This window comes from Psychrobacter proteolyticus (assembly GCF_038155145.1).
In the GTDB taxonomy this organism is placed as follows: Bacteria; Pseudomonadota; Gammaproteobacteria; order Pseudomonadales; family Moraxellaceae; genus Psychrobacter; species Psychrobacter proteolyticus_B.
This window is the reverse complement of the sequence record NZ_JBAKAY010000008.1, coordinates 1-57671: the sequence shown is the minus strand read 5'-3', so window position 1 is coordinate 57671 and position 57671 is coordinate 1. Positions and strand designations below refer to the sequence as shown.

Genomic DNA, 57671 nt, shown 5'->3' with positions numbered 1-57671 from the left:
GCATAAAGTTGACTTGAGCATCAATCAAGCTATCTACTGTCAAACAGCTGGCTGATAGCTCTTTTGACAAGTTAGTATCTGCGTTGTCAGTCTCTGTATCAGGCATTTGTGTTTGGCTATCTTGTGAAGTCGGCATAGGTTTTGAAGTCATATTGTAAAGTCATGTTTTTTTGAGGTCGTACTTTTTGAAGTCAGAGTAATCGACAATTTGTTATACTGTGTGTTTGTAGCGAGCATAGGGTATTATGCCACGAACATTGCCTTTGTTTGTGATGAATATTGACTGCTGCTTGATAAATAACCAGAGGTTTTGATGACGGTTTTGGATACGCCTTTACTTGCACTTGATGAGCTGACGGTTCAGCGCGGTGAGATACCGCTGTGCGAAAGAGTTGCGTTGCAGCTATCTGCTGGTAGTATTTGCCATTTGATTGGGGCAAATGGGACGGGAAAGACCACGCTATTGATGCAGTTGGCTGGATTGTTACCTGTTCTGGCAGGTGAAGTTACTTATCAAGGACAGTCGTGCCTACCCATCCAGCCTTTATATGTCTCGCACCAGTTGGGCATCCATCCAAATCTGACAGTGGCCCAGAATCTGACATTTCTACTGAACTTATATGGCATCACGTCAAGCGCTGCTGATATTGACGATGCACTCACATGGGTTGGGCTACAAGGGTTTGAAACGATCAGCTCCAGTCATTTGTCCGCTGGGCAAACGCGGCGCATCACGCTGGCACGATTGTACTTGTTAACTCCTGACGTGACACCGCTCTGGTTACTTGATGAGCCTTTCACGGCGCTGGATGTCGATATGGTGGCACGTATGGAAGAGCGGTTATGCGAATTTGCACAGGCTGGCGGGTCGATACTAATGACCAGTCATCAGGCAGTCGGTGTCGCCAATCAGGTGCTCGATTTGTCAGATTATATGGTATAAGTTTGATTGCTATCAGTACCATCAGTATATGTGCAAGGACAAATAATGACAGACAGTCCAATACAAGTAGGATCAGTAGCCGCTATGAATAAAAGTCCAAAAGCTATTGTTGCAGCGCCTCGCAGTATTGAGTTTATGCAGCTGTGGCGCCGTGAATGGCAAGTCAAGCAGCAAGGAGCGGTACAATGGTTGTATCCGTTAGTACTGTTCTTAGTGATTATTACTTTGTTTCCGTTGGCAGTCGGTAGTGAGCCTGTGCTATTGCAGCGTCTGGGCGTATCAGCAGTGTGGATTGCTGCGTTGCTGTCACTGGTAATGGGTGTTGATGGATTATTCAAGCCTGCGCTTGATAATGGTACGCTTGCGCAATTGGTCGTGGCCAAAGCGTCACTACCGCTATGGGTGCTGATTAGACTGGTCATTCATTGGATTTTTAGTAGTGGTATTGTGGCAGCGCTTAGCTTGCTTGCCGTGCCGTTATTTCAGCTCAGTTGGTTTGAAGCGTGGATATTGATGGCGTCTATCGTGACAGGTAGCCCAATGCTGCTAATGTTATCCGCGATTGCCAGTAGTTTGACGCTATCATTGAAGAATGGGGCAGTATTGGTGCCTTTGATTGCTTTACCGATGCAGTTGCCAGTCTTGATTTTTGCTACAGGTGCAGTTGATTTATTTGCTTCTGGGATGAACGGTTTGCCTATTTTAGCTTTATTGCTGGCAGGAAGTATTGTTTCTGTCCTAGTTATGCCTTGGGTGATTGCTACCACTTTAAGAATGTCATGGCTCAATTAAGCGATTTGCGCTTTGTAATCCTAAAGTCCAGTTGTCGAAATTTAATTATCTAAGCCCAGTTATCTAAATATAGTTATCTAAACCTAGCCATCGAAATCCAGTTATCTGCATCACATGTATTAACATCGTGGTGAAAACTGGCAATTTTGCTATAATAGTCAATTGAATACGTAAACAGCTCTTTGTAGATTCTATCCAGTGTTTAACGCCAGCAGGTGAGTTGATAGTGGTGCTTTTACAGACCGCATCCTTTATCGCCAGTAAGCTGTGTAATAGGTTTCTTCCCATGCCCAACCTGAATAACGTCTCATCCCCTAGCTTGTGGCAGCGCATTTGGCAGGGTTTCTTGACCACTGTGGGTACCAAGCAGTTTTTTCGTATCTTTAGCCCTTGGGTCAAGTGGTTAGCGATATTGGCCAGCCTCTGTTTGCTCATTGGTAGTGTATGGGGCCTTGCTTTTGCGCCGCCTGATTATCTTCAGGGCAATAGCTATCGCATTATTTTTATCCATGTTCCAGCGGCCAGTCTTGCCATTTCTATCTATTTTTCCCTTGCGGTTCTGGGGGTGATCTATTTGGTATGGAAGATTAAGACAGCCAGTTTGGTCGCGCAGGCACTTGCCCCAATGGGCTTTTTGCTATGCGTCATCAGTTTGCTTACAGGCTCTATCTGGGCAAAGCCAACATGGGGTACTTATTGGGTGTGGGACGCACGTCTTACGTCAATGCTGATATTGGCGTTTTTATACGCGGGCGTGATGGCTTTGTTTGCCGCTTTTGAGCATACGGCCAATCGCGGTAAAGCGGCTGCTATTTTATCTATCGTGGGTGCAGTGAACCTGCCTATTATCAAGTACTCAGTAGAGTGGTGGAATACCTTGCATCAAGGCGCGACCTTTAGCTTGACCGCCGCACCGAAGATGTCGGCAGATATGTGGATGCCCTTGCTACTGATGATTATCGGCAGCTATTTACTGGTCGCGACATTAGCGATTTATCGTACTAACACGCTGATTTTATACCGTGATCAAGGCAAAGCGTGGGTCAAAGAATACATTCGTGGTCAACACAAATAACGGCTAGGAAAATACTATGCAGCCTTACTTTTATAGCGTATCTGAGTTTTTCGCCATGGGTAAGCATGGGGTTTTTGTGTGGTCGTGCTGGGCGATAACGATTGGCGTGATGTTGGCATTTATTATCTATAGCCGCAAACAACGACAGTCACTTATCAAACAGCTGACCATCCAGCAAGCTCGTCAAGCACAACGAACGACCAAAACCTCAACGCCTGTAACCAAACAAGCTGAATAAAAATCATATTAATATCAGGGTTTTAGCGTAAGGATCCGTATCCTTACACTGACAAAAATATGACCTTGCGAGTAGCGATGGGGCTTATTGATTTGTCCGAAAAATGCTACCATATAGCGATTAGAAGAGTACGATTAGAAAGACATTTTCAAAACGTTTTTCTAATGGTGGTTTCTTCAAATTTTTCTGCTTTATAGATTGATTATGATTTATAAAACAGTGACTCATTAATGGGGTAGTGGTATGAATGCAGTTCGTCGGAAAAAATTGACGTGGGTTATGTTTACGCTGGCAGGTGCGGCCGTAGCAGTTATGTTGGTTATCTATGCCATCGGGCAGCAAACTGACTACTACTTTGATGCAACCGCTATTGCCCAAGGCGAAGCGCCTCAAGACAAACGTATTCGTGCTGGTGGTATGGTGGTTGCCGGTAGTGTGCAGCGTGCAGCAGACAATCCATTAAATGTTGAGTTTGCGATTACTGATTTTCAATCAACCGTGCCAGTGACTTACCAAGGTATTCTGCCAGACCTATTTGCTGAAAATTCAGGCGTCGTAGCTACGGGTAAAATGCAGGGCGATACTTTTGTCGCTGGGGAAGTGTTGGCCAAGCATGACGAAAACTATATGCCACCAGAAGTTGCTAAGTCTATGAAAGAAAATAATCGTAGCGGAGCGATACCTACTTCTGAACAGTATAATCCTGCTGAAAAAATTCATGAGACCGAAACGCTACAACAGTAATGATTTTGAGCTTTCATACCATATAAAAAAGCCACCGATAATCGGTGGCTTTTTATTGCGCTTTGTTTAGCTAATCAATTAATCCTACTTATTAACCCTGTTAGTCATCCCATACTGGACTATAGTCAGGATGTTCAATTTTACGACCGTCAGAGCTAGCTAAGTTACCGATTTTTTCTAACTCATCTGCACTTAAATCAACTTTGATGGCATCTAGATTGCCTTGCAGGTGATCAGGGTTAGATGTTTTTGGAATAGCCACACGATGCTTGTCTGATAAGATCCAAGCTAGTGAGATTTGTGCTGGTGTTACGTTGTGCTTATCTGCAATCTCTTTAATCACTTCGTTATCAAATACATCACCACGCGCTAATGGCGAGTAGGCTTCTAGTAGAATGTGATGATTATTCAAAAAGGTCTGTAATGTGTTTTGTTTAATGAACGGATGAAACTCTACTTGGTTCACGACAATAGGCACATCAGCATATTTCTTGGCCTCAATAATATTAGCGATATTGAAATTTGAAACACCAATATGACGCGTCAAGCCTTGCTTTTGTAGTTCACACAGCGCAGGAATGGTCTCAGATAACGGTACGCGGTCATCAGGCCAGTGCAATAGCAACAGATCAACATAATCTGTACCCAAATCTTCCAAAGAGCGTTTTGCTGCTGCGACCAGTTTTTCTGGCTCAAACTTCATATCATCTGGAAAAATCTTAGTAGTCAAAAAGAACTTATCGCGAGCCACGCCTGACTGTCTGATACCTTCGCCAACTTCTTTTTCATTGCCATAAGCTTGAGCGGTATCGATATGCTCATAACCCATTTCTAACGCTTTTTTGACCACGTCTACGCAATCTTGTCCAGTTGACTGCCAAGTACCTAGGCCTAGGATTGGGATATTCGCTTTTCCAGCGGTACGAATATTATAGTTTTTAGCGCTCATATTATTATCCTTGTTATGTGTATCTTATAATTTTTTACCAATTTTAAATATCATCAATAGTATGGTCTGACGAGTAAATTACTATTGAGCCTGTCCACTATAAGAAAAACCAAGGACAAGTGGAAGCGTGAGTGACGGTTTCCTACAAAGGGCAAACAGGCTGTAACGTGATTTTTGATAGTTATTTGATAGTTATTTGATAGTTATTTAATGCATAGTTAGTCTTTTGATAACGGTATTGGAAAACAGCACTCCCAAAATTAAAAACAAAAAAACGCCCATTACTCTAAGTAATGGGCGTTTCTATCAATCATAACACCTAAAAATTAGGTATTTTTGATTTAAAGTCTTATTGAGCAGCTGCTTCTGCAGTTTCTGGAGCATCAGCGCTTTCAGTTTTAGCGGCAGTGTCCGTATGTGCGCTATGATCAGTACCCCAGATTTTTGGGTACTTGTAGCCAGGGAACGTTTCATGAGCATACTTTTTGAAAGCTTCTGAGTTATAAGCGTTGGTCACATCTTCAACCCATTTTTTGCCAGTATCAGCAGATTTGATCGCTGACCAGTTTACATAAGCAAAGCTTGGCTCTTGGAACAATGCTTCGGTCAATTTGATACCAGAGTCGGTAGCATAGTTACCGTTGATAACTGCGAAGTCAACTTCATCACGTGCGCGTGGTAATTGAGCAGCTTCTAGTTCAACGATTTCGATATCGTATTTGCTGTTATCAGCGATATCTGCTTTTGATGCTGTCAATGGATCGATGTTGTCTTTCAATTTGATCCAGCCAAGATCGTTCATCATAACCAAAGCACGTGCAAAGTTACTAGGATCGTTTGGTGCAGAAACACTCATGCCTTTGAAAGCAGCATCAAGGCTAGTCTTTTTACCTGAGTAAATGCCAAGCGGAGCCGTTGGTACTTGGAATGCTTCTACTAGATCAAGGTTGTTTTCTTTTTTGAAATTATCAAGATAAGGCTTGTGCTGGAAGATGTTGATATCTAAATCGCCTTCAGCCAATGCAAGGTTAGGACGGACATAGTCAGTAAACGCAATCAACTCAACTTCATAACCTTGAGCTTCAAGCGTGCTCTTTACTTGGTTACGAACCATATCAGCAAAATCGCCTTCAGTCGTACCGATAACGATTTTGGTATGGTCAGGATCGATATCGCTAGCGGCAGTTTCTGCAGTGCTACCTTCGGTTACTGGCTCTTTAGTCGCTTCTGGCGCTGATGAATTGCTGCAACCAACTAAAACTAGACCTGATACACCAACAGCGGCAAATGCGGTAGCTAACTGACGGCTGATATCTGTTAATTTCATAATATGTCCTTAATAATGAATGGGGTTGAGTAAAACGTTTATCGTCTGAACATTAAAAAAGCAACATTATAAATAGTAATGCTGCTTTTATTGTAAGAGCTGAGATAAGGGTTGAGTGTTGCCAAAAATAAACCTAGTCGCTCGTAAAGTCAAGTATTCTCTAAAGCGGTTTAACGTTTGTCTAAACGATTGGCGAGCCAGTTACCAGAGGCTTGAATCGAGACGACCATGATTGATAATACAATCACGATAAAAATCATTACCTCGGTCTGATAGCGATAATAGCCATAACGAATGGCCAAATCACCCAAACCGCCACCACCGATCATACCAGCTGCCGCTGAATAAGAGAGCAAGCTGATACAAAGAATAGTGACTGACAATACTAAACCTGAGCGCGCTTCGTTAAGTAATACTTTAATAATGGTAAAAGGTCGTGCACCCATTGATTCAGTGGCTTCGATAATACCGCGCGGCACTTCGCGTAAATTTTGCTCAACCAAACGCGCAAAATAAAACGAACCTGCGATAGCAAGTACCAATGATGCAGCAATTGGTCCGATACCCGTACCAACGATGGCCTTGGTAAACGGACTCATCGCAATCATCAAAATCACGAAAGGGAAAGCACGCATAAAGTTGGTAATACCGCCAAGCACACCGTACAACGTCTTGTTTTGCAAGAACTGTCGATCACTAGACAAAAACAAGAATACGCCAAACAGTCCACCGATGACGATTGCGACTGTGGTCGAAATACCGAGCATCACAAACGTATCAATAAACGCGCTCACGATCTCTTTGCGTAACACAAGTAGCTTGTCTATAGAGGCGGATAATTCAGTACCAGTTAACATATCTATTTCTCCTGCCTCATTAGTCCTCGACGACTAGGCCTTTGCCAATCGGGGTGGTTGCTTGAATCAGACCGTCTCGCACATCCGCAACTTCTAATAGTTGCCCTTGATGCAATAATGCTGCGCGATCACAAAGTCTACGAATAACACTCATCTCATGGGTCACGATGACGATAGTCACGCCAAGTTGCTCATTAATATCGCGCAGACAAGTCAGCAAACTACGGGTCGTTGCAGGGTCAAGCGCACTGGTTGGCTCATCGGCCAACAATACTTTTGGACTAGGGGCAATCGCGCGAGCAATACCCACACGCTGTTTTTGTCCACCTGACAACTGCGCAGGATAGTGACCAGCACGATCGGTCAAATCAACAATCGCAAGACAATCCATGACGCGTTTATGAATGTCGCGACTTGGATAACCCGAGATTTTTAAGTTAAATGCCACGTTGTCAAAGACCGTTTGATTAGACATCAGATTAAACTGCTGAAAAATCATACCGATATTGTGACGGGCAATGCGCAGCTCACTGGCAGACAGCGTGGTTAGGTCAATACCGTCTATCACGACTTGACCCGAATCTGGACGTTCAAGCATGTTGATTAGGCGCAATAAGGTAGATTTACCTGCGCCTGAATAACCCATTAGACCAAAGATTTCGCCTTGTTTGATAGTCAGAGATGTCGGCTCAACAGCGGTAAACCAATGTGGTTTGCCGTCTTTGTCTTTGATTGATCGGTCGCTTAAAAAACTTTTGGTCACATCGTTTAAGACAATCATGTCATTCATGGAGGGCTCAAAATTTAATAAATTTTTTAATAGTTAAAAACGCGTCATCAGGCCTCTTTCAATATGTAAGAAGCTTGTCAAAACGACAACAGTCAATAACCGTATAATAAGGGGCGATAATATAGCATATTATCAGGTACTTTGGATATGCACATACGTGTCCGGCTTATGATTAATAGCTATTAAGAATAAGCGGTTAAAATGGCAAGTGTGAAGGTGACAGCGTGATAGCTGTCTATATAATGATGGGGACTGATTACTCGTGATAGTTGTAATGAGGATCGTGATGAATTGGGATAGTCACCAAAAATCTAGTATGACCATTTAGCGTATCTGTAATAATGCGTCCTTGATGGGCGGTGACGATTTGTGAAACTAGGGATAACCCTAATCCAGAGCCTTTGTTTTTTTGCTGCAAACGTACAAATGGGCTAAAGACTTCTTCTCGCTTGCCTTCAGGGATACCAGTGCCTTCGTCGATTACAGCTAGCACGGCGTATTTTGGCAGAGGACGTTCGGGCTCAGTTTTGGCTTTTTTCATATGCTTGGCAAACAAGCCTTCTTTACGCACGACTGCGCCTGAGTTCTCATTGTTTGAGCTATTAGATTTAGCGTCATCTTTCGTATTATTTGAGCCGTTATTTTTAGTAGCGGTATCAGTAGCAGATTTATCTGATTTTTGAGCACTATTATTGACAAAAGTGTCAGTATTCTCGCTTTCTACTTTGCTTATAGAGTTTGTTTTAGCTACTTCAATCAAGCCAGCGTTGTCAGTATTATTAATACTATTAGCATCGTTAGCAAGGTCAGTAGAATCTGGAACAGCTTTCCAAATAACTTTCTTAATTCTGTCAGTTAATTCACTGGTAAAGCTGTAATAGTCAGCAAGCAGTGATGATTCGCTAGTAGTGGGTTGGGGTTTGCTAGCACTGTCTATCAAGCTTTCATCTGAAAGGCCATTATCAATACTGGTGTTCTCATTGCTCTCGTTGTTTTCATTGCGAGCAGCTATGTCTTCACCGTTTTTGTAGATGATAGGCGTCGGTAGCTCTGCTATTGAGTCAGTCGTTTCGGATTTATTCTTATCAACCGAACTAGTAGCTTCATGTTTAGTGGTATGATTTTCAATTACCTTGGCATCAGCGTTTTCTTCATAATCGTCAAAATCTAAACTGTTGTAATCGACAAAGCTGCTGCATAGCACTGTTTGTAATAGATAGTCAGGCACAGTTCCGGCTTCTTCTATGCTCTGAACACCGTATAGCAATACCGTAACAGGTGGCTTGCCATGTAGCATAGCGTTGGTAAGTAAATTACGAATTAAGTGAGTCAGCATTGATGATTGACCATCTATCACGATGTGCTCACCAATGAGCGTGGCTTCAGGATAGTGCTGACGTTCTTGGTTTACCAAGTCGTATAAATCGAGGTTTTCAACTTGCTGTAAGGCATGACCTGCATCCAAACGGCTAACCAGTAATATGCTTTCTACTAAGTCATTAAGACCTGATAAGTCTCTATTGATCGCTTGTGCCCGTTTATCAAACTTTGCTTTGGTATCAGTTGGTAGTGCACCAGCCAACATATCCATCATTTCAATCTGTAGACGGATACGCGTAATCGGTGTGCGTAGCTCATGAGAAGCATGTGCCAGTAGCAAGTTATTGGCATCAATTAAGTGTTCAATTTTTTGAGCTGCTTGGTTGAATCCGCGTGCTAATGCAGCGATTTCATCATTACCACGCGCATTCACTCGGACAGTAAAATCACCATCACCCAATTGAGTCATTTGCTGGCTCAACTGGTCGATACGCCATGTCATTGTCCGTGCAATCAACCATAGTACACCTGCCATAATGAGCAAGAGTAGTAGCGTACCAGTGAATAAGTTCAAGGCTGCAGAAAGGACAGGTTTTTTAGGAGTGAGACGTGATTCATATAGCAAGGTATAACCCGTACTGCTATACACTTGGGCTTGCTTGGTAGGTGATGTATCTGCAAGTGATGGAAAAACGCGCGAGAATAAAGACGGAGTAGGGGGAAGCTCTAGGGGTAGGTCACTGTTATCAGTTTGCATAAGCAGCCGACCTTCACTGTCATACAATCCCATTTTTGCTTGTAGTGATTCATCAAAAATATCGAAACTTTTCTTAACGACAGCCAGCATAAAACGAGACTGCAAACGATTGTCTTTGCTGATAGAAATATTCAATTCGTGCAAGAATGGATCGATTTGCCCCAGAATCTGTGTGGCCAATATCTCTGAGCGAATACCCGCATCTTTATCATGAACAAGTTGGGTCAACAGCACCATTGCCACAGCAAATAACGTAAGTGCCAGCATAACGCTGGCAAATAGTTTGGCAAATACGGAACGAAAACCCAATTGCTGCATTAAACGATCTCTATTATTAAACGCTTGTACTGACTCATGGTATAGAGTTTACACCATGAGTCAGCTAATTAGGCATCCTTTATGATTACACCTGATCAGTGGCAAATTGATAGCCGACGCCACGTACGGTAATAATACGTTTTGGCTGGCGTGGATTGTCTTCGATCAAAGCACGTAGACGCGAAATATGTACATCAATCGCACGGTCAATGTTGTCTGAGCTGTCATCGTTTGGCATCGCTTGCCAGAGTTGCTCACGATTCAACACCTTGCCAGAATGAGTGGCGAAGTAGTGTAACAACTGAAACTGATGCGTGGTTAGACGTACCGGTTGGTCATCGATAGTGACTTCATGACTATCAGGGAACACACTCAAACGGCCAAAGGTGAGGCTGTCTGATTGGCTATCTGCTTGATTTGGTTGCTCATGACGACGAATAACCGCACGAATACGAGCTAAAAGCTCACGTGGCTCAAAAGGCTTGGCGATATAATCGTCAGCACCCATCTCTAGCCCCAACACGCGATCGGTTGTGTCGCCTTTTGCGGTCAGCATAATAATAGGTACTTTATTAGTCATGTTGTTCTTGTTGCCACGAATCTTTTGACATACTTGCATACCGTCCATATCAGGCAGCATAAGATCCAATACAACCAAGTCAATATCGCGCTCTTTGGTGTCTAATAAGTCGAGACCTTCTTGACCAAGACCAGCATGATGCACATCATAATAGTTCATGGTCAAATAATCGCTGATCAGCTCAGCCAAATCTGGATCGTCTTCAATCAATAAAATCTGCTTACTCATGGGATGTCCTCTAATTGTTATTGTGATTTATAAAAAGTATAACGTTTTCGGTAATGATGAGCTGTTGGTAATGATGAATAGTTAAACTATTAAGCCTCTACGTTTTCAAATATACAGAATAGCGAATAATTAAGTGCGAGTAGTATTTCAATACTCGGATAATGCTATATATAGTAGGGCCATATTGCCTAATTATGCTGTTACAAAACAAGAGAAGCTTTGTTAATGTTTCTACCAAATGTAACTGTCAGCATAAGCTATTATGACACAACGACTTTTTTACCTTTAGAATCAACAGGTAAGTCCGCCAAACAAATTAAGCTATCATTGCTAACCCCTGCTATCAAATACTGCTGCGTAGTAGGATCGTATTCCACTACCTCAATAGGTTGACGCGTTAGACGCTGATCTTGGCCTATAATCCAAACGTTTGCCGTCAATGGTTGTAGTGGCATATAAGGAGGAGTTTGTAACTCTGTTAGGTCGACGTCATGTAGCGCGCGCTTAGGTACGATAGTGCCTACATCTATTTGACCATAGTTGACGCGCCCTGTGACTTTCATATTTGGCAATAACTTATCACGACTTACTTCGTTGTCGATGACATTAACATAGACCAAGAGCTTTTTTGGCTGACTGGTCGATACCAGTTTGCTGACCTGTCCCGTAAACTTGTCTGAGATACCTTCGGCGGTAAAATTGACCGTTTGGCCAACTGAGAGCTGTGGTTTTGCTTGTATAGGCAGGGTAGCCATAAAGTGCAGCTTGGTTTCGTCACTGATCTGTAGTAGAGACGCGCGCGCCGCTAGCTGTTGTCCTGCACTAGCAGATAAGTTTTCTACCCGACCCGAAAAGCTGGCATGAATGGTAATCGAATTATACTGCGTATCTTGTTTAGAAGTATTAACGTTTGCATTTTGATTAATAGAATTCTTGCTATCAGTATCTATCGCAGAGTTTGCTTCTAACGTTTTGTCACTATCAGTTTTTCTTACAACAGCAATGTCTGTGTCTGGCGCAGCTTGTGCGGAGTTAGCATCAGAGTTTTTCGTATTTTCTGGATTGGTTTTGTTAACATCGTTTGATTCTACATTACCTTGTTCAGGCTTCTTTAAATCTTCAGTTTTGCTAGCCGTACCCACACGCCTAAAGACAAGCAATGGCGTGCCTTTTTCAACCCATTGACCTTCACTAACCAGTGTCTTTTCTATACGAATCGGATGTACCGCAACAAATGTGGTCTGCTTGATAGGTTCGATATTACCTTGTAATCCGAGACTCGGCTGATACCTTGAAGGTTTAATACTCAAGATATGTTCTGGTGTCATTGTGACACTGTCGCTTGTGATGATAAGTGGCGTGTCTGCGGTCTCTTCTTCAGTGTCAGTAACAGCTGATTCATTTATAGGTGACGGCTGACAAGCAGCGATAAATAGCACGCTGAATAAATAGAGGCTCTTTCTTAAATATCTAGAAGCTGTCATAGCAGTCACCATTATAATCGTCATATCATTATATAGTGAATTGCAATGTGGTGGAACGACTGTAAAATATTTACTAAACTTAAGAAAGTTGATGATCCAAACAATAGGCAGAGTTGCAGTTACACCTTTATAAATAAGAATAGCTATTTATGATACTAGCGAGTTCGAACATAATTTCACTAATCACTGGCAAAGTGAAAGTAACTGTGCTAAAACAAACACTATAGAATATCTTGATACATTTTTATTACAAATGAAAATTATCCTGCAATGTTTTCATCGTTTATATATAATGCAGAAATATCATATAGTTGTTTGTCTCGTTAATTGAACCTTTTATCTTTAACGAAGGTTGTTTTGAAAGTACTTTGTATATGCTTAACGTCAATATTATTTCACTTGAGGTTTATGAATGTAGAGTATTATGTCCAAAACTATAAGCTCAAAACCTGATTTTTTGAGTTTACAAATAATAAAGTGCGTATAGTAGCTCATGTTTACACTGTGCTTAGTAGGCAGATACTAAAAGCAAATACTCGCTGTTGTGGTGAATTTTAATGTAAATCCAATCACTCATATTTGTCTAATAATATGTGATATAGCAGTTTAGGATAGTTATTTAAAATTTATATTAGTAGATAGCGTTACGAATAAATAGCCGTTTATAGGACAATGAGAATGGAAAATAATTTTGATGGTTTGAAAGTAATGGTGATTGATGATTCAAAAACCATCCGCCGTACTGCAGAAACCTTATTACAAAAAGCGGGCTGTGAAGTAGTAACCGCTATAGATGGTTTCGATGCATTAGCAAAGATTGTAGATAACAATCCAGATATCATTTTTGTTGACATCATGATGCCACGTTTAGATGGTTATCAGACTTGTGCATTAATAAAAAACAACCCTGATTACGCAAATAAGCCAGTGATTATGCTTTCATCCAAAGATGGATTGTTTGACAAAGCACGTGGCCGTATTGTTGGCTCTGATGAATACTTAACTAAGCCGTTCAGCAAAGATGAGCTTTTTGATGCCATTAATCAATACCGCTAATCGATTAAATATAGACTTAAATACGTTGGTTGTTATTATTGACATAGATTGCTCAATACTGAGGAATCATGATTAAGAAATTGCTAACAATAAAATTTTAGGTAATCGTTTTAATCGTTTTAATTGAACAATATATCCTCGTGGTATCTTAGAAAATAAAGGAAACTCCTATGGCTACCGTTTTAGTCATTGACGACTCGCCATCAGAAATGGCGAAATTTCGCGATATGCTTGCCAAAAATAACTTCCAAGTATTGGAAGCGACAAACGGTGAGCAAGGCTGCCAAATGGCAGCCGATCATTTACCAGATGTTATTTTGATGGACGTGGTAATGCCTGAAATGAATGGTTTTCAAGCCACGCGTAAGATTACTCGTGGTAAAACTACTGCTCATATTCCTGTCATTATGATTAGCACCAAAAATCAAGAGACAGATAGAGTTTGGGGCAAGCGTCAAGGCGCTAAAGAGTATATGAACAAGCCAGTTGATGAAAGTGGATTGGTCAATATGATTCGCAAAGTGATGGAGTAACTTGTGGCTTCTAGAGGGTTTATTGAGCTTCTGCGTCTAGCAGACTTGGCACGTGCACGTAAAAGTGGCCGCCGTGGTGGACAAGAGTTTGACTGGCAAGGTGTGGTATTTGAAATAGGGGGTCAGCGCTTAGTTGCTCCTATGGGTCAAGTATCAGAGGTATTAACTATGCCAGAATATACTAGCTTACCTCTAGTCAAGCCATGGATGCTAGGTATAGCTAATATTCGTGGACGCCTACTGCCTCTAACGGACTTATCACATTTTTTGCAAGTACCTAGTCGCTTGACACAAATGAGCCAACGAAAGGTTATTGTTATCGATTATGACAATATTTTTTCAGGACTTCTGGTTGATCAAGTACTTGGTATTGAACAGTTTACTCATGACCAATACCGTCCAGAAGCCATCGATCATGACTCGCCATTTGCGCCTTATAATCATGGTAAGTTTTTTAAAAATGACCAAGACTGGTATGTTTTTATGCCAAGCTTGCTTGCGCAGGATACTCAGTATTCAGATGCTGCAATATAATTGTCGATAATAGAATACCTGTCTTTTAAGTAACGACAGAATAATAGCAACTGACAAGATACAGTTTGATGTCAGCATTTATACAGGCTTTGCTAATCATTGTTTAGATAACAACAAGATTTTCAAAGTCGGTCACGATTAGACTTTGACGATTGTTTGAAAGGAATATGCAAGATGAGTGATGTTATAAAGAAACCTGTAGCTGGTATGGCTAACACAACAGCAGACAGCAAAGATGCTGATGGTACGTGGAAACTATTATTAGGATTTTTTGTTTTATTAAGTTTGGCCTGTCTGATTTGGTTGATTAACTCTCTATCATCAGTAAGTCAGTATTTTAGTAGCTTTAATCAGTCGGTTATCATACCAGCGGCTATATTTGCCCTTGGGGCGTTAGGTATTTTATTTGCTTCGTATCAGCTATTGAAGCAGCGAGGTGGTTCAGAGCGATTGCTTATTGAGAAAGAAACGCTGCGTCGTCGTCAAGAAGCAGAAGCTGAGTCTGAACGAGCTCGCCAAATTCAAGAAGAGAACGAACGTAATCAGATCGCTATTCTACGTCTGCTTGATGAGTTGGGTGATTTGGCAGAAGGTGATTTGACCGTTAATGCAACTGTATCAGAAGACTTTACAGGGGCGATTGCCGACTCGGTCAACTTTGCAATTGACCAATTACGTCAGTTGGTTTTGGTTATTAACAGCACTGCTGATCGCGTATCGCAATCTTCAGATCAAACGCAGATGAATGCTGTTGAATTGGCTGAAGCTTCTGAACACCAAGCACAAGAAATTGCTGGTGTATCGGCTGCTATTAATGAGATGACTGTTTCAATTGATCAGGTTTCGAACAATGCTGCAGAATCTGCAACGGTTGCCCAGCGCTCAGTTGCTATCTCCCATAATGGAGCAGAAGTTGTACAGCGCTCTATTGAAGGTATGAACGTTATTCGTGATCAGATTCAAGAAACGTCAAAACGTATCAAACGTCTCGGTGAGTCTTCGCAAGAAATTGGTGATATCGTTGGACTAATTAATGATATTGCCGATCAGACTAACGTTTTGGCATTGAACGCCGCTATTCAGGCATCGATGGCAGGGGAAGCGGGCCGAGGCTTCGCGGTTGTTGCTGATGAGGTTCAGCGTCTGGCTGAGCGTTCAGCGAACGCTACTAAGCAGATTGAAACATTGGTAAAAACCATTCAGGCCGATACCAATGAAGCAGTTATGTCAATGGAATCAACAACTTCTGAAGTTGTGCGCGGTGCACGCTTAGCGAAAGATGCGGGTGAAGCACTAGAAGAAGTACAGAGCGTTTCTAATACTTTGGCTGACTTGATTCAAAACATCTCAAACGCTGCATTACAACAAGCTGAGTCTGCTGGTCATATTTCTCACACCATGAATATCATTCAAGATATTACTTCACAAACCTCATCTGGTACCATGGCGACAGCCCGCTCTATTGGTGAGCTAAGTGAAATGGCAGCAGCGCTACAGGAGTCAGTGACTGGTTTTAAAGTAACGAATGATGACGAGCTGTTAGATGATGAAATGCTAAATACTGAGCATGAGTTATCAGAAAGTGTCTAATGCTAGCTTTTACCATAAAGTAATGCTGTGAGAAGTTTAATTATGTGCAGCACAAATTACAGTAGGTAACGTGAATAAACTTACTAAATCAGATAAAAAGCCACTGAGTACAGTCGAATTTGCATCGAGCAATGCCTTAATGCAATACGATCATTTTGACGTACAAAAGTGGCAAAAGTACATAGAGAAAGAAATCGGTTTTGTGCTTCCAGATATACAGCTACAGTGGTTCATTAATGCAATTGAGTGTGTGGCAAAATCGAATGGATCAACTGCTGAGCAGCTATGGTATAACCTACCGAAGGACAATGAGTTACGTCAGCGACTATTAGATAAGGTACTGATTCATGAAAGTCGTTTTTTTCGTCATAAGCCTTCTATAGATTTTGTCATAAAATGTGCATCGCAGTATCGAACAGTAGACAATAATAAAGCCTTGTTCCGTATTTGGAGTGTGGGTTGTGCAAGTGGACAGGAAGCTTGGTCATTAGCTATGAGTCTATCAGCACAGCAATTTTCAAATTATTCAATACTAGGAACGGACGTTAGTGAAGAGGCAATTAAAAATGCACGTCTTGGACAGTATGACAAACGCCAACAGTGCTTAATTCCGCAACTGTGTCAGCAATTTATTCAACCGCTTCTAACTAAAACTGAGACAAATAATACGAATGATAGTTTGTCTCCTACGCCAGAAGTGAATGATAATATACAGCCAAACTGGCAAGTAGAGCCTAAATTACGCCCACACGTTAGTTTTTCTGTACATAATATTATTGAAAAAACCCCACCTACCGCTCACCCTCAACATGTGATTATTTGTCAAAATATGCTGCTATATTTTCGAAAATTCGATCAGCGTGATATTTTGACTCGGCTAGCAGAGCAGTGTACGTTAGGGGGGTATATTATATTGGCTCCAGGTGAGGCGTTGTTCTGGCGTCCTTCAAATATGCGCCGTATTGCGCACCCACAGGTTAATGTGTGGCAAAAAATTAGTGCCTAAATTAGTGCATAGACGAGTTAGGATAACCCTATGAAGAAACAGCCCAATGACATAGTGACACTTGAATGGTTACTACCATTATTTAATCAGCAATTATCACAGGTATCTGATGGTTGGCAATTGGGTGAGTCCAATATTGATCATAAGCAACTGACATCACATTATCACCAGATTAGTGGTGCGCTAATCATACTTAACCTTCCTTTGTTGGCAAGTATCGCTCGCAATTTGAGTCAACTTGCAACACTAGCAAGTAACGATGACTTTTCTATCAAAGAGCGTCGTGTAGGCCAGTTTTCTCACCGGTTACTGCAACGTGAGATCAACCAATATGCACGTACAGGAAGTTACCATACTGGCTTAGTAACTAAAGCTACTCATGAACTGACTCGAGCTTTGTCTCAACGAGATATAGAAACTAACTTATCTATAAAAGTTAACGATATTGAGCATGAATATGCTAATAACGAAAATATTATCAATAGTATTGAAGTGGTCGTACCAACGGGTCCAGCTACTTCTACTTTAACTAATGAACAGTATCAGCAGTTGCTACTCGTATGGCGTCAACAAGTACAAGAGTTATTGATCACTAATACAAACCAATCATCTTTACTAAGTACTCTAGAAAAAGTTAGTCAATACTTATGGCAGACTGCACATGATAAGGGACTACAGAGACTTTGGTACTTAACTGAACTGATGCTAAGTGATCTTACTCACAATGAAACACCGATACCTGAGCATTACTCACCATTGTTGAGTCAGCTTGATCAAATTATAGAGTCCTATATCTATTCAGATGTGTTGCCTTCAGGTACTATTTTCAGATTGACTACGGAAATATATATAGAACTAAGCTATCTAACTTATAGTAGCAAACGCACTCAATCTATTTTGGATGAAGTAACACGAAATGCAACGACAGCCCCACGTTTTTTACCAAGATTATTGAATGAACTTGAAGAACTTATCTTCAAGCTAGATGAGCCAGATACTTTGGTAATGCCTTTAGAAAGCATCAAAAGCCAACTTAAAAACCGAGGTTGGACTTATTACGTGTCTCAAGTGGAATCAATTCTTGCAGATTTAGAACAAGCTTTTTCATCCGAAATGGGCTTTGCGCAAGAGCAATGGCAAATTGAACGCAAGCTACAAGAGTTATATAACGCTATTTATAGTACTGAAAAAACAATTTCACTCAAAATTGGGGGAGCGACTTCTTTTACTACTGTGCCAGATATAACGGATGGCGAAGAGAGCAACCCGATAGGTAAGAGTAAAATTATTCCAACCGATGATGGCATACGTGAGCTACGAATCGAAGTAGAAGAAATAAAGCAAAGTTTCAATGAGTATATACAGCGTCAAGACATTCTATTAATACCAGCTAATAATGATTTTATTAGTATTGGTCAAGCTTTTGATGATATGGGGCTGCCAGTAATTCGTCAAACAATAGAAGACATAGGTAACATATTTGAACGATTGAACACTCATCAAATTACGACACCAAGTTGGAGTTTGGTTCAAGCATTGGCTGAGAGCTTAACCTCTATTGAGCTATTGCTTGATTACCTCGCACAGCAGGTTTTCGATCAGCAGTTACTTACATTGGCAAATGAACATACAGCCAAAGCAACACAGCTTCTAAATACTTATATTGAAACACCAGAGATGCTTGATCAGACAGTGCCTACTCAAAAACTGTCAGCGAACGATGTTGTGCGTTATGACGATAGTGGTGAGGTTGAACCTATTGTCAATAGAGATGCGGAGCAGTTGGCTAGTCAAGATAGTGTGCATTTGTCTAATAGTATCGAAAGTGATTTGTTGAAACAGGCTCGTCAGCAAGTCAAATCTGACAGTTTTGAGACTGATGTAGAAATTCATAATATTTTCATTGAAGAAGTGACAGAAGTAATTGCGGATCTAAGAGACTTTTTACCAATTTGGCAGCAAGACTCACAAGATTTGACACCACTGACCGAAGTGCGGAGAGGGTTTCATACTTTAAAAGGTTCAGGTCGTATGGTTGGTGCTTTTAGTATCAGTGAAATAGCATGGTCAATCGAAAATCTACTCAATCGGTTATTGGATAAGACGCTGCCTGTAACAGATGAAATTGTGAGCCTAGTGATTGATACGACAAAAAGCTTACCAACACTGGTAACAGATTTTGAAGCGCAGCGCTTACCAAGCTTTGATCCTGCGATTACTATCTTACAAAGTAGCAATCTAATGCGCCAACAGCCTCTTAATACTGGACTGGTGCTAGCTGAGCCTAATCCAACAGATACTAGGTTGTGTGATAAAGAGTTGGTTATTACTGATTCTGTTCTAGAAAATGATGCAGCGTTGGAAGCATCACTTTTAATAGTTGATGAGACTGAATCAATCATTAGCTCTGAAAGTAGAGAAGGAGATGTAAACGAATCTTTATCTAAGTTGGAAATTCCAGAAGTTCTTGCACCTTTTATTAAAGAAACCAATCAACTACCAGCTGATGCCAACGATGCAGATCCTGATATCAAAGAGATATTTATAGAGGAAGCCAATGAAGTATTGGCAGAAATTGTGCCATTATATGAAAACTGGCAGAAAACACCGAGCGATCTAGAGGGCTTAAAGGATATTCGCCGTGGTTTCCATACCTTAAAAGGTTCGGGCCGCATGGTAGGCGCTAACTATACAGCTGAACTAGCATGGTCTATAGAAAACATGCTTAACCGTGTTTTGGATAATAGTGTCGCTATCTCAGCTGATATGCGTCAGTTGATTATAGATGTACTGGCAGCTTACCCCAAGATGCTTGTAGCATTTGAACAGGGTACTCAAGACTATCCAGCTGTAGTTCCAGTGTGGATTGCGTGTGCTGATGCCTATAGCAAACAGCAGGGTAATGGATTTAGCTATTCTGCTTTGTTTGCACAATCAGTAGTTAGTTCTATAGATGAGATGGAGGAAACGAAGCCATGGTCTGATACGGCTGAGACTAACAATGCTTATGATGACAACAGTAATGAAGCAATAGATTCTACCTTACAGACCTTTCATTCAGTTAACGAAAGAATGGCTGAGGCAGCGGTTGTTCTTACCCCTCAAAGCGAGGAAGAGAAAGTATTTTGTAAGATATTTATTGATGAAGCAGAAGAGTTGCTTGATCGTATCGAACAGTTTGTCAAAGACAACAGAGAGCAACATTGTATAGAAATCACAGATGAAATCGTACGCGCATTCCATACTTTGCGCGGCGCTTCTGGTTCTAGTGCCTTGGCCGCTATCAGCGAAGTCAGTGCAACTATTGAACATAGCCTAGAGTTATTACAGCAGCAGGATACTGGGATGAATGCTCAACACCTAGAGGCGTTGGCTCAGTCAGCGAAACTAATAGATGGCTATTTAAATAATTATAAACAAAATACAGAACAGCATGATGTATCAGTAGAGAACAAGGATTCGCAAAGTCAACAAGATATAGCATCATTACAAGCAATGCTAGACGAACAATATGTTGTTAGTGATACTACCGTGATGACAGATAGGAAGCCGTCGATAGAAGAGCTATTAGATAGTAATATTGATGCCTTGTTAGATGCTGAATGGGAATTGGAAGATGCACTTAACCATACTGAAATAGAGCATGTCCAGAACTATGTAGAGCAGCAAGTTTCACAAATAGCTGCTCTCATGGAAAAGGCGCAAGCATTTCCAAAATTTGTCACAATTCTTGATGAACTTGGCAACACATACCGTTATTTGAGTAATTATATCGATAATGCTCAAGATAAAGACATTCAAGCAATATTACATGCAGGTCACGCTCAACTGATAGGCTTGTTCGATGCTTTAGCCGGAAGTACCTCCTTAAAAATAGATAAACAAGTCATTGATGAGCTACGAAGTATTTATCAAGAAGGTGATGACAATGAGAATATCGGTTTCATCGTTAAAGTTGTTCCAGCAGCTGAGCTACAGCTTGAAACGATTGACACTGATGCCGAGCTGTTAGAAATATTTTTAGAAGAAGCACAAGAGCTTGATACTGCACTAGATGAAAGCTTCAATAAATGGCGTGCCGATATCACCAATATCAATGCGCTGAAAGTTCTACAGCGTCATTTGCACACGATTAAAGGCGGCGCACGGATGGCTGGTATCCGTAGTATTGGTGATTTGACTCACGAAGCAGAAAGCGTCTATGAGTCGTTTGTAGAGAACCGAAAAGCGCCAACCGCGCAGTGGCTTGAAATCATGCAAATGGTGCAAGATACCATGTCACTGCAAGTAATGCATATTGTGAGTCATAAGAAATCTTTCTTTACTCCAGAGCTGATTGAACAGTTGCGCCAGCTTGAAAAAGCAAAAACGTTACCAGAGGTAGTCGATCTAGTCATACCAGTACCAAAAAATCATTTTGAACCTACAGAGCGTAGCATTGCTGCCAATGTTGTTGACAGCGATAATGAGGTATTTAGTACCCTAAGTCTGGATAGCATGATTAAACAATCATGGGCTAACGGACTCCCTGATCCTGATATATTAGCAGTATTTTTGGAAGAGGCAGAAGAGCTTACCAATCGTAATAAGTATCTGCACTTGTTCTTAAAAGACACGAGTAATACCACAGCGTTACAAGCGCTCCAACGTGACTTGCATACCATAAAGGGTGGCGCACGTATGGTCACTGCCTCTGGTATCGCTGACTTAGCTCACGAAATGGAATCAGTTTATACGGATTTTGTCAGTAATCGACGTCCAGCCACCAAAAAAGTATTAGAGTTACTGGTTGCAAGTCATGACTGGCTGGCTGATGCAGTATTTATTCTTCAACAACATGTTAATCCACCAACGCCTACGCTGTTAATTGAAGCGTTGGAGCAATTTGGTAGAAACCCTGATAGCCTAAAAACGATACCTAAAGAGTCTCTACAAGCCCAGCGTGAAGCAATCTTGATTGCAAAAGAAAACCAAGATTCGCAGTATCTTGCAAAAGATATCAGTGAAATGCCGTCTATGCTTAGAGATACTCACGAGGAAGATCAGAGCGCTAGTAGCAATGAGATGATTCGTATCTCAGGTGGTTTAATTGAGCACATGATTAACTTATCTGGTGAGTCAGCGATAAACCGTGCTCGTATCGATATGGGTATCAGTAGTCTAACAAACAGTATCGAAGAGATGGGTACGACAGTACAACGCCTGGCAGATCAGCTACGTCGTATGGAGATCGAGTTAGAAGCACAAATTCTGTCTCAGATAGATGAGGAACTCATCGATAATGAAGACTTTGACCCTCTAGAGATGGATCAATACTCATCTTTGAATCAGCTGTCTAAATCTTTAACAGAGTCGGCCTCGGATTTGGTTGATATTAACCATACGTTATTAGAAAAGACACGTGATAGTGAAAGCCTACTGCTACAGTTGTCTCGTACCCAGACTGAACTGCAAGATGGTTTGATGAATTCACGTATGGTGCCATTTACACGCTTGACACCACGTCTTGAACGTATCGTACGTCAAACAGCTAACGAGCTTAATAAGTCTGTTGAACTGACCATTGTTAATGCTGATGACGAGATGGATAGAACCATCCTAGAGCGCATTACGTCACCGCTTGAGCATATGTTACGTAATGCTGTCGACCATGGTATTGAAACCACGTCAACCCGTCTGAAGTCAGGAAAAGAGCGTAGTGGCCGTATCACCCTTGAGGTCCGTCGTGAAGGTAGTGAAATCGTCATTCAATTAACAGATGATGGACGAGGTATTGATGTTGAAGCAGTACGTAGTAAAGCCATCTCTCAGGGTCTAATTGATGCAGACGATAATAGTCTGTCAGACATTGATATTATGCAATATATTTTCAACGCTGGATTGAGTACTAGTAAGCAAGTAACTCAGATTTCTGGACGTGGCGTTGGTATGGACGTTGTTATTAGTGAGATTCGCCAACTAGGTGGATCGGTATCTGTCGTTTCAGAGTTGGGTAAAGGCTCAAGTTTCACAATGCGCCTACCATTGACGGTAGCCGTGTCTGACGCATTGGTTGTTCGTGCTGCAGATCGCTACTATGCAATTCCATTGGTACAGATTGAGCGCGTGGTTCGAGTGAACCCAGAGAAGCTCTATGACTATTATCAATCAAATGATGCTACATTAAATTTCGAAGACACTGAGTATCGAGTACGCTACCTAAATGAGATTTTATCAGGCAATAAGTTAAATGAGTTAGTCGTAAATACCAATACCAGCTTACCGCTTATCATTATTAAAAACCGTACCGGACAGAATATTGCTTTGCAAGTGGATCAGATTGCAGGTTCGCGCATAGAAGTTGTTGTCAAACCTCTAGGCCAACAATTGTCAAATATTCCAGGAGTTTCAGCTGCTACTATCATGGGTGATGGCTCGGTCATGCTCATCTTAGATCTGATTGCTCTTATGCGTAATGCGCAATTGGTCAAGAATATTACGAAAGCTGCTGATGCTAAAAGAGGACGTATAGAGTCTAAATCTACCATTTTAGTCGTCGATGATTCAGTGACAGTGCGTAAAGTAACCTCACGTTTCTTAGAACGCCAAGGGTTCAATGTGGCAGTCGCTAAAGATGGTATTGATGCAATTGAGATATTGCAAGATATGACACCAGATATGATATTGCTTGATATCGAAATGCCTCGTATGGACGGCTTCGAGGTCGCCACTCAAGTCCGACATAACAATCGTTTAAAGCAAATTCCGATTATTATGATAACGTCACGTACTGGCGAAAAGCATCGTGAGCGTGCCTTAGAGATTGGTGTGAATGACTATATGGGTAAACCATTCCAAGAAAAAGAGCTGCTTGATAAAATGCAAAAACTACTAGGTGAAGGGGTCAGCCTGACTAATGAAGGATAATGCACGTGTTTTAGCGCTGCGAAAAAAAAATAGAAACGATATTAAAGTGATGGTGGTGGCAGAAGATCACCGCCAGCGCATGGCTTTTTTAGATACGGTACGTGGTTTTGGCTTTACGCTGGTCGGCTGTGTGTCACGAACACAGTGGCAGGAAACAGGTGAGCTTTCTAACTCAGCTATCGATATTTGGCTGATAGACAGTGATTATGATGACAGTGTGGCAATAGCGACGGTGGCATCCAAACCAGCAGCAGTACTGGTTGGCTTCAGTCAAGCACCGTATCTAAACGAATCGCAAGAATATGCAAAGTGGCAACGTAAGTTAAAGCGTAAATTTGCCCAACTGCTTGACTTGCCAACACTGATAGATGCTCCAGTTTACAAGAGTGCTGATACTGACTGGCATTATGTCGTATTTTTGGGTGCTTCTATGGGTGGCCCTAGTGCGGTTAAAGAATTCTTAGATAACGTACCAGCCACACTGCCAATTTGTATTTTATTGGCACATCATTTTAATCAGGCTATGATTGGTACGTTGCCCCGCATACTTAATCGTCATAATGACTGGCGCTGTAAGATTATCGCTTCTTCACAGCGATTACGAGCAGGAGAGTGTCTGATAGTACCTATTGATAAGCAGGTTGTCTGTGATTCAACAGGTCGCGTGATACTATTGGATCAAGATTGGCATGGTGAATATAAGCCTGCAATCGGGCAGCTGCTCAAAAATACCAGTGATGTTCATGGTAGCGAGCTTATTAATATTATATTTTCAGGTATGGGTAATGATGGCTCTCAGTACTTGGACCTAATCCAAGACAATAACAGTCAATTATGGGCACAAGATCCGAGCTTGAGTGCATGTCCAAGTCAACCTCAGGCTATCATTGACTCAGGGTATTGCAATTTTGTTGGTAGCCCTACCGATTTAGCAAAAAAACTAACCGATTACATTGGTGAAAGGGCAGATAGCCATTAACATTAACTTATTGCGAGTGACGTATGACACAAATTTTGAAACATTCGTTTGAGGCTGTGAGTCTGTTGACTACCAACAACGGTATGCTTGACGTCACTATTGTTCCAGCCGTTAACCAGCCAGACTGGATCATTCCAAGTAGCCTAATTTTGAGTGTGGATGAGCTCCAACAGCAGGTTTCTAGATACGACTGGCAACAGCAAAATTTGGCTGTACTTAATTTGCTACTGCAAGATCAAGCTCCAGACAAAATGATTGTTTTGGAAGGTAATACGACTGATCACCGTTTTGCCTTACAGACAGCAGGTGATTTGCGTCAGCTGCAAGCACGAATTTCTGAAGTGAAAGATGTAGAGACACCGGAACAGTTTAGTACTACCAATGGCGAAGATAGGGAAGAGTATTTTGATAAAAATGACGTCTCATCCTACCTATATCAAACAGTGATGATTGATGACGAAATCTACTTAGTGCCAGATTTGGATAAAATTGCCCATCACCTGATTGATTCGGATAGCTAGATTCTTATCGCTATTTCAGGTATTCTCCATTCTATAAATAGTAAGCCAGTAATGTTAATGACTTCATCTCTTGAAGAGCATTAGCTGGGTTATAAAATTGATTAGAGATAATTCCTGATAAAGGTAGTAGAGTCCCTCATGAATAATGCCAACTCGAATGTATCAAAGTGGTCGGTTAGTAGCCGTATTTTTCATTGGATTAGTGCAGCTTTACTGTTAGTCACATGGATAATGATACTGCTATATGAGAATTTAGATAGCAATGTGTTTATTGGATATCATAAAGCGTTCGGCATGAGCCTATTATTTTGGATGATTGCCCGAGTCATCAACCGTGTTTTTACTAAGGCGCCACCACCGTTAGCCATGCCAAAATGGCAAATGCTCGTATCCCAGCTGTCACATTTTGCTCTATATGCCATACTGATTGCTATGCCAATGGTTGGCTTATTGATGACAGTATATGGTGGTCGACCAGTTGATGTTTTTGGTATCTTTCAGATCCCTGTATTCGTGACCCCAGATAGAAGCTTGGCTCGTTTTTATAATAACTTGCATACTGAGATTATCTGGCCAATGATTATTGGTTTTACGGTCTTGCATATAGCAGCCGCGTTATACCATCAGTTTGTCAAAAAAGACAATCTTATTGCCCGTATGAAATAATCGATAAACATTAAAAAGCCCCAAGTATCAAACTTGGGGCTTTTTTATTCATTGTAGAAATACGTACTATTAAAACGCTATTTCTTATGCTCAGGTAAATTGATATTCATCTCTAACACGTCTAGACTGTCTTCAGAACGATGATTAATATTGACATCATCAATCTGCACACCGTTAACGTATTTGTTCACAACTTCTAAGATTTCACGTTTCATTTTTTCGATACGATCAACCGTTAAGCGATTGTTCAATCTGTTTTCGCTAGCAACGATAACTTTTAAACGCTCAGTTGCTAAATTTGCGCTACCTGCGTTACTGTTGTCGTCAGTACCAAATAGGCTACTCCAAAATCCTTTTTTCTTAGTCATCATTATCCCCCAAACCAGCGCTGTAATAGACTCTTTTTCTTCACGTCAATATGACGTAGTGGACGCTCTTCACCCAAGAAACGGGCGACAATGTCTTCATAACATTGACCAGCAACAGAGTCGGTATAATGAATAACTGGTTCGCCATGGTTGGACGCTTCAAGCACTGAATGGCTCTCAGGAACAACCCCAAGTAGTGGAACTTTTAGAATATCATTTGAGATAGTATCGATATCCATCATCTCATTGGCAGCCGCACGTTCAGGATTATAACGAGTGATAATCAAATGCTCACGAACAGTACCTTGGTTCTCTTCTACTTTTTTCGTCTGACTCTGCAGAATACCGATGATTCTATCTGAGTCACGCACTGAAGAGATCTCAGGGTTAGTGACAATAATAGCTTCATCTGCATGATACATCGCTAGCTGTGCACCGCGCTCGATACCGGCAGGTGAGTCACAAATGATATAGTCAAACTGCTTTGAGAGCTCAGCCATTACCTCTGATACCCCTTCGTCTGTCAGTGCATCTTTATCACGTGTCTGACTGGCTGGCAGGATATACAGGTTTTCAAGCTGTTTGTCTTTGACAAGTGCTTGCGACAAGCGCGCGTTTCCAGTGATGACATCAACGAAGTCATAAACAATTCTGTTTTCGCAACCCATGATTAAGTCTAGATTACGTAGACCTACATCAAAGTCGATAACAACCGTTTTATAGCCACGTAACGCCAAACCAGCGGCAAAAGAAGCACTTGTCGTGGTTTTACCCACACCGCCTTTACCTGAAGTGATTACAACTATCTTCGCCACAATGGCACACTCCTATGAATCAATGGGATATCTTTTATATAAATAGCAAAATTACATGTTATTCACCTAACATATATACACTATCTTCGAAGCTAGCCTAGCATAAATAAACAAAAATTTATAGCAGCCCGATACTAAAGCAGAAAAACAACCTATGTATCGCTCAATTAGCCTCTCTGCGTGGTATTGGTAGGGTTATAACTATGGTTTTTGGCTTGTCGAATAGAGCAGCTTAACTACCTTAGTTTTCTATAAAGTCACTTCACGGTGTATTATTTTTAATGGCGTCTTAAGCTTCATCCATCACGGTAAATACTAAGCCTTCACCTTCTACGAATTTTACTTGCACCGACTTGTCGATGACATGCTCAGGTAAGTTGTCTCGTAAGCAATAAGTCCCTGCTACTGATACCAGTGACGGATTAAAGACTTGGCAGAATATACGGGCATCTTTATCCCCTGTTGCGCCTGCCACCAAACGCCCTTGTGCACGACCATATACATGCAAGCTATTGTCAGTAATCGCTTCAGCGCCGCTATTGATACTACTGGTCAAAATCAAGTCGCCACCAACGTGATTGAGGCTTTGTCCTGAACGCAGCATTTGATCATAGATTAAGCTAGTAATATGCTGAGTACTTACCAATGTCTCGGTGGGCATATTAGATAGTGTGGTTTCAGTAGCAGGTTCGCTCGTGGTAGAAGTATCATCGACGCTATGAGCATTAACTGCTTCGGCGTTATCGTTTTCTGGTGATGGTTGGATAGGTATAGGCGCTTTTTTACTTGGTAATATACGCTCAATACGCTTACCATCTGCTGGAAATATCGCTAAGCGCTGCTCACGTGCTTGCGCATCAAGCATACCTGTCACTACGCCAATAGGCTGCAATCCCCATGCCCATAACAGCTCTACTAGTGCTGATAAATCCTGCTCAACGTCACTATCAATAAGGATAGGAATATTGCTCGATTTATTGCTGAGCGTTTCAGTTAGCTGAGCTTCTATAGCTGCTAGATCGCTTGTACTAAACTGTACGCGTGAAAACGTCAGCATCTTGCCATAGAAAGCTAGCGCTGGTGCAGTCTGGTTATCGTTAGCTGAAACTGTCATATACAAACCCTTAAAAATAATTCTGTCACGGTATTATGTCTCTTATTACATCATGCTATTAGATAGCTAAACTATAGATTTAGCATATCTTGGTGCTTCCATTGTTGCACTTTTACTTGCGCTTCAAACGCAGTCAAACTGTCATCAATGATACTAGAAATCAAAGTATCTAGCGCTGTATTATTGGTATCTATTTGCGCAATACCGCTAGCAATTTCCGTCATTAATATATCCAAGCGCTTAGGGTCTAAAAGTCGCTTGTTTAATGCATTTACGACGTTCTCACCGATATTGTGCCCGACGTGATGTAGCTGTGATTCAATCAGACTGCCCGCGATAGGTATCATGCGTAGATAGCGGCGCAATTCAGGTGTGTTGGCCAATCCTTCTTCAATAGCATTACCCATTTCGCTCGCCAATATACTGCCGCCACCTGATGAGGCAGTCAGTTCCTGCAGCTTCGGTGCAAGCTCTGTACGCAGCACGGACAATACGGCCGCTTCAATCTCATTTCGATTTTTTGCAATCGTCGACTCAATGAATGATTTATGCGTGTCTGAACTGGTTAGCTCTTGTCGAAAGTTCTGTATCGCTGTCAAAATAACGCGATCGGAGAGCTCTTCTAACAGTAGGTCAATGTAAAACTTGATTCGGTTGATCCACGTCTGCGGCAGTACTTGATAGCCAAGCTGATATAGACGTCGTCCAATAACGACCGCTCGCAGTAGTCGCAAAGCACGTAGCTGCGGAAAACAGCCTAATACTTCGTACCAATGAACGAATGGGAAAAAGAACCAGCGATAATAGACTTTTTGTTTAATGGCAATCGCCCAGCGCAATAGCAACTCAACGACCAAAAAGATAGTAAAAAAACCTCCAGCAGTGCGTAGAGGATCATGTAGAGTGCTCTGATACCAATTGAGCGCTTCACTGATGGTTAGCCATTCTGCAGCATTACTACTAAAATTGCTCATCAAAATAGCATCGATACTGATCAATAGTAGATCAATACTGATGGCAATAATCATGACAATATCGTAAGTGAGCTTAAAACGACTCGGCTTTGGATGGTTAGGTTTTGGTGGCTCATCACTTATTGGATAAGGAGGCTGACTCAAAACAGATTCGGTAGCTAACGGCGAGCTAGTAGTAGAGGTGGGCACAGTCATACCTTATAAGTAATAAATGGCACAAAAAATGGGTCAGAAATCGATATTTGCTACCATTTACTATCAAAGTAGACATCGAAAATCTATGAGTTCATGATTAGTCACATTATCAATGAATAAGGCTAAAAAACAACCCATCTTTGATTAAAATTTACTTATGATGCATGGCTGTTTTAACAGTAAACATCACAAGTAAGATATGACTATTGTGACACTCGTACCCGTAACTTTGTTCCTCAATAACTTTTTATCTCGTTATCGATATTTACTACTTAGTACGCTTGCATAGACTGTGCTTGGTATTTTATAAAATTTAACAGTCAGCCAGTTTAATATTGCTGAGTATCCTTATTAGGCATCTTGCGTTTTGGGATTGGTTTCAAAATCTGCCAACATAGTGCTAATTCGTTCATCTTTTTGACGCCACACCTGTTCAACCCAGTCGAACATTTGAGCTTTTGTGTCTTCATCATTTTCGTAGCCACCTTGCTTGATACTTTCGAACAAGGCATCTGGTATGTCGATGTAGCGCAAGTCAACGCCCAAACGTTTAATATTGCCTTTCCAAAGGTCGCCGTAGCTTGGCACACCATCAGGATATACGATTGTCATGTCTAATATGCCATCGATATCTTCACCTAATGCGCTGATAGCCAATGATAATCCGCCTGCACGAGGTTTTAATAAGTGCGTATAGGGCGATTTTTGCTGAGCTTGTTTGGCTTTGGTAAAACGAGTACCTTCCAAATAATTTAGTAAGGTAAACGGTTTGTCTTTTAGTAGGGCGCAGGCACGTTTGGCTTCTTCGATGTCTTTGCCTTTCAGCGCAGGGTTTTTGGCGATGGCTTCTTTTGAGTGTCGGCGCATCATTGGAAAATCTAAAAAGTAAAAAGCTTGACCAACGATAGGGATATAAATCAGCTCAAACTTGGTAAAAAATCGCGTGAGTGGTAAGCGTTTTTCGCCAATATACTGCACGATGCTAGTATCGACCCATGATTGGTGGTTGCTCACTAGCAGGTATTTACCATTGGTATGAATATCGTCCGGTAGGTTGATACGCCAATCTTTGCGAGGCAACATGTTATCGATCAAGGCACTGTTGCTACTGATCCAGTGAGTAGCAATTTTGATGACGGCTTTGTCTGCAATAGAGGCACCAGTAATGACTTTACCGACGCCCATTAGCCATAAAGGAATACTACCACCGAAGCTATTGGCGGCGATGACACCAGTAGCTGTTGCAAGCGACACAGCTTTGCCCAATTTAGGCGAACGTTTATGCATTTTTCGAATGGTAGATGTCAATCGCATGCTCAATCCTTTTCAGTCTATCTGATTAATAATAAGCCGTATGTCGCTGAATCTGTCCTAGTCAAGTCAGGAATATTATGAACGTAAAGCTTTAAATCATGACTATTTAAAGCCGACAAGTTCAGCGATATAATTTTAGCAGAAACATGTTGTAGTGTACGGTTGTAAACGTGACTAGTGGTAGCAAGGCGCGAAGGTTTGACCTATAAAATCATTGAAATATAACCTGCACTTCTCATACATAGGTATGACAAAATATTACACAGAGATAGGTTGTAGTTGCCATAATAATGGGGAATGTAGATAAGTACTTAAAAAAGATTAATGGACAATCTTTATAAAAAGCAAGATTTTTTAAACTTAAGAGGAAATATTATGCGTAATACTTTAATGATTGCAGCAGTAGCATCAGGTCTAGCACTTAGCGGTTGTACAACAGATCCAAACACTGGACAACAGCGTCTAAATAAAGCTGCTTTAGGTGGTTTAGTTGGTGCAGCAGGTGGTGCAACTATTTCAAAAGCAACAGGCGGCGACAAAACTGGTCGTGATGCAGCTATCGGCGCAGCACTAGGTGCAGGTGTTGGTTACTACATGGAGCGTCAAGCTCGTCAGCTTGAGCAGCAAATGGCTGGTACAGGCGTAACTGTTGAGCAGAACCCAACCACTGGTAACATTGATTTGGTTATGCCAGGTAGCATCACGTTCTCATTTGATGATGCAACCCTTAGCTCATCATTCAAGCCAACGCTTGATAAGCTTGCTTCAACAATGAACCAGTACAACCAAAACACGATTACTATCGCTGGTCACACTGATAGTAAAGGTTCAGCATCTTATAACATGGGTCTGTCACGTGATCGTGCTTACTCAGTTGCTAACTACTTAACAGCTCGCGGTGTTGCTTCAAACCGTGTAAATGTCGTTGCTTACGGTGAGTCACGTCCAATCGCAGACAACAACACTGAATATGGCCGTGGTCAAAACCGCCGTGTTGAGCTAACAGTTAACGCACCACAGAGCGTAAACTAATAAATAGCTATAACTAATAAATAGCTATATAGCTATTAAGTATGTGCTAGATATTTGAGCACATATATTTCAAAAAGAGTCAGCAATATGCTGGCTCTTTTTTTGTATTTTCAGTTTGAATAAAACAGTGATGATTGATAGATATAGTTAATATTAAATTAAATATTGATAATGATTATCAATAACACTATAATTTGTCAGTGTTTGCTATCAATGCAATATTAAACGTCTTATCGTGCGCACTGAGATTCAATGTGCATGGCTAAGATAGCCTGCTGTAACATGGCTTGATTATCAAAATAATTGAGGCTACTTAACCAAAACGAATTTTTTGCTATATTTCTTGAGGATATGTATGACGATTACCACAGTAACGAGCCGTAAGCTTTTACCAACTACTTTAGCTGTTGCACTTGCAGGATTGTTAATGGTGTCGGGCTGTACAAAGCAAGCCGATGAAGACACCAATGCTGCGACAGAAACGCAAACAGAAGTAGCAAACACAGAGACGGCTGATAATACAGAGATGACTGCTGCCGAAAAAGCACATATTGATAGATTGATTATCAGTTATGCAAATATGGCACACGCCGCTTATAAAGATTCGTTGGACACGGCTAAAGCGCTACAAACTGCGGTAGAAACTTACGTAGCCACTCCAACACAAGAAAACCTTGATGCTGCAAAAGCTGCCTATAAAGCGGCACGCCAACCATATTCACAAACTGAAATTTTCCGTTTTGATGAAGGCTTTGTGACTGCCAATGACAAACGTGCTATCAACAGTATCGATAGCTGGGAAGGGCAGATCAATGCTTGGCCACTTGATGAAGCGCTGATTGATTATGTTGGTGATGACTACGAAGGCGAATATAACAGCCAAGAGAACATCATCAATAGCGACAGCATTACTGTGGGTAGTATCAAGCAAGATACCAGTACGATTACGCCTGAGCTACTCGAAGAAATGAATGAAATCGGTGGTAGTGAAGCTAATGTAACCACTGGCTATCATGCGATTGAGTTTATGCTGTGGGGTCAAGACAACAACGGTGTAAAAGAAGGCGCAGGTAATCGTCCAGTCACTGACTATGCGACTGAAGTCGGACAATGTACTAGTGGTGAGACCGTCAATGAAGATGCCAGTATCTGTGAGCGCCGTGGTGAATTCTTAACTGCTGCAACTCAACTATTGGTTGATGATTTGACCGCGATGGAAGCTCAGTGGCAGCCCGACACTGAGAATACCTTGCGTAGTGATTTGATAGCGCGCAAATATGACAATGGTCTACGCCAAATTATGTATCAAATGGGCAGCTTAGCATTAGGTGAGCTTGCTTCTGAGCGTATGCAGGTCGCTTTCGTTACTGGTTCTACCGAAGATGAGCACGAATGCTTTAGTGACTTGACTCATTTAAGCTATGCCAATAATGCGCGCGGTATCCAAAATGTCTTTAACGGTAGCTATACAACAGTCGCTGGTAAAACAGTGGGCGGCTACGGTATCAAAGACTATCTAACGGATAACGGCCATACAGAAGCTGCTGATAAATTGGCTGCTGAATTCAACAAAGTAGAAGGCGCGTTCAACGTTATCGTTGAAAAAGGCGAAAAAGACGGCATCAAGATTGACCAGATGATTGCAACTGTCGGTCAGGCAAGCCAAGAAGGTATCTCTGCTGAAGAGCAAAACGTCCGTCGTGGATGGGTTGAAGCGGGTATTACTAGCTTACAAGAGCTGACGGCCAGTATCGAAAATGCTGCAAAAGCAGTTGGAATCGATAATCTAGACGCAGATGCTGGGTCACAGTTTTAAGAAAAAATTTAAGCTAGCGGCCCTTATTTAAAAGCCTTTAATGGGCTTTGCGACGTTTTATTAGTCGTTATAGGTCAGTAACCGCTGTTTATTAGATACTTAGATTAGATATAATACGTGCGTTGTCAGCCACCGTTGGCAACGCATTTTTACGAGCATTAAATAAGCCAATTGGCCGGTGTACCACCTTATTATATGTCGATGAACAATGATTGTGACGATATAGAATGAGATGGTATGACAAAATTTTAATGGTTCTACTCTAGCGCTAAGGCAATTGATTTCTATGAACGCCAATTATGTTAACCCCTCTGATTCTCCTCTTGCTACTCAAATCCTACGACTTATACCTTCTAAGCTTGCGCTAATTATCGCGAGTGCAATGGCTATCAGTGCGTGTCAACCATCTGATAGCGTTTCTGACGACACTTCTGACGATGTTTCTGATGTTACTTCAGAGCAGGCCTCAAGTAATGAAAGCAGCAGTGAAAAAAGCCAAGCGCTGTCGTCCGAACATGCCAAAAATATAGAAACACTGGCAGGCGTGCCGATGCAGCAACTGGTAAGCTTTGACCCTCAAGAGATCAAGCAGGGCGGTGACTCTGGTATTAGCATTAGCAGTGCTGAGAGCTACTCGAAGCCTTCATCGAATCTAGCAGCTTCTCGAAAAGGGTCGTTCTTTATTGGTAATGCGTTCTTTAAGCAGCCATGGGTCGTTGCTCCTGCCAGTACTGATAGTCGTGATGGACTGGGTGCATTATTTAATGTGGCCGCTTGTCAGTCTTGTCATGTCAAAGATGGGCGAGGTCATGCGCCGATGACTGCCGATGACGATGCTGATAGTTTGTTAATTCGTCTGTCTATGCCAGCGACGACCGATGAGCAACGTCAGCAGCTACAGGACTCGCTGATTGAAAAAGTGGTTCATCCTATGTATGGTGGCCAGCTACAAGATCGGGGTATTCAGGGAGTGCCTGCTGAAGCAAGAATTGCGGTGCAGTGGACAGACAAACCAGTTACCTTTGCTGATGGATATGTCGAGACGCTACGTGCGCCAACGTTTAATTTGACCAAACCTGGCTACGGTGCTTTTGATGATGACATGATGGTATCACCGCGTGTGGCGCTACCAATGATTGGGCTTGGGCTGCTAGAGCAAATACCTGATGATGACATTAAAAAACAAGCCAGAGACAGTAATGATAGCGATATCAGTGGTAAGTTTAACTGGGTCATGGATCCGCAAACGGGCAAGCGTGCACTTGGACGATTTGGATGGAAAGCGGGTCAAACCAAACTGATTACTCAGAACCAAAGTGCCTTTAACGAAGACATGGGTCTGACGTCCAACATCCGTCCTAATGAATCCTGTATGCCAACGCAGACCGCTTGCCTAAATGCAGCGACAGGTGCTGATGAGCAGGGCAATGGTAAGTCACCTGTGGAAGTAAACGATGAGGTCGCGAAATTTGTAGAGTTTTATACTCGCAATTTAGCAGTGCCTCATCGCCGCGATGCGGATGATAAGCTTGTGCTGGCTGGCAAAAAGCGTTTTTATGACATGGGTTGTCAAAGCTGCCATACGCCAAGATATCAGTTGCCAAAAACCGACGATGATCACCTTGAGCAGCATGGACAAGTGATTTATCCTTACACAGATTTGCTATTGCACGATATGGGCGATGATCTCGCTGATCGTACGATTGCTGGCAAACTACCACCAAAAGATGCCCAAGTTGAATTTTTAGCCAACTCTTATGAATGGCGTACGCCAGCACTTTGGGGCGTGGGGCTTGCGCAGACAGTTGATCCTCAAGCGACGTTTTTGCATGATGGCCGTGCCCGTACGTTGATGGAAGCTGTTTTATGGCATGGCGGAGAAGCCGAAAAGCAAAAGCAACAAGTATTAAAGTTAGACAAACAAGGTCGCGCAGAGCTTAATGCGTTCCTAAAGTCGCTATAATAAAATCACTGTAATAAAGTCGCTATTATAAGATCAGTATAAAAACGCTATAAATTACTATCTATAACATTACCGAGAAACCTATGAAAATAAACCACGCTTTGGCAATGGCGCTATCTGCATTGAGTGCTGGACTGTTGATCAGTTGTGTCAAACCTGCCGATGACAATAAAACTGCAGATGTAGACAGCCAAAAAGTTGTGCAAGACAGTGCAGCTACTGACAGCTCAGTAGAAAACAGCAAAGAAAGTACTGAGCAAATCGTTGCAGTAGATATCAGCCCTGAGACTGCAAAAACGTATTTGACGCATGTGGCAGACGATATCGTGATTCCGGCGTATGCTGATGCAGTCAAGCAAAGCGATCTGTTGAATGAATTGGCGCAGAAGCATTGTACCCAAGCGCCAGTAAGTGGCGATGAGCTACAAGCATTACGTGCACAGTGGCTAGTGTTGGCACAAGCATGGTCAAGTGCTGAGATGGTCAACTTCGGTCCTGCGACTGCTAGCATGAGCAATCTATACATTAACTACTATCCTGATGAGCGCGGACTCGTACATAGTGGTGTGGCTGATTTAATCGCTGCCAATCCAAAACTAACGCCAGAGCAGCTTGCTGGCGAGAGTGCTATCGTACAAGGTGTACCAGGGTTGGAAGAAGCTTTGTTTGCCAACGATAGTTTAGATGCTGGTCAGTGTGCTTATGTGATTAGCGCCAGTAGTGCGTTGAGCACGCGTCTAAAAGATATCGAGAAAAACTGGCAGCAAAACGCGACTGATTTATTGGCGATAGACAAAACAGCAGAAAGCGATAGAGGCTTAAATCAATGGATTAACTCTCTACTGTCATTGATTGAGACCATGAAGTCTAATGCCATTGATCAGCCACTCGGTCTAACAGGTAAAGCAAAAGGCCATTTGCCTGCTGCTACTGCTGGTCAAAGCCGCGCTATTATCAATGCTAAGTTAGATAATATCAATAAAGCCATGACTGACCCTGTACTGACAGCTATTCTTGGCAGCAATGACGAAAACAAAGTTTCGGATAATCTATCAACTGCATTAGCTGACACGACTGCATTATTAGCACAAATGCCAGAAGATTTATCAGAGGCGAATAAGGACGATCAACAAGCGTTGTATGATCATTTGACTGATGTCACTCGTCTTATTAAGCGCCAGTTAATCCCAGCACTTGGTATCCGTGTGGGCTTTAATAGCACTGATGGCGATTAGACAATGTCTACTATCGAAGCGAGTACAGCAGTGTCAGTAGCCCAGACTCATGACCAGATGAACAGGTCTAATCGGTCTGGGAGAACTTCGTCAGCTCATGAGCTTTTGACAACTTCCGTACTGACAGCAGTTGGTACGGTAGCATTGGTTGGTATTCACCATCGTTATCGTAAGCAGCAGCATCCAGATGCCAGTCTACAAGATTATGTAGATGGTATTCGTACGCAGTTGCAGGTATTACGAGCTGGTCCTGATTCAACGCCGAAGCTTTCGCGCTTGCGTTATGCTTGTGAGCAAGCAGCGGCAACCTGGAAGCAGGCTTATCACGCTGTAGGTGATGATAAAAGTAACACGCCTGACTTTGCTGTCATGCATACGACAACGATGCTGGCACGACCAGTCAGCTGGGTCAGTGGCGTCGCATCACTGCCAAAAGATCAGGCTACATCAGGCCAGAGTGAGCACGACTTTGGCGTGGTAGGTATTGATGCTGACAGACAAATCGTTTGGCAGACAACTATGCCTGAGCGTGTCCACGACATCGTTGTTCAGCCTGTATCTGTCAATGTATCTGAAGCTCAAACTCAGCATAGCAATGTGGATCAAAGACGTGATGTCGTCGTCATGGGTCGTCGTCCAAGCGAAAAATTCTGGGTGCTTAATACATCAAATGGGCAAGTTCAACATGCGATTACAGCTGATGTAAACCGTCACTTTTATGGTCATGCTTGCTACAGTTTAGATGGCAGCTTGCTCTATGTAACTGAGAATGACACAGTGAGTTTGGCAGGTAAAATTGGTATCTATGATGCCAATGATTCTTATAAAAAAGTAGCAGAGTTTGACTCATATGGTATTGGCCCGCATGAACTGATTATGCATCCTGATAGCGAAACGCTGATCATTGCAAACGGTGGTATCAAAACCGAGCAGGCTTCACGCGAAGAGCTAAATCTAGATACCATGCGACCATCATTAGTTTACTTGAATCGTCATGATGGCACATTGCTTGAGCAAGTGACTCCAGAGCATAATCAGATGAGTGTGCGCCACTTAGCCATGCATGATAATGGCACTGTCATGATCGGTATTCAGTTCCAAGGTGAAAAACATATCAATGTACCGTTAGTGCTGACTCATAAACGTGGTGATGCCAGTTTTACACCACTCACTATGCCAAATAATCAATGGCAACGTTTTCACCAATATATCGCTAGCGTGGCGGTGGATAGTGAGCGTAACTTACTGTGTGTGACCACACCGATCGGCGGCTGTGCGGCGATTTATGATTTGCATACTCGCGAGCTGATTGATGATGTAAGCCTGCCAGATTGTGCAGGGGCTTCGGTGTTAGTTAATTCTAGTGCTTCAGTGGGTGAAATTGATAAACATGCCGAACCGACAGGATTTATCGTCAGTGATGGTCAAGGGCAGTTAACAGCGCTAAAAGTAACTGTTTTACCAGAAGTAAAGTTAGACGTAGACGACGTTGAACCTCATTATCAGATTATCAAAGACAGTCAACTGCATATGATGTCGTTTGACAACCATTTGCAAGCACTGTGATACGTGACATTCAACAAGAGCGACAGCTGAATAGGTATGACTATTAATAATGACTATCACTAGAATGACAGTAATAGTCAGCCAAGGAGTAGAGCATTAGCTTAGACACCAATTTAGATACTGTCAGACAGCAACTTGCACAAGCAGGCATCGAGCTACATATCAGTAAAAAGCGTGTTAAAAATATCAATTTTCGCTTAAAGCCTTATACGTTGATGGTCTCTGCACCGATGCATGTCAGCGCATCACAAATGTTGCATGCTGTGGCTAAGCGGGTGCCTTGGGCGATTGCAAATCACCCACAGGTATTAGAACAATATAGACGTAGACAGAATACGTCATCAGACTTTCCAACTGTCAATAACTCAGTTCTATTATGGGGTGCAGAGCAGTCATTTACGCTCAGCCACGATCAAAAAACGACATATTATCGGCAACAACTTTCCGAAGTCACACCTGCACTATTTGATAAGTGGCAGCCAATCGTTGGCGCTTATGCCAATGAAATAAGATTAAAAAAAATGCACACGCGTTGGGGCAGCTGCAACACGCGCACAAAACGAATTTGGCTATCGGTTTATCTTCCTGCTTATCCTATCGAATGCACCGAATACGTAATCGTTCATGAGCTGTGCCACTTGCATCATGCCAACCATAGCCGAGCGTTTTGGCAAACCGTTGCCACAGCGCTGCCAGATTACCAGCAATGGCATAATATCCTAGCGGGCAAGACAGGACAGCTGGACTAAACCTACCATCTAACTATCTAACTTTCTAATCAGCTAAATAGTTCTAGTAAGCACCTCGATATCATCTGCGTCACCTTCATTATGCAGAGCACCTAGTCCTATTTTTATCATCATTTTTAAAATAAGGACACACCTGAATAAGCCTGATATGATAAAGAATAACGGTACAAATCGTTTCGTTTAAACAATAATTTTATATACAGGGATGTCATATGGAAAATGTCAACCAAGCGGAGTTTTGGCAACAGCGTTATGAGAAAAACAGCATCGGTTGGGATATGGGACAGGTATCACCACCGCTCAAAGCATATATCGACCAGCTACCTGAGAGCGCGAAAGATCAAGCGATACTAGTGCCAGGTGCGGGTAATGCTTATGAAGTGGGCTATTTATATGAGCAAGGTTTTACCAATATCACGCTGGTTGACTTTGCCCCTGCACCGATTGAGACATTTGCAGAGCGCTATCCTAGTTTCCCTTCTGAGCACCTGATCTGTGCGGATTTTTTTAGTTTATCAGCTGAGCAGTATCAATTTGATTGGATACTTGAGCAGACTTTTTTTTGTGCGATCAATCCATCACGCCGTGATGAATACGTGCAACAGATGGCAAGGCTATTAAAGCCACAAGGTAAGCTGGTTGGGTTGTTATTTGACACGGATTTTGGACGAGAAGAGCCACCATTCGGCGGCAGCAAGGAAGAGTACCAGCAGCGTTTTCAAAGTTATTTTGATATCGATATTATGGAGCCCAGCTATAATTCACATCCAGCACGGCAAGGCAGTGAGCTATTTATAAAGCTGCAAGCGAAGTAAGCTCGCGCTTGATATTATCTCGAGCTTGTGTTTCCAACTGCTCATAGTAATGGTCAGTCAGATAAAGTTTGGGATGTGCTAGTAATCCTTGTAACACTGCAGTGCGCCCATCACGGTAGCTGTCATCGGCGACATGTTTATATTCTTGACGTATCGCCTTTGCATACTGCTCATATGCAGACCGAGGCGCACCCAAAATACTCAAATCCATATCTAACAGATACGCCGCATCGTTATATTTGTCCCTGTCTATCAATACATCTATCTGATGATTAGCCGTCATCATAATGAGAGCGTAGATCTGCTGGCATTGCTCTGTGCTTAGATAAGGGCTCAAGGCATCTGTCGCAAGTTCTGCACTTTGCAACTCGTTGTCGGAGCGTGTTGGCTCATATATCACATCATGATAATACAGTGCCAATGCAATGATATGCGGCTCAGCAAGATGGTGTTTAATACTTTCAAGCTGTATCAAGAGCTGCTGAATATGATTGAGTGTATGATAAGCACGTTGTGGTTCGCCATAGCGCATCACGATATCTTGCCAAAGCCTATCTATTTGCTTTGGCGAGATATCGCTGGTCATAGCTGACAAGTGCTGTGCAAAGTACTTGCCAAGCTCATCATGCTTATTTGAGACAGTTTTCATATGTCATTTTTTCACTATGACCGTGGTAAAAATGGTTTGGTTATTCTTTGTTAGCCACTGCATCTTTAAATGCTTTATTAAACACTTCACCAAGCAAGCTAACATCATCGACACGCGCATAGTTCAGACGGGTGACAAAGGCAATATGGCGATGCGGTCCTTCTTCAGCCAGTGGTATGGCGACGGCATTTTGGTTTTGCAGGTGTAGCTGATCGAGTGCCATTTCAGGCACTAGCGTTGTGCCCATATTGGCAAGTGCCATTTGAATCAAAGTATTTAAACTAGCATCTGAGAAGCTTGACTTCATTTGTGCACGGTCGAAATGACAGACAGACAGCGTCTGGTCGGTTAGGCAGTGTCCTTCGCCAAGTAACATGAGATTGGCAGTTGCCAGTTCGTCAGCATTGATAGTATCAAGCTTGGCATGTATGTCATCTTTTGGAAATACAGCAAAGAAGTCCTCACTCCAAAACTCAAAACTGTGTAGCCCATCTACCGCGTACGGTAGTGCAATGATAGCCGTATCGATATGACCGTAGCGTACTTGCTCAAGCAGACGCTCTGTCTGTTGTTCGACGATGGTCATACGGAACTCTGGATATTGAGCACGTAGCGCAGGCAGTACTTTTGGCAGCAAATAAGGCGCAATTGTCGGAATAATACCGACAGTCATAGGATAGGCAAGCGGCGTCTGATGGCTATGGGCACGTGTGGTCAAATCACTCACTTCAGAAAACACTCGCTGCGCCCGCGTAAGAATGTCTTGACCGATAGGGGTAATCAATACCTGTTTATTGTTGCGCTCAAAAATCTGAGTATCTAGCTGTTTTTCTAATTCTGCGATACCCAGACTTAGTGCAGACTGCGAGATATTGCAATCTTCAGCAGCACGTTTAAAATGACGATGTTTGGCAACGGCTAGGGCAAACTCAAGTTGTCGTAAAGTAATCATAAAACCTCTCTGTTAGTGGGTTTTTAATGCAATTTATTATGTTTGGTCAACCTTTATAAGGTATCAAATTACCAATTAAGCACCAATGATAAAATGTAGAGATAATAGTTTAACAAGTTTAATAAAACAAAACATCACATTAAAAACTTTTAACTGGATTAACCGTAGAATTCGCGTATAGTTTGTCAGGTAGCCCAGAGAGCTAGAGGGCTAATTGAAAAAACCATATAAATAATTTCCAATTTACTCAACTATAGAGGAGCCAACCATGGCGTCTATCATCAATCAAGAAATCCCAGAATTTTCAGCAGATGCATACGTAAACGGTGAGTTCAAAACCATCACTTCAGAAGACGTAAAAGGCAACTGGGCGATTTTCCTATTTTACCCAGCTGATTTCACGTTCGTTTGCCCAACTGAGCTAGAAGACATGGCCGCTCATTATGACGAGCTAAAAGGTCTTGGTGTTGAAGTATACTCAGTATCTACTGACACGCATTTCACGCACAAAGCATGGCATGATTCTTCAGAAGCTATCGGTAAAGTACAATACCCAATGATCGGCGATCCTACTGGTAAAATCACTCGTGGCTTCAATGTCATGATTGAAGAAGCAGGCTTGGCTGAGCGCGGTACGTTCTTAGTAGATCCTGATGGCTTGATCCAAGTAGCTGAAATCCATGCTGGCGGTATCGGCCGTAGTGCAAAAGACATGCTACGTAAAGTGAAAGCAGCACAGTATGTTCGTGAAAACGACGGCGAAGTTTGCCCAGCAGCTTGGGAACAAGGCGGCGACACATTGAAGCCAAGTCTTGACCTAGTTGGTAAAATCTAAGTAGTTATTTTATACTTAGATAAAAGTAGCGCTGTATCTTAAACATCTGCTTTAAGGCAGGGCTACAAATAAAGACCCCATTAACATAAGTTAATGGGGTCTTTTTACGTCTTAAGCATAGGTAATGTTAGTATTATTTTTTCAGCATATCTCTAAGCATAGACGCAATATTAAGCGCGAGACTGTGCTTTATTTTTATCAATGGTTTTATAAATCTCGTCTTTGAGTTGTAGCTTTCGTCGTTTCATCTGTTCGATTTCTTCGTCGCGACTGGCATGCTTGACCACATCGTTTTCAAGCTTATTAATTTGTCTATCTAGAGTTGTATGCTCATCAAAGATACTCGCAAAATGCGTGTCCTTTTGCTTTAACTCATCGATAATATCACTGTGATCTTGCCATGTGTCTGTCATTGTCATGTTGTCATCCTTGTTATTTAGTGCAAGCTTAGAATAAGCGTAAGCACGTTATGGTTAAGACGCTTATGATGGTGAGACTTTGTTTGGAAGGGGTGAAAGTTTAATGGTAATAAAGATAGTTACTTCACGATATTGATAATGCATATTGCTATCAATACCATTCGATTGTAGCGAAAAAATAGACCATGTACCATCACTATCATTTGCTTATGTATTTATATTTAATTATTTAAGTTAATAAACGATTGGTTTTATAAAACATAAAGTTTGAGTTTCTCAGCTTGCTGAAATTCGCTAAACGCTTGATAATAGACACATCAAAGGGCAAGAGCCTATTATATATAACCTTTTATACAAAATTATTAACACCAACTATTTTATATTTAGACGCGTAGCATGACAGCTACCGTTACATATTCAGTCATAATGAGGAACAAACATGATAGATCAGAATTTATTAGATGCCGTTAAGAGCTATAGCGAAAACATGACACGCCCAATTACCTTTGTATTAGGTAATGGTACGCATGCAAAACGTGCAGAATTGGTAGATTTTTTGACCAAGATTGCTGGAACAACAGACAAAATCAACTTCGATGCAGAAGCAACTGACGATAGTTTGCCTAGTGCAATTAGTTTCAAAGTAGTCAGTCACATTGATGACGCATCAAACGATACTGGTATCGTATTCAGCGGTATCCCAGGTGGTCATGAGTTTACGTCATTGATTTTGGCGATTCTGCAAGCGGGTGGTCATACGCTAAAGTTGGATGAAGGCATACAAAAGTTAGTTAAGCGCTTTAATAAGCCATTACAGTTCCAGACCTACGTGTCATTGTCATGCCATAGCTGCCCAGAAGTCGTTCAAGCATTGAACCAGTTCGCGCTATTAAATGATGGTATCAGCAATGAGATGATCGATGGTGCATTGTTCCAAGAGCAAGTAGAAGCGAACAAAATCCAAGGCGTACCAGCTGTATTTTTAAACGGTAAGCCATTTGCTAACGGCTTAATCGACACTGCTAAATTGATCGGAAAATTACAAGAGCAGTTCCCTGACTTATTGTCAGAAGTAGAAGACGATGCTGAGCAATTAGAGCAGCAAGACGTCACTATCATCGGTGCTGGCCCTGCAGGTGTTGCTGCTGCTATTTATACAGCGCGTAAAGGCTTAAAAGTTACGATGGTCGCTGACCGTATCGGTGGACAAGTAAAAGACACGCAAGATATCGAGAACTTGATTTCAGTGCCGCTAACCAATGGTACGGATTTATCGACCAACTTTGTTAAGCACTTGGCTGAATACAACATCACGCTAAAAGAGCATGTGAGCGTTAAAGAAATTGGCGAGACTGAAGAAGAGAACTACAGTATCCACCTAAATACTGGTGAGACTTTTAATACTCGTAGTATCATCTTGGCGACAGGTGCTCAGTGGAGAAAGCTTGGTGTACCGGGCGAAGAAGAAAATATCGGTAAAGGCGTGGCTTTCTGTGCGCATTGTGATGGCCCATTCTTTAAAGGTAAAGATATCTCAGTGATCGGCGGTGGTAACTCAGGCGTTGAGGCAGCACTAGATTTGGCAGGTATCGTCAATCACGTTACTGTACTCGAGTTCGCTGATGAATTGAAAGCTGACCAAGTACTGATCAATAAAGCCAAAGAGAAAACCAACATTGAGTTCATTACTGGTGCAGCAACGCAAGAAATCAAAGCGACTGATGGTAAAGTATCGTCTATCGTTTACCAAGATCGCAGCACAGGTGAGACTCATGAGCGTGACTTATCAGGGGTGTTTGTACAGATTGGTTTAGTGCCAAACACTGGATTCATCAAAGGCTTCGTTGATCTAAACCGCTTTGGTGAGATCGAAATCGATGAGCGCTGCCGTACAGATCGTAAAGGTATCTTCGCTTGTGGTGATGTAACCACCGTACCATTCAAACAGATCAACATTGCGATGGGTGAAGGTAGTAAAGCAGCATTGTCAGCGTTTGAATACTTAGTTATGCAGTAAGCTGTTCAGTTTAGTTTCAGTATAAAAGGCCACCTCGGTTGAGGTGGTTTTTTTATGCTATCGCATAAATATGTCTATATAGAACAAATCCTAATATTTAGGAAATAGCCATTTGCATGAGCCAATAACGCGATTTCACTCAGAAGATATCAGTATTTACGTTACAAATTCGACATTTGCATTACAAACTCGTGTTGTTGATGCAATAATGTATGCAACAAAACCTATCATAGCGTCATGAACTATAAGGAAAATAGGCATGGAATACATTGAAGCTTTTTTCGCCCTAGTCGGGGATCTAACGTGGGGCTGGGCGCTCGTGCCTATGCTAATTATCTTTGGTTTATTATTTACCATCGTAGGTAGGTTCGCTCAGTTTAGATATTTTAAACGTATGTTCCGTGTGTTCAAAACGGATGAGGTAGGAGACGACGGAATCTCTGCCCGTCAGGCGTTGCTCGTTTCTATCGGTGGACGTGTAGGCGGCGGTAACATTGCCGGCGTTGCTGTTGCAATCTCTTTAGGGGGTCCGGGAGCGGTATTCTGGATGTGGGTTGTGGCCTTAATTGGCATGATGACCAGCATTGTGGAATGTAGCTTAGCGCAGCTTTATAAGCGTAGAGACAATGATGGTAACTTTCGCGGTGGCCCTGCGACGTATATTTTACATGGGTTAGGTAAAGACTATCGCTGGCTTGCTGTTATTTATGCGATCTCGTTACTCCTATCTTTTTCTATCGGGTTTGTGGCGTTCCAAGGCAACACGGTAGCAGGCTCAGCGCTTGAAAGCTTTGGGATTGACCGCTGGATAACGGGTCTGGTTCTGGTGATTGCAGGTGGATTTATTGTCTTTGGCGGTATTCAGCGCATTGCAAAAGTAGCCGACGTTGTCATTCCTGTTATGGCATTAATCTATATCAGTATGGCACTTATTATTATTGCGTTTAACTTTACAGAACTGCCTGCACTGATGGTAATGATTGTCAAAAATGCTTTTGGCATTGAGTCTGTCGTGGGCGGTGGTATTGGTGTGGCAATTGAGCAAGGTATGAAGCGTGGTTTATTCTCTAATGAAGCAGGTCTAGGTTCTGCGCCTAATATTGCCGCCACCGCTTACGCTACTCATCCTGTTAGTCAAGGTATCTCACAGTCATTATCTGTGTTTATTGATACGATAATCGTATGTAGTGCCACCGCATTTATGATTTTACTGAGCGGCGTGTATCAACCAGGTGCTGAAATCGATGGTATTGTACTGGCACAGCAGGCGCTAACGACCCAGCTTGGGGATTGGGCACAGTATATTCTCACCATATCGATATTGCTATTTGCCCTAAGCTCTATTATGTATAACTATTATATGGGTGAAAATGCCATTAATTTCTTGATTAAAAAGAATATCAAAATGGCGACTCTGATTTTGCGAGTTGTGGTGATTGCGGTATTATTCTTGGGTGCAGTGGCTCCTGCAGCAACCGCAGTATTCTTCTTCGCTGATCCGTTGATGGGTGTGCTAGCGCTAGCAAACTTATTGGCCTTAATAATGTTGTTTCCACGAGCTAAGCGTCTACTTGACGACTTTGCAAGTCAGTTAAGATCAGGGGTTAAAGAGCCGTTGTTTGATGCACAAGAGTATGAAAAGTTGGATCTCGATTTGAGCGCATGGGGTAAAAAAGCAGTAAAAGAAGCGTTAGACCAAAAACAGTAGTACCCGTAGGCTTTATTTCTCATGAAAGAAAAAACCACTTTAACTGAGTTGAAGTGGTTTTTTTATGCAAGATACTATTTATTCGCCAATACGCCAACGACAGACAGTATCTCGCCTGCTTCATCTTCTTCAATAATACGAGTCTCTGTCAGTGCTGATTGTTGCCACGCTTGTATGTGTGGATGATTTAACATAGTTTGGCAATACTGCTTGGTAAGTGGCTGCAAAGTAATATTAGCTGCATCAGCATAAGTCTGTAATCGCAGCACCACTGGAGCAAAAAACACATCAGCTGCTGTGAAATCTCCGAATAAGAAACTGTCTGCTGAGCGAGTTTTTAAACAATCGTCAAAGATGTCTTCGATACGAGTGATATCTGCTAAGCAAGCGCTACTTGGTTGTATCTTAGCCGTTGCTCGTATATTCATCGGCATCTCGTTACGAATACCTGTCAGTCCTGAATGCATCTCAGCCACGATGCTTTGGCAATAGGCGCTATTTATTCTACTTAGATTATTATTGCGTTTTTCAGCGTTAGATTTATCAATACCTGTCCAAATATCAATATCCGTAAAGTACTCATTAGCATGCATAGCAATCGCTAAGGTGTCCCAAACGGTTACTTTATTATCTTTTTCACCGTAGACTAAAATAGGCACTTTACCCGTTGGTGAATGCGCTTCGAGCGTTGGACGTGCTGATGGATGAAACAACTCAATAAGTTGCTCATCAAAATCAACATTGAATGCTTTGAGCAACAGCCACGCTCGTAGCGACCAAGATGAGTAGTTTTTATTACCAATAATTAATAGCGGTTTTTGCATCATAGAGTCCTATTAAGCGATAACAGTAGCATTTTATTATGTACTCAATATTGAGTATTGACCAGTCTATAAACTGAGCTATATTTCTATCATTTAAATCATATTTCAAAAAAAACGCCCCTCCAATGTTTGGAAGGGCGCTTATTTAGACGGGCACTTATTGAGAAGGGCGCTTTTTATTTCTTACATTCGCTATCATCAGTTTTTGTTTTTGATTAGGAAAATAACGGGCAGCGCAACGACATACATCAGCACACCGTACAAAGCAGCAGGCAGTGCTATAACTGGCAGTGTGCTCACACCCATGATGATAGGAGCTAAGGTAATAGCCGTTGTACTATTTTGGATACTGGTTTCTATCGAGATGGTTTTGGTATCAAACCAGCTAAGCTTTAGGACTCTAGAAATTAAGATGCTAATAGCAAATAAAATAGCAATGATAAAGATAAGTTCTAAACCAATTTGAGTGAACTGTGATTGTAGTAGTTGCCAGTTAGAGGCAATAGCAGCAAAGACAATTAGTACAAAAAACATGCTGGCCAAGCCGTTTAGAAGACTGCTGCGACGTACCATAAAGTCAGTAAATTTGTGGCGAGCAAGCATACCAAGAGATACGGGCAATGTGGTCAATAAGAACATGACTAGGCCAATCTTTATCGCGCTAATAGAGTTAGCCTGATCTTTCATGAAATGATCAAAAGCCAACGTAATTAAGATAGGCAATGTAATGACTGATAGTATGCTGACCACACCGGTCAACGCGATAGAGAGCGCGACATTTCCTTTGGTATAGTAGGTCAGCATGTTACTAGTGACACCGCCGGGGCAAAAACTAATCAGCATAATCCCAAAAGCAATCGCTGGTGGCGGAGCCGTTACTAACACGACTGCGAGTGCAACCAACGGTACCAACACAACTTGATTGATTAAACCAACAAAGAACGCTTTTGGATATTTGGCAATGACCTTAAAATCACTCAGTTTTAGCCCTGCTCCTAGAGTGAACATAATGTAGGCAAGGGCTAGTGGCAGTAATGCTAGCGCGGTATTATTCATCAAACATTCCTTGTAAAACTAAAATGCCATATCAAGATGGCTTTTTGAAAGTAAATAGCAGCGGGGCAACCTTGTCACCATACAGCTGCTCACAATCCCTGTGTTTTGGTATTTAATCGTCTAGCTATTTAGGTGTCTCAACCACCAAGCTAGATCAAGCCTATCAAATGATAATAGCGGTATTACGCTCGTATAGTAACCCACTTGTCGTGACTATTGAGGTTGGTCGAGGTTGTTGGAAGCTATCGGGAATCGGTTAGGTATTGATTGGGCAATGATAGAGCTGTTTGTGGCTAATGAAAATTTGAGCATAATGATAAGTGCAATAAAAAGCCCACAAGATTCTGTGGGCTAAATACGCTAACTGTCTAGTCTGTTCATGTTGCATTAGTCATCTAGTAAATCCATTTGCTTGGCTGCTTCATAGATACCGTTTGAGCGGTTACCCGTGCGGCAAAAAATCAGCATTGGCTGCTCAGCTTGATTAAAGAAATCTGCAAACGTTTCGACGTGAGTTTGATTCAGCTCATTACCTGCAAAAGAAATCTCTTTATAAGCAAGACCAGCTTCTTTGGCTGCTGCTTCGATTTCGGCACTGGTTGGCTGATTTGGCTCTTCACCATCAGGACGGTTGTTAATAATGGTTTTGAAACCATTTTCGGCAATCATAGGCACTTGGTCAGGCGTGATTTGTCCGGTAAAGCTAACTTCATGGCTCATAAGAGCTCCTTTTTTTATTGGTGTTGTTGGGTTTATAAAACGTGTTAGTTCGAGCTATGGTTGTTATAACAGGCCTTGCATCAATGCACCTTGATACAGTAGCTTGGCGCGTGCACCAGTGCCACAAAACATTAATATAGGCTTGGGCATTGAGTGATAGAAATCGGCAAACTGCTCGACCGTCAGCATACTTAAGCGCTCATCATCAAAAGGCAGATGCTGATACGCTAGATTTGCCTGTTCGGTAGCCGTTGCCAAATCGCAGCTATTAGGCTGTGTCTCAATCTCGGCATCTGGGCGAATATTAAGCACTGAGCGATAACCAAGCTCAGCAATCTTAACGCATTGGCTTGGGTATATTTGCTTATAAATCGTTAAATCATCGGTCATAAAATAGGTTCAGTTATATTTGTTAAGGTATATTTATTATTGAGGGTTGGGCTAAGAATATCAAAGGACTATAAATCAGCATTTTTTAGGTCGATTTCTAGGTTAATTGATTTCCTATTTAGTGCGTCTAGCATAACACAGGCGCTATCATAGCGATATTGTGTTGTAGGCGACAATAGTAATTGAGATTGAGTGAAATTAATGTATCAGCGACTTCATTACGGTCAAACTATAGATTATTTTAATGCATCGACAGCATCTAAGGTACTCAGATAGACCTGCCCTGATAGCTCACTAATCAATGGGGTATGACCGATGATGTCCATCACAGGACCTTTGATAAAGCTAAAATGTAAGCGCTTGTTCTGTAACGCCAATTCGTGGTTTAAGGTACAAAGCATTTCTTGGGCGGTCAGATCTATATGGTTGACGGCGGCCATAATCAATATGATTTCATTGGCATCGGGATATTGCTGCATGGCATTGAGGATACGTCGATGTACAGATTCACTATTACCAAAGAATAAACTCTCATCAATACGCAACATCAATAAATTGCTAAAAGTTACGACGTCATGGCGATTGATATTACGAAAATGTCCTGTACCGCCCAACTGTCCAACGACAGCTACGTGAGGCTTACTTGACTGCCAGATAAGACTGGCGAATGACACCATTAGACCAATGACCAGCCCTGTGTTTAGACCAAATATCAGAACACCGACGAACGCTGCTAAAAAGCTAGCACCATCTAAGCGATCGCGCTGCCATGCAGATTTCAACGTCGCAATATCTATCAGGCCAATGATGGAGGCCATGATGGTTGCGCCCAGTAGTGCATAGGGTAGTGGGGCAAGTGCATTGCTAAAGGCTATGAGCGCGGCCATCATTACCAGTACGGTGACGAGACTGGCAAGTGGTGTCTTCGCGCCTGAGTCGGCATTGATAGCCGTACGCGAAAAACCACCAGCAACCGCAAAACTTTGGAACAGTCCACCAGACAGATTGGCTAGCCCAAGTCCAGTCAGTTCACGATTGGCATCAAAACTCTCACCACGCAAGCGAGCATAAGTACTGGCAACTGAACTGCTCGACACAAATACGATCAGTGCCATCAATCCTGCGGTTGGCAAGAGTTTCAGCGCCTCTTGTAGATCAGGGATATGCGGTAACGTAAAGCTCGGCAGCCCTTGGGGAATACGACCGATGGTCGCCACACCATGTGTGCTCCAATGCAGTGCCATACTGAGTACGATAGCGATACCGAGTAGTATAAGCGGGAATAAGCGCTCTGCCCATTTGGCATACGACGATGATAGCCACGTCTGCCATATCCACTCACTTGCATAGCGATTGACAACCAGTAGCGCAAATGCGGTAATACCGATAGCTAAGGTTAATGGATGCAGCTGGCTGGCATAGCGTTGCATGGTAGATAGATAACCAATCAGACTATTGCCAGTGACCGGAATGTCGGTCAGATATTTGAGCTGACTGACAAATATAAGTACCGCTGCACCGCTTACAAACCCTGCAGACACGCCGCGACTGATAAACTGCATGATCCAGCCAAGTTTTAATCTGCCTGCTATCCACAGCAGTGCACCTACCATCAGTGCCAATAGGCTGGCCATCAGTGCATACTGTTCAGTACCTTGCTCAGCATAAGGCAGTAGGCCACTGGCTGTCATAATGGCGGTAATGGCAACGGGACCTACGGCTTGTACGTTGCTAGAGCCGAGCCACGCATAAACGAGGACAGGTACGATCGCTGCATATAGACCATAGACAGGCGGCAGTCCTGCAAGCACCGCGTAACCTAGGCTCTGCGGTATGACCAACACGCCCACCACTATGCCTGCGACGAGATCAGTCGGCAACGCTGAGAGCTGGTATTGACGCAGCCAAGCTGGAATCAGACGAGCGACGATAGAGGACATATCAATCACCACAGTAGATAGTACAAATAATTAGGCGAGGGCGGCGTTATTCTGCTTTGGCACAAAAACGTTGATACAGCAGATCGAGTACAGCTAGCGCATCCTCGCTTGCGATACTATAGTAAATTTGCTTACCTTCGCGGCGTGTGGCGACCAGCTTGTCTTTACGCAATATACCCAATTGCTGCGATAAGCTCGGCTGTCCAACCCCGACCAAGTCTTCCAGCTCACCGACGCAATATTCACCTTGGGTCAATTGACAGAGAAGAAGTAGGCGATCAGGATGCGATAGCGACTTTAATAGTTGGCTGGCTTGTAGCGATGCTTGCTGCATTTGCTTGGCAAGATCGGCAGGTACTAAATCTGCAGTATCAGATGACCCATCGTCAGTGGTACTGCGAGTAGGTGTACCTTCGGCTGAAATAGAAGTAGTCAGAACAAATTCCTTACATTAGATGGTAACAAATGCCATGATGTTTTGAGCAATATATAGTTGATTATCAATGATATCACGCCACATAGCAAGTTATCATTAATTACATTATATAAATTGATAAATTGTATGGTGGTTGTTATATTGGTGGCATTAGATAAGTCGTAGGAACGCATTATATACGACTGAATATCATACTTAAGGGTTAATTAAAGATAAAAATCCCTATAACCAAAATCCCTATAACCAAAATATGTATAAATAACTTATGTATAAATAATTAAAGAGGCCGCCATGCAAGTTCATTCTTTTTTAGACAGCGATACAGAAACCTATACCCACGTACTTGCTGATACTGAGCAAAAATTATGCGCCATTGTCGATCCTGTATTGAACTTCGATGCTAAGTCAGGCAGAACCAATACCAGCAGTGTCGATGAAGTGATTGAGTTTGTACGTGAGCAGGATTGGGCGCTCAAGTACATTATCGAGACCCATGCGCATGCAGATCATTTGTCAGCGGCCATTCATGTAAAAGAAAGCCTTGGCGGACAGTTAGTCATCGGTCAGCATATCACCGAAGTACAAAAAATCTTTAAGCAAATTTTTAACTTTGACACGAGTTTCCGCACTGATGCTAGCCAGTTTGATATTTTGACAGACGAAGGCGAGACCTTAGAGCTTGGCAATATTACTATCACTGCGATGTATGTACCCGGTCACACACGTGCCGATATGGCCTATCTAGCCGCTGATGATGAGAAAACAGTGGTATTCGTTGGAGATACATTGTTTGCGCCTGATGTCGGTACAGCGCGCTGCGATTTTCCTGGCGGCGATGCCAAAACGCTTTATCAGTCTATTCAGAAGCTGCTAGCACTTCCTGAAGATACCGTCATGTATCTGTGTCATGATTATCCAAGCAAAGGTCGTCAGCATTGCCCAACGACGACAGTAGCCGCGCAAAAACTAGAGAATATCCATGTCAAAGACAGTATAAACGAAGCGGAGTTTGTGCAGATGCGTGAGCGCCGTGATGCGACTCTAGATATGCCTCGCCTTATCATTCCTGCTGTACAAATCAATATCGATGCCGGACATTTCCCCGAGCCAGAAGACAATGGTACCCGTTATCTAAAAGTACCGATCAATGTCCTTGGTGGATAAGTTAAACAGTGCAATAACCGGAGAGAGCAATGAACCCTTACGAGCGCTATGTGTTACCAAAGATGATAGATATTGCCTGTAGTACGGGCAATGTGATGAAAGCGCGTTCTAAAATTGTTCCGCAAGCGCTCGGTAAGGTGTTGGAGATTGGCATTGGCAGCGGTCTGAATTTACAGTTTTATGATGCTAATAAAGTCTCTTCTATTATCGGTGTGGATCCAGCGGCTCAAATGCAGTCGCTGGCTCGTGAGCGTGCAGCTGACATTGGCATTCCGGTTGAAGTGATAGCCGTCGATGTAAAAGGTATCCATGCTGATACGGATCAATTTGATACGATTGTGATGACTTTTACCTTGTGCAGTATTGATGATCCAGTAGCGGCGCTTCGAGAAATGGCGCGCGTGCTAAAACCTAGCGGTCGCTTATTGTTTTGTGAGCATGGACTGGCACCAGATTCTTCTGTTGAGCGTTGGCAGCAGCGATTGACACCTTTTTGGAAACCTATAGCAGGTGGGTGTCATTTAGATCGCGATATTCCGGCGCTTATTAGAGAAGGTGGTTTTGCTATTGATGAGTTGAGCGAAGCGTATTTGCCTGGTCCACGACCGATGAGCTATGTGTATAGCGGTGTGGCACAGCAACTGGCATAAAGGATAAGCCCAATTAACTATGCTAAAATTATTCATGTAATCAATTAACGTAACTAGCTTTTATATAAAATGGTTCATGAACAGTATTTGAAATAACAAAATGATTAGAATAGGAATTAAATAATGAGTGAGCAAAGTTTTCATCTAGTATGCCCACATTGCCAAGCAACCAACCGTGTACCTGCTGCACGATTAAGCGCTGCGCCAAAATGCGGTAAATGTGGTCAGCCATTATTGACTGCCAGTCCGCATGAGCTCAATGCGCAAACAATCAATAAGGTTATCCAAAAGAACGATGTACTGACTATCGTAGATTTTTGGGCGAGCTGGTGTCAGCCTTGCATCATGATGGCGCCAGAGTTCAAGAGCGCTGCTAGTCAATTACCACAAGTGGTCTTTGCCAAGGTGCAAACGGATAAATATGAGCAGGCAGCCGCGCCTTACAATATTCGCAGCTTGCCAACGATGGTTGCTTTTAGAAATGGTAAAGAAGTCGCGCGACAATCAGGCGCGTTACCAAGTCATCAAATCATTCAGTGGGTACAAAGCTTACAGTCGTAACATGAGCCAGATAAGACTGTTTATCATCCAAGCTATTTATCCAAATACTTATGTTTTCTTATAAAAAACCGCAGCAATAAAACAGCCAATACGCGATCTGCATATTGGCTGTTTTACTGTGTCATGTACTGTTTTACTGTGTCATACACCATCTTGGTCGTGCAGATAGCCTTGCACTTGCTTAAGCTTATTCACCATAAATTTTGATGCCATTGGCAAAGCTACAACGCTGAATGCGCGCTGACTGGACAATTGCATCACGCTCACCATAGAGACGCGATAATTTTGCATCGCGTGCTTTGGTATTGTTGCTCTTGCCTAGACCAAAGCTGATATTCGGCGAGATACCCCAACGTCCTGCAGAGACGCCTACACCGACGCCTGATGCCGATAGGGTCGATTGCTCATTGCGAGCCGCTTCGACATAGCGGTTGACGCGAGTGTACTCTTGTCCAAGTGCTTGACAATTATAGTTTTGATAAGTACTTGGCGGTACATATTGTGGGGTGATGTTACCAGTAGAGGCACAGCCTGAGAGCGCAAAAATGCCAGCTAGTAGTGTCGCTGTCGTAAACGTTTTCATAATGGCTCCAGTAGGCTAAGTGATTGTATTTATATCTATTTAAGATAGCAAAAATAGCGTGATTAAGATATTGAAAATCCATCGATGATGAAAAATTTTCGCATCATGTCATCAAAATATCGACAGCTTTCTAAAACGATTGTTTATTAAAATAAAAAATCGCTTATTAAAATAAGTTTGCTGGCTTGGCAAAGGCAAGTATCACAATACCGATATAGGCAACGGCAGCAATAAGAATACCTGTTTTTCTTTGCACAGGTGTCGCATCAACCTTAAACGCTTTGATACTTGAGCTAATAGCAGCGATCAGTAAGATGATTTTGGCAAACACCCACTGGACAGGAGCGTTGGCACCCATCAATTGCATTAGCATCATCGCACCTGACAGGATAAGCAGGGCATAGATGATATGTGTGGCTATTTTGACTGCTCGTGGTGCGCGTCTATCTGCGCTGAGTACTAAGTAGCTTTGATATAAAAATAGCGCAACAGTCAGCGCTGCCATCAGCATATGTAGGTGTTTCATTGAATATTGCTCCCTCTAAAACTGCAGTATATAGGCTAATTTAGAATAGTTAGTTGCGATTCAAACATAATCAGCTATCTGTTTTGACCAGCACATAAGGGACTCGCAGGGCTTTGACCTTGCCATTCTGTCGGAGTATAGGCATGGATAGCGAGGGCATGTACTTGGCCACCTTGCGAAGTGAGTAAAGGCGTGACTAGGCCGTATATCAGCTGATGACGCCCGACCAGTCGTTTACCTTCAAATGCATCGCTAACGATAGTGAGCTTAAAGTGACTTTCTTTACCTTCAAAATAACCGGCATGCGACATCGACTCATTGAGCAGTTCGATGTGCTGCGGCGCAAGCGCCTGTAATTCGGCATGAAGTGCGTCGGCAGTAGGTGTGGTACTCATAACAATCCTTCAATGTATTTTGCACAATTTGATTGAGCAATCTGCAAATAATATTTATCGGCATTATAACAGACACGATAAGCGGGATAGCGTGCGATTGCCAAATCGAACAATTGCAAACCCTGCCGATTACAATGCTTATCAATTACAGTGCTTATCAACTACAATGCTTGCTAATTATAAAACCTGTAATGTCTGGCTATAATTAAAAAAGCAAAGCACAACACTGTGGCTGTACTTTGCTTCTATGATATCTAAATACGCACTGCTAAAGTGTAAAGGTAGCTAATTAGCTAATTAATTAGCGGCGCGACTGTTGATATAGAGGCGTAACTTTTGGCATCAATGACTGTAACTCTGCGATACGGCTGCTGCTCGTTGGGTGAGTGCTGAGGAATTGTGGTGGCTCACCTTGGCTTGCTTTTTGCATTTTTTGCCACAGGGTAATAGCTGCCTGAGGGTTATAACCTGCACGTGCCATCAGCTCAAGACCGATCTGATCGGCTTCGCTTTCTTGAGTGCGACTGTGGGGTAGGCTCAAGCCTAAATTACCAGCAGTACCTGCTAGCTCAGCCTGTCCTTGTGATAAGCCAAATATACTAGCAGCCAGACCGATACCAGTTTGCGTCGCATACTCGCGTGATAGACGCTCGCGTGAATGCTCACGTAATGCATGAGAGATTTCATGACCCATGATGGCAGCAATCTCATCATCAGTGAGGTTCAGACGATCGATGATGCCTGAATAAAACATAATCTTACCACCCGGCACCACAAAGGCATTTAGATCGTTAGACTTGATGGTGTGTACTTCCCATTGCCATTTGGCTGCATCTGCGCGGTAGACGCCAACTTGACCAACCAAGCGATTCGCAATATTTTTTAAACGGTTTAGCTGAGCGGTATTGGTATCTAGCACACCTTTTGATTTTGCGTCTTGTATTGTTTTGGCATAGCTTTGGGCAGATAGCGCCAATACTTGCTCACTAGACACTAATAGCAACTGCTGACGATCAACACCAACTGCGCCAGAATTGGTCGTACTGGTACAACCAGTCAAGGTCAGTGCTGACAACGAAGCGGCCATCACTGTCGTGGTTAATAACTTCTTCATAAAATATCCTCTCTATAAGATGGAAAAACATAAAGTCAAACAAGTTAAAGAATAGTGCAGCAGATGTGGGAGCCATGTTTATTGATCTTTTAGTAGTGCTCATTCATCCACTTAAACAGTAAAAGTCTACCTTAACTGCCATTGGACATAAGTATAATAATGTTAACCACCTAAAACCAAGATAGGAAAAGTAACAATAAAGCGTATGATTGTAAGTGCGATATCTTTTTATTAGAGTGAAAATAGTGAGTTTTTCCTTTATCGATTGTCTTATGACTGTTATAAAGCTAAGGGAAGTAAAGCTCAGACTTAAATTTCTATAATTAATGTGAAATATTTTTCATTTAGCTAAAATTAATTCCTGTTTTTAAATCAATTGCTTATGTTGATTTATCCGATAAAAAGGGCACTTAGCTAAAAATATTAGAAATAAATTCTAAAAAAGGTGTTGACACCCACAGAATATTTGCTAAAATAGCCAGCCTATCGAGACGGAGTAGTTGTTAACAACGCTACGGATTGATACTAAGCGGGAATAGCTCAGTGGTAGAGCATAACCTTGCCAAGGTTGGGGTCGAGAGTT

Annotated in this window: 52 protein-coding genes and 1 pseudogene (1 of these 53 running past the window's edge); 27 read left to right on the top strand and 26 right to left on the bottom strand. The window is 42.3% G+C overall.

Features of this window, described 5'->3' with window-relative positions; translation table 11 throughout:
- A protein-coding gene (locus V6252_RS10885; protein ID WP_341610461.1) for a hypothetical protein crosses the window boundary here: on the bottom strand, positions 1–151 show its 5' end (the start). Its footprint begins 953 nt before the window's first position; 151 of the gene's 1104 nt are visible here — the first part of the coding sequence; it begins with the start codon at positions 149–151; its stop codon lies off the left edge, out of view.
- Positions 152–313: 162 nt separating this feature from the next.
- Here V6252_RS10885 and ccmA point away from each other — a divergent pair, with 162 nt between their 5' ends.
- From ccmA to ccmE, 5 genes are all read left to right on the top strand, one after another.
- Positions 314–943: a heme ABC exporter ATP-binding protein CcmA gene (ccmA, locus tag V6252_RS10880; RefSeq protein ID WP_341610459.1), complete on the top strand. Its 630-nt coding sequence runs from the start codon at positions 314–316 to the stop codon at positions 941–943.
- A 135-nt stretch (positions 944–1078) separates the two neighbouring features.
- Positions 1079–1735 (top strand): heme exporter protein CcmB, encoded by a 657-nt coding sequence (locus V6252_RS10875; protein ID WP_341610513.1) that lies wholly within the window; start codon positions 1079–1081, stop codon positions 1733–1735.
- A gap of 286 nt (positions 1736–2021) precedes the next feature.
- Positions 2022–2810: a heme ABC transporter permease CcmC gene (gene ccmC, locus V6252_RS10870; protein WP_057761594.1), complete on the top strand. Its 789-nt coding sequence runs from the start codon at positions 2022–2024 to the stop codon at positions 2808–2810.
- Positions 2811–2826: 16 nt separating this feature from the next.
- Complete coding sequence (gene ccmD, locus V6252_RS10865) at positions 2827–3048, top strand: heme exporter protein CcmD (protein WP_057761592.1); 222 nt, start codon at positions 2827–2829, stop codon at positions 3046–3048.
- A 243-nt stretch (positions 3049–3291) separates the two neighbouring features.
- Positions 3292–3792 (top strand): cytochrome c maturation protein CcmE, encoded by a 501-nt coding sequence (gene ccmE / locus V6252_RS10860; protein WP_102091822.1) that lies wholly within the window; start codon positions 3292–3294, stop codon positions 3790–3792.
- Positions 3793–3892: 100 nt separating this feature from the next.
- Here the strand turns inward: ccmE and V6252_RS10855 are convergent, their stop codons facing one another.
- The 7 genes from V6252_RS10855 to V6252_RS10825 all read right to left on the bottom strand — a co-directional run bounded on the left by V6252_RS10855 (position 3893) and on the right by V6252_RS10825 (position 12402).
- Complete coding sequence (locus tag V6252_RS10855; protein ID WP_341610457.1) at positions 3893–4741, bottom strand: aldo/keto reductase; 849 nt, start codon at positions 4739–4741, stop codon at positions 3893–3895.
- A 349-nt stretch (positions 4742–5090) separates the two neighbouring features.
- Entirely contained in the window at positions 5091–6068 is a 978-nt protein-coding gene (locus V6252_RS10850) for a MetQ/NlpA family ABC transporter substrate-binding protein (RefSeq protein ID WP_341610456.1), read from the bottom strand.
- Between the two features lie 170 nt (positions 6069–6238).
- Complete coding sequence (locus V6252_RS10845; protein WP_057761583.1) at positions 6239–6925, bottom strand: methionine ABC transporter permease; 687 nt, start codon at positions 6923–6925, stop codon at positions 6239–6241.
- A 19-nt stretch (positions 6926–6944) separates the two neighbouring features.
- Positions 6945–7715 carry a methionine ABC transporter ATP-binding protein gene (locus tag V6252_RS10840; RefSeq protein ID WP_341610454.1) on the bottom strand — a complete coding sequence of 257 codons (771 nt, stop codon included), beginning with the start codon at positions 7713–7715 and terminating at the stop codon, positions 6945–6947.
- A 256-nt stretch (positions 7716–7971) separates the two neighbouring features.
- Complete coding sequence (locus V6252_RS10835; RefSeq protein WP_341610452.1) at positions 7972–10110, bottom strand: sensor histidine kinase; 2139 nt, start codon at positions 10108–10110, stop codon at positions 7972–7974.
- An 85-nt stretch (positions 10111–10195) separates the two neighbouring features.
- Complete coding sequence (locus V6252_RS10830; RefSeq protein ID WP_057761578.1) at positions 10196–10918, bottom strand: response regulator transcription factor; 723 nt, start codon at positions 10916–10918, stop codon at positions 10196–10198.
- A gap of 260 nt (positions 10919–11178) precedes the next feature.
- Positions 11179–12402: an efflux RND transporter periplasmic adaptor subunit gene (locus tag V6252_RS10825; protein ID WP_341610450.1), complete on the bottom strand. Its 1224-nt coding sequence runs from the start codon at positions 12400–12402 to the stop codon at positions 11179–11181.
- Positions 12403–13080: 678 nt separating this feature from the next.
- Between V6252_RS10825 and pilG the strand changes: the two genes are divergently transcribed.
- The 9 genes and pseudogenes from pilG (at position 13081) to V6252_RS10780 (ending at position 26193) form a co-directional block, all read left to right on the top strand.
- Positions 13081–13458, top strand: coding sequence for a twitching motility response regulator PilG (gene pilG / locus V6252_RS10820; RefSeq protein WP_114701589.1), 378 nt, complete (start codon positions 13081–13083; stop codon positions 13456–13458).
- A 170-nt stretch (positions 13459–13628) separates the two neighbouring features.
- Entirely contained in the window at positions 13629–13991 is a 363-nt protein-coding gene (locus tag V6252_RS10815) for a response regulator (RefSeq protein ID WP_296208133.1), read from the top strand.
- Between the two features lie 3 nt (positions 13992–13994).
- Positions 13995–14525, top strand: coding sequence for a chemotaxis protein CheW (locus V6252_RS10810; protein WP_296208131.1), 531 nt, complete (start codon positions 13995–13997; stop codon positions 14523–14525).
- Between the two features lie 315 nt (positions 14526–14840).
- Positions 14841–16115 (top strand): annotated as a pseudogene (locus V6252_RS10805) (methyl-accepting chemotaxis protein); the annotation flags it as partial.
- A 70-nt stretch (positions 16116–16185) separates the two neighbouring features.
- Complete coding sequence (locus tag V6252_RS10800) at positions 16186–17121, top strand: CheR family methyltransferase (RefSeq protein WP_341610446.1); 936 nt, start codon at positions 16186–16188, stop codon at positions 17119–17121.
- Between the two features lie 30 nt (positions 17122–17151).
- The gene (locus V6252_RS10795; protein ID WP_341610444.1) at positions 17152–24027 is read left to right on the top strand and encodes an Hpt domain-containing protein; all 6876 of its coding nucleotides are present in this window, start codon (positions 17152–17154) and stop codon (positions 24025–24027) included.
- A 49-nt stretch (positions 24028–24076) separates the two neighbouring features.
- Positions 24077–25006, top strand: coding sequence for a chemotaxis protein CheB (locus tag V6252_RS10790; protein WP_341610512.1), 930 nt, complete (start codon positions 24077–24079; stop codon positions 25004–25006).
- 23 nt (positions 25007–25029) lie between these two features.
- Positions 25030–25527, top strand: coding sequence for a hypothetical protein (locus V6252_RS10785; protein WP_341610443.1), 498 nt, complete (start codon positions 25030–25032; stop codon positions 25525–25527).
- Between the two features lie 138 nt (positions 25528–25665).
- Positions 25666–26193, top strand: a complete 528-nt coding sequence (locus V6252_RS10780; protein WP_341610441.1) for a cytochrome b — start codon at positions 25666–25668, stop codon at positions 26191–26193.
- Between the two features lie 77 nt (positions 26194–26270).
- On the opposite strand, the gene minE is transcribed toward V6252_RS10780, so the two are convergent.
- From minE to V6252_RS10755, 5 genes are all read right to left on the bottom strand, one after another.
- Positions 26271–26561, bottom strand: coding sequence for a cell division topological specificity factor MinE (gene minE / locus V6252_RS10775; RefSeq protein ID WP_057762631.1), 291 nt, complete (start codon positions 26559–26561; stop codon positions 26271–26273).
- Between the two features lie 2 nt (positions 26562–26563).
- Positions 26564–27376 carry a septum site-determining protein MinD gene (minD, locus tag V6252_RS10770; RefSeq protein ID WP_057761560.1) on the bottom strand — a complete coding sequence of 271 codons (813 nt, stop codon included), beginning with the start codon at positions 27374–27376 and terminating at the stop codon, positions 26564–26566.
- Positions 27377–27665: 289 nt separating this feature from the next.
- Positions 27666–28490 carry a septum site-determining protein MinC gene (gene minC, locus V6252_RS10765; RefSeq protein ID WP_341610439.1) on the bottom strand — a complete coding sequence of 275 codons (825 nt, stop codon included), beginning with the start codon at positions 28488–28490 and terminating at the stop codon, positions 27666–27668.
- Between the two features lie 71 nt (positions 28491–28561).
- Entirely contained in the window at positions 28562–29659 is a 1098-nt protein-coding gene (locus V6252_RS10760) for a hypothetical protein (protein WP_341610437.1), read from the bottom strand.
- 351 nt (positions 29660–30010) lie between these two features.
- Positions 30011–30973 (bottom strand): acyltransferase, encoded by a 963-nt coding sequence (locus tag V6252_RS10755; RefSeq protein ID WP_341610436.1) that lies wholly within the window; start codon positions 30971–30973, stop codon positions 30011–30013.
- A 375-nt stretch (positions 30974–31348) separates the two neighbouring features.
- Here V6252_RS10755 and V6252_RS10750 point away from each other — a divergent pair, with 375 nt between their 5' ends.
- The 7 genes from V6252_RS10750 to V6252_RS10720 all read left to right on the top strand — a co-directional run bounded on the left by V6252_RS10750 (position 31349) and on the right by V6252_RS10720 (position 40149).
- Entirely contained in the window at positions 31349–32005 is a 657-nt protein-coding gene (locus V6252_RS10750) for an OmpA family protein (RefSeq protein ID WP_057761553.1), read from the top strand.
- Positions 32006–32360: 355 nt separating this feature from the next.
- Positions 32361–33821, top strand: a complete 1461-nt coding sequence (locus V6252_RS10745) for an imelysin family protein (protein WP_341610434.1) — start codon at positions 32361–32363, stop codon at positions 33819–33821.
- Positions 33822–34107: 286 nt separating this feature from the next.
- Positions 34108–35784, top strand: coding sequence for a di-heme oxidoredictase family protein (locus V6252_RS10740; protein WP_425355879.1), 1677 nt, complete (start codon positions 34108–34110; stop codon positions 35782–35784).
- A gap of 83 nt (positions 35785–35867) precedes the next feature.
- Complete coding sequence (locus tag V6252_RS10735) at positions 35868–37019, top strand: imelysin family protein (RefSeq protein WP_341610432.1); 1152 nt, start codon at positions 35868–35870, stop codon at positions 37017–37019.
- Between the two features lie 3 nt (positions 37020–37022).
- A complete protein-coding gene (locus V6252_RS10730; protein ID WP_341610430.1) occupies positions 37023–38585 on the top strand; it encodes a DUF1513 domain-containing protein in 1563 nt (520 codons plus the stop codon).
- A gap of 215 nt (positions 38586–38800) precedes the next feature.
- A complete protein-coding gene (locus V6252_RS10725; protein ID WP_341610510.1) occupies positions 38801–39334 on the top strand; it encodes a M48 family metallopeptidase in 534 nt (177 codons plus the stop codon).
- 212 nt (positions 39335–39546) lie between these two features.
- The gene (locus V6252_RS10720; protein WP_341610427.1) at positions 39547–40149 is read left to right on the top strand and encodes a methyltransferase domain-containing protein; all 603 of its coding nucleotides are present in this window, start codon (positions 39547–39549) and stop codon (positions 40147–40149) included.
- Here V6252_RS10720 and V6252_RS10715 read toward each other — a convergent pair.
- Both V6252_RS10715 and V6252_RS10710 read right to left on the bottom strand, forming a co-directional pair.
- Positions 40127–40798, bottom strand: coding sequence for a hypothetical protein (locus V6252_RS10715; RefSeq protein ID WP_341610426.1), 672 nt, complete (start codon positions 40796–40798; stop codon positions 40127–40129). The genes V6252_RS10720 and V6252_RS10715 overlap by 23 nt on opposite strands.
- A gap of 40 nt (positions 40799–40838) precedes the next feature.
- Complete coding sequence (locus V6252_RS10710; protein WP_238052822.1) at positions 40839–41750, bottom strand: hydrogen peroxide-inducible genes activator; 912 nt, start codon at positions 41748–41750, stop codon at positions 40839–40841.
- Positions 41751–42018: 268 nt separating this feature from the next.
- On the opposite strand from V6252_RS10710, the gene ahpC reads away from it, so the two are divergent.
- Positions 42019–42585, top strand: coding sequence for an alkyl hydroperoxide reductase subunit C (gene ahpC / locus V6252_RS10705; protein ID WP_057761534.1), 567 nt, complete (start codon positions 42019–42021; stop codon positions 42583–42585).
- A gap of 170 nt (positions 42586–42755) precedes the next feature.
- Here the strand turns inward: ahpC and V6252_RS10700 are convergent, their stop codons facing one another.
- Positions 42756–43004 (bottom strand): YdcH family protein, encoded by a 249-nt coding sequence (locus V6252_RS10700; protein ID WP_057761532.1) that lies wholly within the window; start codon positions 43002–43004, stop codon positions 42756–42758.
- 439 nt (positions 43005–43443) lie between these two features.
- Here V6252_RS10700 and ahpF point away from each other — a divergent pair, with 439 nt between their 5' ends.
- Both ahpF and V6252_RS10690 read left to right on the top strand, forming a co-directional pair.
- A complete protein-coding gene (gene ahpF, locus V6252_RS10695; RefSeq protein ID WP_341610423.1) occupies positions 43444–45021 on the top strand; it encodes an alkyl hydroperoxide reductase subunit F in 1578 nt (525 codons plus the stop codon).
- A gap of 259 nt (positions 45022–45280) precedes the next feature.
- Positions 45281–46729 carry an alanine/glycine:cation symporter family protein gene (locus tag V6252_RS10690; RefSeq protein WP_341610421.1) on the top strand — a complete coding sequence of 483 codons (1449 nt, stop codon included), beginning with the start codon at positions 45281–45283 and terminating at the stop codon, positions 46727–46729.
- A gap of 74 nt (positions 46730–46803) precedes the next feature.
- On the opposite strand, the gene V6252_RS10685 is transcribed toward V6252_RS10690, so the two are convergent.
- From V6252_RS10685 to V6252_RS10660, 6 genes are all read right to left on the bottom strand, one after another.
- Entirely contained in the window at positions 46804–47553 is a 750-nt protein-coding gene (locus V6252_RS10685) for a glutathione S-transferase family protein (protein ID WP_341610419.1), read from the bottom strand.
- Positions 47554–47751: 198 nt separating this feature from the next.
- Positions 47752–48609, bottom strand: a complete 858-nt coding sequence (locus V6252_RS10680; protein ID WP_341610418.1) for a bile acid:sodium symporter family protein — start codon at positions 48607–48609, stop codon at positions 47752–47754.
- Between the two features lie 387 nt (positions 48610–48996).
- The gene (locus tag V6252_RS10675) at positions 48997–49329 is read right to left on the bottom strand and encodes a TIGR01244 family sulfur transferase (RefSeq protein ID WP_057761521.1); all 333 of its coding nucleotides are present in this window, start codon (positions 49327–49329) and stop codon (positions 48997–48999) included.
- Positions 49330–49392: 63 nt separating this feature from the next.
- A complete protein-coding gene (locus V6252_RS10670) occupies positions 49393–49719 on the bottom strand; it encodes a beta-lactamase hydrolase domain-containing protein (RefSeq protein ID WP_341610417.1) in 327 nt (108 codons plus the stop codon).
- 236 nt (positions 49720–49955) lie between these two features.
- On the bottom strand, positions 49956–51659 hold the full coding sequence (locus V6252_RS10665; protein ID WP_341610416.1) for a SulP family inorganic anion transporter: 1704 nt from the start codon (positions 51657–51659) through the stop codon (positions 49956–49958).
- Between the two features lie 46 nt (positions 51660–51705).
- Positions 51706–51993 (bottom strand): metalloregulator ArsR/SmtB family transcription factor, encoded by a 288-nt coding sequence (locus V6252_RS10660; protein ID WP_341610414.1) that lies wholly within the window; start codon positions 51991–51993, stop codon positions 51706–51708.
- A 393-nt stretch (positions 51994–52386) separates the two neighbouring features.
- On the opposite strand from V6252_RS10660, the gene V6252_RS10655 reads away from it, so the two are divergent.
- The 3 genes from V6252_RS10655 (at position 52387) to trxC (ending at position 54470) form a co-directional block, all read left to right on the top strand.
- Entirely contained in the window at positions 52387–53259 is an 873-nt protein-coding gene (locus tag V6252_RS10655; protein WP_102091850.1) for an MBL fold metallo-hydrolase, read from the top strand.
- Positions 53260–53288: 29 nt separating this feature from the next.
- Complete coding sequence (locus tag V6252_RS10650) at positions 53289–53909, top strand: class I SAM-dependent methyltransferase (protein ID WP_341610411.1); 621 nt, start codon at positions 53289–53291, stop codon at positions 53907–53909.
- Positions 53910–54032: 123 nt separating this feature from the next.
- A complete protein-coding gene (trxC, locus tag V6252_RS10645; protein ID WP_341610410.1) occupies positions 54033–54470 on the top strand; it encodes a thioredoxin TrxC in 438 nt (145 codons plus the stop codon).
- Positions 54471–54657: 187 nt separating this feature from the next.
- On the opposite strand, the gene V6252_RS10640 is transcribed toward trxC, so the two are convergent.
- The 4 genes from V6252_RS10640 to V6252_RS10625 form a co-directional block, all read right to left on the bottom strand.
- Positions 54658–55053: a hypothetical protein gene (locus V6252_RS10640; RefSeq protein WP_102091853.1), complete on the bottom strand. Its 396-nt coding sequence runs from the start codon at positions 55051–55053 to the stop codon at positions 54658–54660.
- A 166-nt stretch (positions 55054–55219) separates the two neighbouring features.
- Entirely contained in the window at positions 55220–55579 is a 360-nt protein-coding gene (locus V6252_RS10635) for a SirB2 family protein (protein WP_057761505.1), read from the bottom strand.
- Positions 55580–55653: 74 nt separating this feature from the next.
- The gene (locus V6252_RS10630) at positions 55654–55974 is read right to left on the bottom strand and encodes a BolA family protein (RefSeq protein WP_341610407.1); all 321 of its coding nucleotides are present in this window, start codon (positions 55972–55974) and stop codon (positions 55654–55656) included.
- Positions 55975–56275: 301 nt separating this feature from the next.
- A complete protein-coding gene (locus tag V6252_RS10625; RefSeq protein ID WP_341610406.1) occupies positions 56276–57088 on the bottom strand; it encodes a M48 family metallopeptidase in 813 nt (270 codons plus the stop codon).
- Positions 57089–57671 lie beyond the last annotated feature (583 nt).

What these genes read in the sequence shown, in the direction of transcription:
- ccmA (WP_341610459.1), top strand. Translation starts at nt 314, where the DNA reads ATGACGGTTTTGGATACGCCTTTACTTGCACTTGATGAGCTGACGGTT.
- V6252_RS10875 (WP_341610513.1), top strand. Translation starts at nt 1,079, where the DNA reads ATGCAGCTGTGGCGCCGTGAATGGCAAGTCAAGCAGCAAGGAGCGGTA.
- ccmC (WP_057761594.1), top strand. Translation starts at nt 2,022, where the DNA reads ATGCCCAACCTGAATAACGTCTCATCCCCTAGCTTGTGGCAGCGCATT.
- ccmD (WP_057761592.1), top strand. Translation starts at nt 2,827, where the DNA reads ATGCAGCCTTACTTTTATAGCGTATCTGAGTTTTTCGCCATGGGTAAG.
- ccmE (WP_102091822.1), top strand. Translation starts at nt 3,292, where the DNA reads ATGAATGCAGTTCGTCGGAAAAAATTGACGTGGGTTATGTTTACGCTG.
- V6252_RS10855 (WP_341610457.1), bottom strand. Translation starts at nt 4,741, where the DNA reads ATGAGCGCTAAAAACTATAATATTCGTACCGCTGGAAAAGCGAATATC.
- V6252_RS10850 (WP_341610456.1), bottom strand. Translation starts at nt 6,068, where the DNA reads ATGAAATTAACAGATATCAGCCGTCAGTTAGCTACCGCATTTGCCGCT.
- V6252_RS10845 (WP_057761583.1), bottom strand. Translation starts at nt 6,925, where the DNA reads ATGTTAACTGGTACTGAATTATCCGCCTCTATAGACAAGCTACTTGTG.
- V6252_RS10840 (WP_341610454.1), bottom strand. Translation starts at nt 7,715, where the DNA reads ATGAATGACATGATTGTCTTAAACGATGTGACCAAAAGTTTTTTAAGC.
- V6252_RS10835 (WP_341610452.1), bottom strand. Translation starts at nt 10,110, where the DNA reads ATGCAGCAATTGGGTTTTCGTTCCGTATTTGCCAAACTATTTGCCAGC.
- V6252_RS10830 (WP_057761578.1), bottom strand. Translation starts at nt 10,918, where the DNA reads ATGAGTAAGCAGATTTTATTGATTGAAGACGATCCAGATTTGGCTGAG.
- V6252_RS10825 (WP_341610450.1), bottom strand. Translation starts at nt 12,402, where the DNA reads ATGACAGCTTCTAGATATTTAAGAAAGAGCCTCTATTTATTCAGCGTG.
- pilG (WP_114701589.1), top strand. Translation starts at nt 13,081, where the DNA reads ATGGAAAATAATTTTGATGGTTTGAAAGTAATGGTGATTGATGATTCA.
- V6252_RS10815 (WP_296208133.1), top strand. Translation starts at nt 13,629, where the DNA reads ATGGCTACCGTTTTAGTCATTGACGACTCGCCATCAGAAATGGCGAAA.
- V6252_RS10795 (WP_341610444.1), top strand. Translation starts at nt 17,152, where the DNA reads ATGAAGAAACAGCCCAATGACATAGTGACACTTGAATGGTTACTACCA.
- V6252_RS10790 (WP_341610512.1), top strand. Translation starts at nt 24,077, where the DNA reads ATGGTGGTGGCAGAAGATCACCGCCAGCGCATGGCTTTTTTAGATACG.
- V6252_RS10785 (WP_341610443.1), top strand. Translation starts at nt 25,030, where the DNA reads ATGACACAAATTTTGAAACATTCGTTTGAGGCTGTGAGTCTGTTGACT.
- V6252_RS10780 (WP_341610441.1), top strand. Translation starts at nt 25,666, where the DNA reads ATGAATAATGCCAACTCGAATGTATCAAAGTGGTCGGTTAGTAGCCGT.
- minE (WP_057762631.1), bottom strand. Translation starts at nt 26,561, where the DNA reads ATGACTAAGAAAAAAGGATTTTGGAGTAGCCTATTTGGTACTGACGAC.
- minC (WP_341610439.1), bottom strand. Translation starts at nt 28,490, where the DNA reads ATGACAGTTTCAGCTAACGATAACCAGACTGCACCAGCGCTAGCTTTC.
- V6252_RS10760 (WP_341610437.1), bottom strand. Translation starts at nt 29,659, where the DNA reads ATGACTGTGCCCACCTCTACTACTAGCTCGCCGTTAGCTACCGAATCT.
- V6252_RS10755 (WP_341610436.1), bottom strand. Translation starts at nt 30,973, where the DNA reads ATGCGATTGACATCTACCATTCGAAAAATGCATAAACGTTCGCCTAAA.
- V6252_RS10750 (WP_057761553.1), top strand. Translation starts at nt 31,349, where the DNA reads ATGCGTAATACTTTAATGATTGCAGCAGTAGCATCAGGTCTAGCACTT.
- V6252_RS10745 (WP_341610434.1), top strand. Translation starts at nt 32,361, where the DNA reads ATGACGATTACCACAGTAACGAGCCGTAAGCTTTTACCAACTACTTTA.
- V6252_RS10740 (WP_425355879.1), top strand. Translation starts at nt 34,108, where the DNA reads ATGAACGCCAATTATGTTAACCCCTCTGATTCTCCTCTTGCTACTCAA.
- V6252_RS10735 (WP_341610432.1), top strand. Translation starts at nt 35,868, where the DNA reads ATGAAAATAAACCACGCTTTGGCAATGGCGCTATCTGCATTGAGTGCT.
- V6252_RS10730 (WP_341610430.1), top strand. Translation starts at nt 37,023, where the DNA reads ATGTCTACTATCGAAGCGAGTACAGCAGTGTCAGTAGCCCAGACTCAT.
- V6252_RS10725 (WP_341610510.1), top strand. Translation starts at nt 38,801, where the DNA reads ATGGTCTCTGCACCGATGCATGTCAGCGCATCACAAATGTTGCATGCT.
- V6252_RS10720 (WP_341610427.1), top strand. Translation starts at nt 39,547, where the DNA reads ATGGAAAATGTCAACCAAGCGGAGTTTTGGCAACAGCGTTATGAGAAA.
- V6252_RS10715 (WP_341610426.1), bottom strand. Translation starts at nt 40,798, where the DNA reads ATGAAAACTGTCTCAAATAAGCATGATGAGCTTGGCAAGTACTTTGCA.
- V6252_RS10710 (WP_238052822.1), bottom strand. Translation starts at nt 41,750, where the DNA reads ATGATTACTTTACGACAACTTGAGTTTGCCCTAGCCGTTGCCAAACAT.
- ahpC (WP_057761534.1), top strand. Translation starts at nt 42,019, where the DNA reads ATGGCGTCTATCATCAATCAAGAAATCCCAGAATTTTCAGCAGATGCA.
- V6252_RS10700 (WP_057761532.1), bottom strand. Translation starts at nt 43,004, where the DNA reads ATGACAATGACAGACACATGGCAAGATCACAGTGATATTATCGATGAG.
- ahpF (WP_341610423.1), top strand. Translation starts at nt 43,444, where the DNA reads ATGATAGATCAGAATTTATTAGATGCCGTTAAGAGCTATAGCGAAAAC.
- V6252_RS10690 (WP_341610421.1), top strand. Translation starts at nt 45,281, where the DNA reads ATGGAATACATTGAAGCTTTTTTCGCCCTAGTCGGGGATCTAACGTGG.
- V6252_RS10685 (WP_341610419.1), bottom strand. Translation starts at nt 47,553, where the DNA reads ATGCAAAAACCGCTATTAATTATTGGTAATAAAAACTACTCATCTTGG.
- V6252_RS10680 (WP_341610418.1), bottom strand. Translation starts at nt 48,609, where the DNA reads ATGAATAATACCGCGCTAGCATTACTGCCACTAGCCCTTGCCTACATT.
- V6252_RS10675 (WP_057761521.1), bottom strand. Translation starts at nt 49,329, where the DNA reads ATGAGCCATGAAGTTAGCTTTACCGGACAAATCACGCCTGACCAAGTG.
- V6252_RS10670 (WP_341610417.1), bottom strand. Translation starts at nt 49,719, where the DNA reads ATGACCGATGATTTAACGATTTATAAGCAAATATACCCAAGCCAATGC.
- V6252_RS10665 (WP_341610416.1), bottom strand. Translation starts at nt 51,659, where the DNA reads ATGTCCTCTATCGTCGCTCGTCTGATTCCAGCTTGGCTGCGTCAATAC.
- V6252_RS10660 (WP_341610414.1), bottom strand. Translation starts at nt 51,993, where the DNA reads ATGCAGCAAGCATCGCTACAAGCCAGCCAACTATTAAAGTCGCTATCG.
- V6252_RS10655 (WP_102091850.1), top strand. Translation starts at nt 52,387, where the DNA reads ATGCAAGTTCATTCTTTTTTAGACAGCGATACAGAAACCTATACCCAC.
- V6252_RS10650 (WP_341610411.1), top strand. Translation starts at nt 53,289, where the DNA reads ATGAACCCTTACGAGCGCTATGTGTTACCAAAGATGATAGATATTGCC.
- trxC (WP_341610410.1), top strand. Translation starts at nt 54,033, where the DNA reads ATGAGTGAGCAAAGTTTTCATCTAGTATGCCCACATTGCCAAGCAACC.
- V6252_RS10640 (WP_102091853.1), bottom strand. Translation starts at nt 55,053, where the DNA reads ATGAAAACGTTTACGACAGCGACACTACTAGCTGGCATTTTTGCGCTC.
- V6252_RS10635 (WP_057761505.1), bottom strand. Translation starts at nt 55,579, where the DNA reads ATGAAACACCTACATATGCTGATGGCAGCGCTGACTGTTGCGCTATTT.
- V6252_RS10630 (WP_341610407.1), bottom strand. Translation starts at nt 55,974, where the DNA reads ATGAGTACCACACCTACTGCCGACGCACTTCATGCCGAATTACAGGCG.
- V6252_RS10625 (WP_341610406.1), bottom strand. Translation starts at nt 57,088, where the DNA reads ATGAAGAAGTTATTAACCACGACAGTGATGGCCGCTTCGTTGTCAGCA.